The organism is Kitasatospora sp. NPDC059462 (assembly GCF_042749955.1).
Lineage (GTDB): Bacteria > Actinomycetota > Actinomycetes > Streptomycetales > Streptomycetaceae > Kitasatospora.
In genome coordinates this window covers 1-56090 of sequence record NZ_JBHYUU010000011.1, presented here as the reverse complement: position 1 = coordinate 56090, position 56090 = coordinate 1, and the positions used below count along the sequence as shown (strand labels likewise).

General features: G+C 74.8%; 47 protein-coding genes, 1 pseudogene and 1 riboswitch (1 of these 49 running past the window's edge). Of the genes and pseudogenes, 25 read left to right on the top strand and 23 right to left on the bottom strand.

What is annotated here, in order from left to right; genetic code table 11:
- The 9 genes from ACFXAM_RS05410 to ACFXAM_RS05370 form a co-directional block, all read right to left on the bottom strand.
- Positions 1-769, bottom strand: partial view of a GNAT family N-acetyltransferase gene (locus ACFXAM_RS05410; RefSeq protein WP_380287682.1) — the 5' portion only. Its footprint begins 398 nt before the window's first position; 769 of the gene's 1167 nt are visible here — the first part of the coding sequence; it begins with the start codon at positions 767-769; its stop codon lies off the left edge, out of view.
- Positions 766-1536 carry a hypothetical protein gene (locus ACFXAM_RS05405; RefSeq protein ID WP_380287681.1) on the bottom strand — a complete coding sequence of 257 codons (771 nt, stop codon included), beginning with the start codon at positions 1534-1536 and terminating at the stop codon, positions 766-768. Before ACFXAM_RS05405 ends, ACFXAM_RS05410 begins: the two co-directional genes overlap by 4 nt.
- Positions 1537-1601: 65 nt before the next feature.
- Positions 1602-2717 (bottom strand): glycosyltransferase, encoded by a 1116-nt coding sequence (locus tag ACFXAM_RS05400; protein ID WP_380287680.1) that lies wholly within the window; start codon positions 2715-2717, stop codon positions 1602-1604.
- Positions 2718-2720: 3 nt separating this feature from the next.
- Positions 2721-3656 (bottom strand): polysaccharide deacetylase family protein, encoded by a 936-nt coding sequence (locus ACFXAM_RS05395; RefSeq protein WP_380287679.1) that lies wholly within the window; start codon positions 3654-3656, stop codon positions 2721-2723.
- Positions 3646-5379, bottom strand: a complete 1734-nt coding sequence (locus tag ACFXAM_RS05390) for a lipid II flippase MurJ (protein WP_380287678.1) — start codon at positions 5377-5379, stop codon at positions 3646-3648. The genes ACFXAM_RS05395 and ACFXAM_RS05390 overlap by 11 nt, the downstream gene beginning before the upstream one ends.
- Entirely contained in the window at positions 5376-6695 is a 1320-nt protein-coding gene (locus tag ACFXAM_RS05385) for an O-antigen ligase family protein (protein WP_380287677.1), read from the bottom strand. The genes ACFXAM_RS05390 and ACFXAM_RS05385 overlap by 4 nt, the downstream gene beginning before the upstream one ends.
- Before the next feature lie 8 nt (positions 6696-6703).
- On the bottom strand, positions 6704-8227 hold the full coding sequence (locus ACFXAM_RS05380; RefSeq protein ID WP_380287676.1) for a sugar transferase: 1524 nt from the start codon (positions 8225-8227) through the stop codon (positions 6704-6706).
- A gap of 333 nt (positions 8228-8560) precedes the next feature.
- Entirely contained in the window at positions 8561-9715 is a 1155-nt protein-coding gene (locus ACFXAM_RS05375; RefSeq protein ID WP_380287675.1) for a glycosyltransferase, read from the bottom strand.
- Positions 9716-9903: 188 nt separating this feature from the next.
- Positions 9904-10344, bottom strand: coding sequence for an SRPBCC family protein (locus ACFXAM_RS05370; RefSeq protein WP_380287674.1), 441 nt, complete (start codon positions 10342-10344; stop codon positions 9904-9906).
- A 171-nt stretch (positions 10345-10515) separates the two neighbouring features.
- Between ACFXAM_RS05370 and ACFXAM_RS05365 the strand changes: the two are divergent.
- Positions 10516-11414, top strand: a pseudogene (locus tag ACFXAM_RS05365) (HipA family kinase).
- Between the two features lie 137 nt (positions 11415-11551).
- Here the strand turns inward: ACFXAM_RS05365 and ACFXAM_RS05360 are convergent.
- Positions 11552-13042 carry a S8 family serine peptidase gene (locus ACFXAM_RS05360; RefSeq protein WP_380287673.1) on the bottom strand — a complete coding sequence of 497 codons (1491 nt, stop codon included), beginning with the start codon at positions 13040-13042 and terminating at the stop codon, positions 11552-11554.
- 446 nt (positions 13043-13488) lie between these two features.
- Positions 13489-14949 carry a glutamine synthetase gene (locus ACFXAM_RS05355; protein ID WP_380287672.1) on the bottom strand — a complete coding sequence of 487 codons (1461 nt, stop codon included), beginning with the start codon at positions 14947-14949 and terminating at the stop codon, positions 13489-13491.
- Positions 14950-15448: 499 nt separating this feature from the next.
- On the opposite strand from ACFXAM_RS05355, the gene ACFXAM_RS05350 reads away from it, so the two are divergent.
- From ACFXAM_RS05350 to ACFXAM_RS05310, 9 genes are all read left to right on the top strand, one after another.
- Positions 15449-17224: a 3-hydroxyacyl-CoA dehydrogenase family protein gene (locus ACFXAM_RS05350; RefSeq protein ID WP_380287671.1), complete on the top strand. Its 1776-nt coding sequence runs from the start codon at positions 15449-15451 to the stop codon at positions 17222-17224.
- A 179-nt stretch (positions 17225-17403) separates the two neighbouring features.
- Positions 17404-18309 (top strand): TetR family transcriptional regulator, encoded by a 906-nt coding sequence (locus ACFXAM_RS05345; RefSeq protein WP_380287670.1) that lies wholly within the window; start codon positions 17404-17406, stop codon positions 18307-18309.
- Positions 18310-18668: 359 nt separating this feature from the next.
- Positions 18669-20039 (top strand): crotonyl-CoA carboxylase/reductase, encoded by a 1371-nt coding sequence (ccrA, locus tag ACFXAM_RS05340; RefSeq protein ID WP_380287669.1) that lies wholly within the window; start codon positions 18669-18671, stop codon positions 20037-20039.
- A gap of 10 nt (positions 20040-20049) precedes the next feature.
- Positions 20050-22077, top strand: coding sequence for a protein meaA (locus ACFXAM_RS05335; protein ID WP_380287668.1), 2028 nt, complete (start codon positions 20050-20052; stop codon positions 22075-22077).
- Positions 22078-22099: 22 nt separating this feature from the next.
- Positions 22100-23059, top strand: a complete 960-nt coding sequence (locus ACFXAM_RS05330) for an HpcH/HpaI aldolase/citrate lyase family protein (protein WP_380287667.1) — start codon at positions 22100-22102, stop codon at positions 23057-23059.
- Positions 23060-23087: 28 nt separating this feature from the next.
- On the top strand, positions 23088-23591 hold the full coding sequence (locus ACFXAM_RS05325) for a MaoC family dehydratase (RefSeq protein ID WP_380287666.1): 504 nt from the start codon (positions 23088-23090) through the stop codon (positions 23589-23591).
- A 161-nt stretch (positions 23592-23752) separates the two neighbouring features.
- A complete protein-coding gene (locus tag ACFXAM_RS05320) occupies positions 23753-24964 on the top strand; it encodes an acyl-CoA dehydrogenase family protein (protein ID WP_380287665.1) in 1212 nt (403 codons plus the stop codon).
- A gap of 459 nt (positions 24965-25423) precedes the next feature.
- Positions 25424-26116, top strand: a complete 693-nt coding sequence (locus ACFXAM_RS05315) for a phosphatidylserine decarboxylase (RefSeq protein WP_380287664.1) — start codon at positions 25424-25426, stop codon at positions 26114-26116.
- Complete coding sequence (locus ACFXAM_RS05310; protein ID WP_380287663.1) at positions 26103-26981, top strand: CDP-alcohol phosphatidyltransferase family protein; 879 nt, start codon at positions 26103-26105, stop codon at positions 26979-26981. The genes ACFXAM_RS05315 and ACFXAM_RS05310 overlap by 14 nt, the downstream gene beginning before the upstream one ends.
- 93 nt (positions 26982-27074) lie before the next feature.
- On the opposite strand, the gene ACFXAM_RS05305 is transcribed toward ACFXAM_RS05310, so the two are convergent.
- Together ACFXAM_RS05305 and ACFXAM_RS05300 are read right to left on the bottom strand one after the other, a co-directional pair.
- A complete protein-coding gene (locus tag ACFXAM_RS05305; RefSeq protein ID WP_380287662.1) occupies positions 27075-28607 on the bottom strand; it encodes a hypothetical protein in 1533 nt (510 codons plus the stop codon).
- 161 nt (positions 28608-28768) lie between these two features.
- A complete protein-coding gene (locus tag ACFXAM_RS05300) occupies positions 28769-29884 on the bottom strand; it encodes an alpha/beta hydrolase family protein (protein ID WP_380287661.1) in 1116 nt (371 codons plus the stop codon).
- A 179-nt stretch (positions 29885-30063) separates the two neighbouring features.
- A riboswitch (cobalamin riboswitch) is annotated at positions 30064-30276 on the top strand.
- A 33-nt stretch (positions 30277-30309) separates the two neighbouring features.
- Between ACFXAM_RS05300 and ACFXAM_RS05295 the strand changes: the two genes are divergently transcribed.
- The 6 genes from ACFXAM_RS05295 to ACFXAM_RS05270 all read left to right on the top strand — a co-directional run bounded on the left by ACFXAM_RS05295 (position 30310) and on the right by ACFXAM_RS05270 (position 38652).
- Positions 30310-31296, top strand: coding sequence for a cobalamin biosynthesis protein (locus ACFXAM_RS05295; RefSeq protein WP_380287660.1), 987 nt, complete (start codon positions 30310-30312; stop codon positions 31294-31296).
- Positions 31293-32810, top strand: coding sequence for a cobyric acid synthase (locus ACFXAM_RS05290; protein WP_380287659.1), 1518 nt, complete (start codon positions 31293-31295; stop codon positions 32808-32810). The genes ACFXAM_RS05295 and ACFXAM_RS05290 overlap by 4 nt, the downstream gene beginning before the upstream one ends.
- The gene (locus ACFXAM_RS05285) at positions 32803-34917 is read left to right on the top strand and encodes a putative cobaltochelatase (protein WP_380287658.1); all 2115 of its coding nucleotides are present in this window, start codon (positions 32803-32805) and stop codon (positions 34915-34917) included. The genes ACFXAM_RS05290 and ACFXAM_RS05285 overlap by 8 nt, the downstream gene beginning before the upstream one ends.
- Positions 34918-34923: 6 nt before the next feature.
- Complete coding sequence (gene cobO / locus ACFXAM_RS05280) at positions 34924-35529, top strand: cob(I)yrinic acid a,c-diamide adenosyltransferase (protein WP_380287657.1); 606 nt, start codon at positions 34924-34926, stop codon at positions 35527-35529.
- A gap of 21 nt (positions 35530-35550) precedes the next feature.
- Entirely contained in the window at positions 35551-36939 is a 1389-nt protein-coding gene (locus ACFXAM_RS05275) for a cobyrinate a,c-diamide synthase (RefSeq protein WP_380287656.1), read from the top strand.
- A gap of 237 nt (positions 36940-37176) precedes the next feature.
- Positions 37177-38652 (top strand): M6 family metalloprotease domain-containing protein, encoded by a 1476-nt coding sequence (locus ACFXAM_RS05270; protein ID WP_380287655.1) that lies wholly within the window; start codon positions 37177-37179, stop codon positions 38650-38652.
- 219 nt (positions 38653-38871) lie between these two features.
- Here ACFXAM_RS05270 and ACFXAM_RS05265 read toward each other — a convergent pair whose 3' ends face one another.
- Positions 38872-39846, bottom strand: a complete 975-nt coding sequence (locus tag ACFXAM_RS05265) for an oxidoreductase (protein ID WP_380287654.1) — start codon at positions 39844-39846, stop codon at positions 38872-38874.
- Positions 39847-39926: 80 nt separating this feature from the next.
- Here ACFXAM_RS05265 and ACFXAM_RS05260 point away from each other — a divergent pair, with 80 nt between their 5' ends.
- Positions 39927-40535: a TetR family transcriptional regulator gene (locus ACFXAM_RS05260; RefSeq protein ID WP_380287653.1), complete on the top strand. Its 609-nt coding sequence runs from the start codon at positions 39927-39929 to the stop codon at positions 40533-40535.
- Positions 40536-40656: 121 nt separating this feature from the next.
- Here the strand turns inward: ACFXAM_RS05260 and ACFXAM_RS05255 are convergent, their stop codons facing one another.
- Complete coding sequence (locus ACFXAM_RS05255; RefSeq protein WP_380287652.1) at positions 40657-41256, bottom strand: TetR/AcrR family transcriptional regulator; 600 nt, start codon at positions 41254-41256, stop codon at positions 40657-40659.
- A 114-nt stretch (positions 41257-41370) separates the two neighbouring features.
- Between ACFXAM_RS05255 and ACFXAM_RS05250 the strand changes: the two genes are divergently transcribed.
- The 3 genes from ACFXAM_RS05250 (at position 41371) to ACFXAM_RS05240 (ending at position 44249) form a co-directional block, all read left to right on the top strand.
- Positions 41371-42573: an FAD-dependent monooxygenase gene (locus tag ACFXAM_RS05250; protein WP_380287651.1), complete on the top strand. Its 1203-nt coding sequence runs from the start codon at positions 41371-41373 to the stop codon at positions 42571-42573.
- A gap of 182 nt (positions 42574-42755) precedes the next feature.
- Positions 42756-43307, top strand: coding sequence for a hypothetical protein (locus tag ACFXAM_RS05245; protein WP_380287650.1), 552 nt, complete (start codon positions 42756-42758; stop codon positions 43305-43307).
- A 54-nt stretch (positions 43308-43361) separates the two neighbouring features.
- Positions 43362-44249: a toll/interleukin-1 receptor domain-containing protein gene (locus tag ACFXAM_RS05240; RefSeq protein ID WP_380287649.1), complete on the top strand. Its 888-nt coding sequence runs from the start codon at positions 43362-43364 to the stop codon at positions 44247-44249.
- A 19-nt stretch (positions 44250-44268) separates the two neighbouring features.
- Here ACFXAM_RS05240 and ACFXAM_RS05235 read toward each other — a convergent pair whose 3' ends face one another.
- The 6 genes from ACFXAM_RS05235 to ACFXAM_RS05210 form a co-directional block, all read right to left on the bottom strand.
- Positions 44269-45132 carry a hypothetical protein gene (locus ACFXAM_RS05235; protein WP_380287648.1) on the bottom strand — a complete coding sequence of 288 codons (864 nt, stop codon included), beginning with the start codon at positions 45130-45132 and terminating at the stop codon, positions 44269-44271.
- 101 nt (positions 45133-45233) lie between these two features.
- The gene (locus tag ACFXAM_RS05230) at positions 45234-46490 is read right to left on the bottom strand and encodes a sensor histidine kinase (protein ID WP_380287647.1); all 1257 of its coding nucleotides are present in this window, start codon (positions 46488-46490) and stop codon (positions 45234-45236) included.
- Positions 46487-47305, bottom strand: coding sequence for a response regulator (locus ACFXAM_RS05225; RefSeq protein WP_380287646.1), 819 nt, complete (start codon positions 47303-47305; stop codon positions 46487-46489). The genes ACFXAM_RS05230 and ACFXAM_RS05225 overlap by 4 nt, the downstream gene beginning before the upstream one ends.
- Positions 47302-48273: a hypothetical protein gene (locus tag ACFXAM_RS05220; RefSeq protein ID WP_380287645.1), complete on the bottom strand. Its 972-nt coding sequence runs from the start codon at positions 48271-48273 to the stop codon at positions 47302-47304. The genes ACFXAM_RS05225 and ACFXAM_RS05220 overlap by 4 nt, the downstream gene beginning before the upstream one ends.
- A gap of 170 nt (positions 48274-48443) precedes the next feature.
- The gene (locus ACFXAM_RS05215) at positions 48444-49136 is read right to left on the bottom strand and encodes a class F sortase (RefSeq protein ID WP_380287644.1); all 693 of its coding nucleotides are present in this window, start codon (positions 49134-49136) and stop codon (positions 48444-48446) included.
- A 91-nt stretch (positions 49137-49227) separates the two neighbouring features.
- Positions 49228-49758, bottom strand: a complete 531-nt coding sequence (locus ACFXAM_RS05210; protein WP_380287643.1) for a sortase-dependent protein — start codon at positions 49756-49758, stop codon at positions 49228-49230.
- Positions 49759-50058: 300 nt separating this feature from the next.
- Here ACFXAM_RS05210 and ACFXAM_RS05205 point away from each other — a divergent pair, with 300 nt between their 5' ends.
- Positions 50059-50871 carry an arylamine N-acetyltransferase gene (locus ACFXAM_RS05205; protein WP_380287642.1) on the top strand — a complete coding sequence of 271 codons (813 nt, stop codon included), beginning with the start codon at positions 50059-50061 and terminating at the stop codon, positions 50869-50871.
- 6 nt (positions 50872-50877) lie between these two features.
- Here the strand turns inward: ACFXAM_RS05205 and ACFXAM_RS05200 are convergent, their stop codons facing one another.
- A complete protein-coding gene (locus ACFXAM_RS05200; protein WP_380287641.1) occupies positions 50878-51540 on the bottom strand; it encodes a TetR/AcrR family transcriptional regulator in 663 nt (220 codons plus the stop codon).
- 127 nt (positions 51541-51667) lie between these two features.
- Here ACFXAM_RS05200 and ACFXAM_RS05195 point away from each other — a divergent pair, with 127 nt between their 5' ends.
- Positions 51668-52504, top strand: a complete 837-nt coding sequence (locus ACFXAM_RS05195) for an SDR family oxidoreductase (RefSeq protein ID WP_380287640.1) — start codon at positions 51668-51670, stop codon at positions 52502-52504.
- A 62-nt stretch (positions 52505-52566) separates the two neighbouring features.
- On the opposite strand, the gene ACFXAM_RS05190 is transcribed toward ACFXAM_RS05195, so the two are convergent.
- Positions 52567-52962 (bottom strand): hypothetical protein, encoded by a 396-nt coding sequence (locus tag ACFXAM_RS05190; protein ID WP_380287639.1) that lies wholly within the window; start codon positions 52960-52962, stop codon positions 52567-52569.
- 110 nt (positions 52963-53072) lie between these two features.
- Between ACFXAM_RS05190 and sigJ the strand changes: the two genes are divergently transcribed.
- The 3 genes from sigJ to ACFXAM_RS05175 all read left to right on the top strand — a co-directional run.
- Positions 53073-53996, top strand: coding sequence for an RNA polymerase sigma factor SigJ (gene sigJ, locus ACFXAM_RS05185; RefSeq protein ID WP_380287638.1), 924 nt, complete (start codon positions 53073-53075; stop codon positions 53994-53996).
- A gap of 79 nt (positions 53997-54075) precedes the next feature.
- The gene (locus ACFXAM_RS05180; protein WP_380287637.1) at positions 54076-55236 is read left to right on the top strand and encodes a serine hydrolase domain-containing protein; all 1161 of its coding nucleotides are present in this window, start codon (positions 54076-54078) and stop codon (positions 55234-55236) included.
- Positions 55237-55879: 643 nt separating this feature from the next.
- The coding region (locus ACFXAM_RS05175) for a hypothetical protein (RefSeq protein WP_380287636.1) at positions 55880-56090 on the top strand (211 nt) is incomplete at its 3' end.

Below are 56090 nucleotides of genomic sequence, written 5' to 3'. Positions count from 1 at the left end.
CGGTGGCGACCAGTCCGACGGTGGACTCGGTGAGGTGCCGGCGGAACCGCTCGGTGCGGTGCTCCGGGGTGACACCGCGCTCCTGCCACTGCAGGAAGTGCAGCCGCAGCAGCCCCTCCAGCGCCTGCGGCACCTCCTGCGGAGCGGTCGCGCGCACCTCCACACCGGACTCGGCGATCTTGCGCAGCTTGACCCGGCTGCGCTGGGCGGTCCGGCCCGGCACCCGCTTGAGCAACTGGTCCATCGGGGCGGCGGGCAGGTACTGGCAGAGCGAGTCGGTGAACCGGCGGCGCCGGCCGTGCCACTGCTCGAACACCCGCTGGACGGCGGCCTCCGGACGCACCTCGCGCAGCTCCAGGCTGTGCCAGGGGCGGGTGAGCGGCAGGGCAGCGGCGAACTCCGCGGCGGCGCGGTCGGCGCAGTCGTCGTCGAGCAGGACGTCGGTGAAGTCGATCAGCCCGGCACCGAGGCCGGTCAGCCCGCCGAACGGTCCGCCGCGCCGGTGGAACGCGCCCGCGCCGACCAGCCGGCCGTCCCGGCGCACCAGGACCACCAGCAGCGCGCCGGGGGTGCCGTACTGGCGCCACCAGGAGCACTGCCAGGCGGCCGACTGGAAGAAGGTGGCCGCCCGGCAGCGGGTCACCAGGTCGTCCCACTCGGCGGCCACCGCGTCGAGGGCGTCGTCCTCGCGGCGCAGCTCGGTGGTCCAGCGCGAGGAGCGGGCCGGGGCGGGGAGGCCGGCGGCGGGGGCGGCGGCCCCGGTGCTCATCGTCCGCTCCCGGCGCCCGCCCCGGCCCCGGCCTCGGCGAGCTCGGGCGCGGGCGCGGCGGCGGGCTCCGTGGTGGCGGGCTCCGCGGCGGGTCCGGCCCCGGCCTCGGCGGCGCGCGGACGCGGGGTGGTCGCGGCCGGCGGTTCCCCGGTCGGCGGCTCCCCGGCGGCGGTCCCGTCGACGGTCCCCGCGGCGGGAGCGCCGGGTGCGGCCCTGCGACGGCGGGTCATCATCACCAGCGCGCCGATCAGCACGCCGGCCGAGCCGCCGACCGCGACGTCCAGCTTCCCGGAGGGCGTGGTCGGCCGCTCCGGCTCCGCGGCGGCGGCCAGCGGAACCAGCCGCACGCCGGTCTCCCGGCTGCTGGTGTTGGCGAAGGCGACCAGCGAACGGGCCACCGCCTCCGCCGCCCGGACGGCCTCCTCGGGCCGGGCCCCGGTGCCGGTGATCTCGATCATCGGGGCGTCCGGCGAGGTGGTGCCGTGCACCAGGGACGCCAGCTCGGCCGTGCGGTGCCCGGTCTCGGCGGCGGCCGTCGCCAGCACCTGCGGCTGGCCGGCCAGCCGGCCGTACGCCTGGGCGAAGTTGACCGCGGCGACGGTCTCGCCCGGGGTCTCGGGCACCACGATCACATAGGAGTTGGCGGCGTACGAGGGGTGGGCGACGACGGCGTACCCGGCGCCGGCGACGGCGCCCAGCGGCACCGCGAGGACCACCGGCCACCAGCGGCCGACCAGCCGGCGGGCGATTCTGCGCGGTTCGGTCATGGGGGACTCCTTGGCTGTGCGGGCCGCCCGGCCGGCGGCCCGGTGGCTGCGGGGGTGCTGCCGGCTCACGCCCGGGCCAGCCGGTCGTAGAGGGCGCCGAGGTCGGCGGCCACCCGGACGATGTCGTAGTGGCCGACCGCGGCGGGCCGGGGCAGCGGGTCGGGGCCGGGGCCGCCGAGGCCGCGCAGCTCGCGCAGCGCGGCCGTGTAGGCGGCGGCCCCGGAGGGGATCCGGCGGGCCTGCGGGGCGGCGCCGGGCGGCAGTTCGTCCAGGGCCGGGCAGGCGCTGTGACGCACCGGCAGGCCGGCCGCGAGCCCCTCCAGCACGCCGAGGCCGAAGGTCTCCTCGGTGGAGGGGGCGGCGAGCACGTCCAGGGCGGTGAGCAGGTCGGGCACGTCGTCGCGCTCACCGGTGAGCACCAGGCGGTCGCGGACGCCGAGGGCGGCGGACCGCCGTTCCAGGGCGGGCCGCTCGGGGCCCTCGCCGACCAGCACCAGGCGGGCCGTGCCGTCCAGCCCGGCCAGCGCCTCCAGCAGGACGTGGAAGCGCTTGCCCGGGACCAGCCGGCCGATCCCGCCGATCACCCAGCTGTCCGGCGGCAGGCCGAGTTCGGCGCGCACCCGGGCCCGGGTGGCGGCCCGGTCGGCGGGCGGGCGCCGGAAGCGGGCGGTGTCGATGCCGTTCGGGATCAGCTCCACCCGGTCCGGCGGGACGCCCCAGGCGTTGAGGGTCCGGGCGACCTGCCGGGAGACCGCGACGGTGGTGGTGCCGAGGCGTTCGGCGGCCAGGTAGAGGCCCTTGACGCCGCGGGTGACCGGGCGGCCCTCGATCACCCCGGCGTGCAGCGAGTGCTCGGTGGCGACCACCGCCCGCACCCCGGCCAGCCGGGCGGCGAGCCGGCCGTACAGCCCGGCCCGGAAGAGGTGGGTGTGCACCAGGTCGTAGCGCCCGGCCCGGACCCGGCCGGCCAGCCGGGGCAGCGCGCCGACGTCCCGGTTGCCGCGCATGCCGAGGTGGTGGACGGTGACCCCCTCGGCGCGCAGCGCGTCGGCCACCGCGCCGGGGTTGGTCAGCGCGAGCACCTCGCAGTGCTGGTGGGCCGGCAGGTGGCGGAGCAGCGGGGGGAGCTGGCGTTCCGCTCCCCCGGAGGAGAGCCCCGTGACGATGTGCAGAACCCTCACCGGTCAGCCGCCCGCCCGCTTGCCCGTCCGGTGACGCAGTTCGGCGACGGTGTCGCGCAGGCGGTGGCGGCCGCGCTTGGCGCGCAGGCGCCAGGCGCCGTCGCGGTCGCCGACGTAGCAGCGGGGCAGCGCGAAGCGGCCGGTGAGCGGGGAGTGCGCGATCGCGCAGGCGTAGTCGTAGCCGGCGTCCCGGACGGCCTGGGCGGCGGCCGCGTCGACCGCGCCGTACGGGTAGCAGAAGCCGGTGACCGGGCCGCCGACGACCTCTTCCAGGACCCTCCGGCTCTCCCGGGTCTGGGCGGCGAGCACGTCGGCGGGCAGGCCGGTCAGCGCCTGGTGGCCGAGGCCGTGGGAGCCGATCTCCCAGCCGGCGGCGGCGAGGTCGGTGACCTCCTGCACGGTGAGCAGGGTCTTCCGGGGGCCCTCGCTGTCCCAGTCGTTGGCGCGGCCGAGCAGGTCGGCGACCACGTACGCGGTGGCGGTGAAGCCGTAGGCCTGGAGAATCGGTACGGCGTGGCGGGCGAAGTCGGCGTAGCCGTCGTCGAAGGTCAGGCCGACCAGGTTCTCGGCCCGCCCGGCCGCCCGGGCCCGCATCAGCTCGCGCACCGAGACCCCGCGCCGTCCGCGCCGGTGCAGCCAGGCGATCTGCTCGGCGAACCGTTCGGGGCTGACGGTCAGCTGGTAGGGGTCCTCCTTCTCGACCGCCACCGAGTGGTACATCAGGATCCACGGCGAGGTGGTCCCGGTGACCGGCGCCTCGGGCAGCGGCCGCCGGCTCCCGGGCAGCCGGGCCGGGGGTCTGCGGATGCCGGAGGGCGGCGCGCCGGTCCGTGGTGCGTCGGCCCGTGGCAGGTCGGTGCGCGGGCCGCCGGCCACCGGTGCGGCGGGGCCGCGCACACCGGACGGGACCGACCGGACTGATCCCCGTTCAGCATCCATGGGGAGGCTTCCCTTCATCGGCGACAGGAGACGGTCCTGGGTCCGGTCCCAGGACCCGCAGGGCGGCCCGGACCGGGCCGCGCACCTCGCGGGCGCCGAGGCCGGTGCCCAGGGCGGCGAAGGCCAGCGCGACGGTGAGACCACCGAGCGCGGTGGACAGCAGGGGGTCGGCGGCCAGACCGGCGGCGGGCGTGCCGAGCGCGGCGGCGCCGGCGGCCGCGGCCAGCAGCCGGGCGTGGCCGCCGAGGACCCGCCGCAGCCGCAGCGGGATGCCGCGCAGCACCAGGCCGTGCAGCAGCAGCGCCGCGGTGGCGGTGATGCCGGCCGCGTTGCCGGCGGCCAGGCCGAGGGCGCCGAACCGGGGGGTGGCGAGCAGGCCGACGGCCACGGTGACGACCAGGCCGAAGGCCATGGCGGCGGCCGGGTACCAGTCGAGCAGCCGGCGTCCGCCGTCCTCGGGGCTGGGGTCGCCGGCCCGGCGCACCACCGGGCGCAGCGAGAAGTAGGGGCGGATCATCACCCCGATCAGGGCCTGGGCGAGCAGTCCGAAGCTGTAGACCCGGATGACGGCGGCGGTGGCGGCGGTGTCCCGGGGGCCGAAGGCGCCGCGTTCGAAGAGCAGCGCGACCACCGAGGGCGCGCAGGCCATCAGGAAGGCGGTGCCGAGCAGGACGACGGCCGCCGCCTGGCCGAGGTCCTTCTCCACCCGGTCGCGGGCGGCGGTGACGTCCCCGGCGGCGAGTGCCCGGGCGACCAGCGGGAAGGTGACGGTGCAGATCAGGATCCCGGCGGTCATGGCCAGCTGGGAGACCTTGGCGGCGTAGTTGAGGTGCGAGATGGTGCCGGGCGGCAGCGCCGAGCCGAGGAACCGCTCGATGAAGACCTGGGCCTGGCGGGTCAGGGTGAACACGCCGACCGGCAGCAGGGCGAGCGGGATCAGCACCAGGGCGTTGCGCGAGTGCCGGCCGCGGGCCTGGCGTCCGCCGCCGCCCCGCAGCCGGCGCAGGAACGGTCCGACCAGCAGGCCGGCCATCAGCAGGCTGCCGAAGGCCACGCCGATCGCGGCGGCCCGTACGCCCCAGAGCGCGTGGCAGGTGAGCAGCACGCCGAGGATGCCGAGGTTGTAGGCGACGTAGATGCCGGCCGGGGCGGTGAACCGGTGGTGGGCGCGCAGGGCGGCGGCGAGGTAGCCGGCCACGCCGAAGGGCAGCACGGTGATCGCGGTGATCCGGGTGCAGGTGACGGCGAGCCGGGGGTCGGCGAGGCCGGGGGCGAGCAGGTCGACCAGCCGGGGGGCGCCGAGCGCGGCGCCCAGCGAGAGGGTGGAGAGGGCGAGCAGCAGCCAGGGCAGGGTGGCGCGGACCAGCTGGCGGACCGGGTCGGGGCCGTCGGGGCGTTCCTCGCGGAGCACCAGGGCGAGTGCGAAGGCGGGCACCATGAGGAAGGACATGGCGTCCTCGATGAGCAGCGGTGCGGCGGTCTCGGGGACGGTCCAGGCGACCAGGAACGCGTCGGTGCCCTGGTTGGCGCCGAAGTAGCGGGCGAGCAGCAGGTCGCGGAGCAGGCCGAGGGCGGAGCCGGCGGCGCTGAGGACGGCGGTGACGCCGAAGGCCCTGGCGAGGAAGCCGCGGCGGGGGCCGGCGGCGGGCGCGGCGACGGGCGGCGCGGGCCGGGGGGCGGGCAGCGCCGGGGGGCCGAGCGCGGTGGGCCGGTCCGCGGTCATGCGACCGCCTCGCGGGGACGCGCGGCACGGGCGGCGAGGCCGAGGACGACCGAGGTCAGCACGGTGGTGGTGCCGCCGATGTCGGCGTAGAGGAAGTCGACCAGGACCCAGGTCAGCAGCGCGAGAGCGGCGAGGCCGGGGCCGCGGGCGGTGCGCAGGCAGCCGAGGAGCAGGCCGAGGAAGAGCAGGCCGTAGGCGGCGATGCCGACGAGGCCCTGCTCGCTGAGCACCAGGAAGTACATGTTGTGCGGGGAGAGCAGCGGTTCGCGCTGGAAGCCGATGGTGGCGTCGGCGGCGTCGCTGCCGGAGGAGAGCCGCAGCGGGGCGTGGCTGTCGCGCAGTTGCTGGAAGGCCTTGGGGCCGGCGCCGGAGACGGGGTGGTCCTGCCAGATCCGCCCGGCGGTGGCCCACAGGTCGTAGCGGTCGGAGACCGACTGGTCGGGGGCCTCGGAGACGGAGCCGATCGAGCTGAGCCGGGCGGTGACGCCGGAGCCGCCGAGGCCGAACCCGCCGACCAGGACGACGGCGGCGGCCGCGGCGAGGACGGCGCCGCGCACGGCGAGCCGGGCGTCGGCGCGCAGCAGCAGGACGCCGGCGGCCACGGCGGTGGCGATCCAGCTGCCGCGGCTGAAGGAGACGGCGAGCGGGAGGACGAGGAACGCGGCGGTCGCGAACAGGGCCCGCCGCAGCCGGGCGTTGCCGTCCGGGCCCCGCTCGGCGATGCCGAGGGCCAGGGCGGCGAGCAGGCCGTAGCTGACCACGGTGGACATCGCCATGATGTCCAGGGCGCCGAAGGTGCCGACGGCGCGGATCGGGCGGCCGGTGTAGGAGGCGCCGGTGCCGGTGAGGAACTGGTGGGTGCCGACCACGCCCTGGACCAGGGCGGCGGCCACGAAGGAGCCGAGGACGAGCCGCTGGTCGGTGCGGTCGCGCAGGGCGCACAGCACGGCGGCCGGGACGAGCACGAAGACCTGGGTGAGCCGGACGAAGCCGGTGAGGCTGGTCGCCGGGTCGGTCGAGCCGACGGTGGCGACGGCGGCGGCGAGCACGACCGCGCCGAACCGCACGGCGTCGCCGCGCCCGATCGCGGGGGTGCGGCCGCGCAGCAGGTGCACGGCGGTGAGCGCGACCAGGGCGAGCGAGGCGAGGTCGGCGGCGGTGACGTGGACGGCGGCGGCGACGTCCTTCTCCCCGGTGGGGACGCAGACCAGCAGCACGGTGGCCGCGGCCACCAGGCTGGGGCGCCGGTCGACGACGCCCCCCGCGCGCCGTAACAGCCCGGCGGGGCGCGGGGGTGCGGCGAGGGTCAGGGCCACGGCGTTGATCAGCTCCCGTCCGGGTGGAGCATGAGGGCCGCGGTGCGGCACAGGATCTTGACGTCCTGCCAGAGGCTCCAGCTCTCGATGTAGCGGTTGTCGAAGCGGGCCCGGTCCTCGATCGAGGTGTCCCCGCGCAGGCCGTTGACCTGGGCGAGGCCGGTGAGGCCGACCGGGACGCGGTGGCGGTCCGCGTACTCGGGGTAGGCCTGGCTGAACCGCATGACGAAGTAGGGGCGTTCGGGGCGCGGGCCGACCAGGCTCATGTCGCCGCGCAGCACGTTCCACAGCTGCGGGAGCTCGTCGAGGGAGCTGCGGCGCATCAGCCGGCCGACGGTGCCCATCCGGTGGTCCTGGGAGATGTTCCAGCGGGTGGCGGACTCGTGCTCGTTGCTGGGGCGCAGGGTGCGGAACTTGAGGACGGTGAAGACCCGGCCGTCGAGCCCGGTGCGCTGCTGGCGGAACAGGACGCCGGGGCCGGTGTCGAAGCGGACCGCGAGCGCGCACAGGGCGAGGACGGGGGCGAGCAGGAACAGGCCGATCGCGGCGGCGGTGACGTCCAGGGTGCGCTTCGCGGCCCAGCCGGGGCGGCGCATCGCGGCGCGGCCGACCGGCAGGCAGGGGAAGCCCCAGACGTGGTCGGCGCCGGCCAGCCGCCCGGCGGCGAGCGAGCCGTACTCGCGCAGCGCGGGGACCAGCCAGACCTGGCAGCCGAGCCGGGCGGCGTCGCGCAGGGTCGCGGCGGTCTCGGCCTCGTCGGCGGCGCCGGCGGTGGCGACCACGTGGTGGACGCGGTGGCGGCGGACCTCCCGCTCCAGGACCTCCCGGCCGCCGAGCACGGGCAGGTCGGTGTCGCCGGCGAACAGCGGCGGGTCGGCGTCGAGGAAGCCGACCGGCCGCATCCCGTACTCGCCGCGCTCGCTGAGGGCGGCGGCGACCCGGCGGCCGAGCCGGCCGGCGCCGAGCACCAGGACCGGGCTGGGGCGGTTGCGCCGGACCCGGCGCACCAGGTGGTAGAGGACGGCGCGGCCGCAGACGGCGAGCACCAGCTGGGTGCCGAGCAGCACGGTGAGCCGGGCCGGGGTGGCGGGGCCGGAGGCGGGCCAGTGGCCTTCCAGGCAGCCGGCCAGGCTGATGGCGAAGGCGGTGGCGACCAGGGCCCGTGCGGTGAGGGCGGGCAGTTCGTCGAGCACCGAGAGGGTGAGCCGGGTGCGGTAGAGGCCGCCGGCCAGGTTGAGCAGGATCAGCAGGGGCAGCAGGGCGGCGACGCCGAGCAGCGGTGCGACCCGGACGGCGGGGTCCAGGGCGCGGTTGGCGGTGCCGGTGGCGGTGCAGAGGGCGAGCGCGTCGACGGCGACCAGGGCGGCGGGCAGCGCGAGCCGGGAGCGGACCGGGCGGCGGTGCCGACGGGCCGGCGGGGCGCTGCGGACCTGGGCGGAGCGCGTCGGGCGGTCGAGCAGCCCGGTGGCGGGGCGGCGCGGGCCGGACAGGGAGCGACCGGGCCGTGGCACGCTGTCGTGGTCAATGGTCATCGGCGGACGAACTCCCCTGCTGTGTGCCCGGGGTGACGGCGGTCCGGCACGGGGTGGCCCGGGGTGGCCGTCCAGGCCCGGTGAGCGCGGTCCTGACAGCACCTGCTACCGCTGGCGACTTTCGGTTTTCTCGCGAATTCCCGGCGTGAAATCGAAACGAAGCAGGCAAAATCAGACGTTACCGAAAACCGGCTTGAATGCTGGAAGTTGACTTGCCGTTTCATTCCAGCCGCCCATTAATAGGTATGTCTGATTTGGCCCTCACCCACAACCGGTGGAGGGTGCGAATACGGCAGCGCCGAGGCGGCGGGGCATTCACGGCATGTGAAACGATCAGATCCGCTGCGGGACACGGGCGCGGCGCCGCCCGGGCACCCGGCCGGCCCCCAGCAGGTCGCGGTAGAGCGCGTCGACCTGTTCGACCACCGATCGAACGTCATGACGGGCCGCGGCGTGCTCGCGCAGCCGGGTGCCGCGTCGCTCGCACTCGATCGGATCGGACAACGCTTCCGCCATCCGGGTGATGAGCGCGGACACGTCCTCCGGCGGCACCAGCGCGGACGCGCGTTCGGACGGCGGCAGGCACTCCCGGGCCCCGGGCACGTCGGTCAGCAGCACCGGCCGCCCGCAGGCCATCGCCTCCAGCGGGGCCAGCGCCATGCCCTCCCAGCGCGAGGGCAGCACCACCAGGTCGGCCGCGGCCAGCCAGGGCCGCGGGTCGGCGACGTCCCCGACCAGCCGGACCCGGGAGCCCTCGGCGCTCTCCCGGACCATGGCGGCCAGCCGGGCCGCGTCCGGGCCGCCGCCGACCAGCGCCAGCCTGGCCCCCGGCACCCGGCGCCGCACCTCGGGCCAGGCGGTGAGCAGCACGTCCTGGCCCTTCTGGCGGCAGAGCCGGCCCACGCAGACCGCGAGCGGCCCGGCCGGCTCCAGGCCCAGCGCGATCCGGGCGGCCCGGCGGTCGGCGGGCGCGTGGTGCCGCACGTCCACGCCGTTGGGCACCACCGCCCAGTCGGCGTGCAGGCCGGCCGCGACGCCGTCGGTCCGCTCCTGGACGGATACGCAGAGCAGCCGGTGCGCCCAGCGGGTCGCGTACCGCTCCCAGCGCAGGGTGGCCGCGGCGAGCGGGCCGTCCACGGCGGCGAAGGACCAGGCGTGCGGCTGGAAGACGGTCGGCACCGCGCCGCGCACGGCCAGCCGGCCGGCCAGCCCGGCCTTGGCGCTGTGCAGGTGGAGCACGTCGGGCGCGGCGGCCCGGACGATCCGGCGCAGCCGCCAGGCCTCGGCCGCGGTGGTGGCGCCGGGCGGGCGCCGGGCCGGCCAGTCCTGGACCAACGCGCCCACGGCGGCGGCCTCCTCGGCGAGCCGGCCGCCGCGCGGGCAGGCGACCAGCACCCGGTGGCCGGCCTCGCGCTGGCCGCGGACCAGGTCGACCACGACGCGGGCCACTCCGCCGTCGACGGGCTGCGAGATGTGAAGGATCGTCATATGCACGGCGGCGAGCCTAGGGTGGCCGCGGCGCGCACGGAGGCCTCGTCACCCGCAGGTGGCGGGGCGTCCACCCGTACGGCGCGTCGCTCGTACGGGTGGACGAACTCGTCGAATTCCTGGACGAGTTGAGGGGGAGGTCCGGGAGGACGGAACTCCGGTGGGCTCCGCCGGAGCCCGGGCGGGGCTCAGCGCACCTCGGCGGCCAGGTTGGCGAGCACCTGGTCGTGGATCCGGTTGAGGCCCTTGGGCGCGAAGGTCCGCTCGAAGAAGCCGCCGATACCGGTCGCCCCCTGCCAGGTCGCCGTGACGGTGACCTTGGTCCGGCCCTCGCCGGCCGCCGCGACGGTCCAGGTGATCACCATGCTGGAGTTGGCGTCCTTCTCCACCAGCTGGTCCGGGCGCGGGGACGAGACGGTGAACAGGCAGTCGCGGATCCGCTTCTCGGTGGCCTGGAGCTTCCAGTGCACCTGGGTGCCCGCGCCGGTGCCGCCGACCCGGACCTCGTACTCGCTGTACTGCTCGGGCAGCAGCTTGGGGCGGGTCACCTGGTAGTCGGCCAGGACCTCGTACACCCGCTCGGGGGCCGCGTCGTAGACCCGCTCGGTGGTGGCCTGCACCTGTCCCATGGTCGTGCTCTCCTTGTACGGTCGTCCGGCGTGCGGTCGCCCGGCGTGCGGTCGTCCGGCGCCGGGGTGTCGTCCGGGGTGTCGTCCGGGTGGTCCCGGCAAGCCAATCACAGCGGGCCGCCGGCGGCGGGCGGCGCCCTCCCGCACGGAGCGGGCGTTAGGGTGGCGGATGTGCTCGAACAGGTGACAGCAGTGCGCTACGTCGACCCGCTGCGGGCCGGCGGTTCCGTCCCCGGCGTGGTGGAGACCGACGACCTGGGCACCTACGTGGTGAAGTTCACCGGGGCCGCCCAGGGCCGCAAGGCGCTGGTGGCGGAGGTGATCGTCGGCGAGCTGGCGCGCCGGCTCGGCCTGCCGGTGCCCGAGCTGCGGCTGGTGGACTTCGACCCGGCCGTCGCCGACGGCGAGCCGGACCCGGAGATCCAGGACATCCTGCGGGCCAGCCGCGGGATCAACCTCGGCATGGACCTGCTGCCCGGCGCCCGCGACTTCCGGCCCGGCATGATCGAGGTCGACCCGGTCGAGGCCGGCCGGGTGGTCTGGCTGGACGCGCTCACCGGGAACGTCGACCGGACGGTGCACAATCCCAACCTCATGGTCTGGCACCGCAGGCTGTGGCTGATCGACAACGGCGCCGCGCTGGTCTTCCACCACCGCTGGTCCGCCGCCGAGGCCTCCGTCGGCAAGCGGTACGACCTCAGCGCCCACGCCCTCGGCGGGTACCACCCGGACGTCCGGCTCGCCGACGAGGAGCTCGGGCCGAAGGTCACCGTCGGGCTGCTGGAGGAGGTGGTGGCGCTGGTGCCGGACGCCTGGCTGGCGGACGAGCCGGGCTTCGGCTCGGTCGGGGAGCTGCGCCGGGCCTACGTGAACCAGCTGGCGGCGCGGGCGGTGCTCTCCGCCGAGTGGCTGCCGGAGGGGTTCTCCACCCCCGAGCAGCTGCGCGAGGCGGAGCGGCGGCGGGCGGCGCGGAGCAGGGCGGGGCGGGGCGGCCGGCCTGGCTGCAGGAGGTGCCGGACCTGCACGGCAAGCCGTCGGTGGAGACGGTCTGGGAGCACCACTTCGAGTGAGCCGGCGGCGCCGGGCCGACGGGGCGGCACGCGTCACGGCCGGCGGGGCCGCACGCGGGGCGGCACGCGGAACGGGGGCGGGACTCGAAAGTCCCGCCCCCGTCGCGCGTTCAGGGTGTCAGCCGGTCAGCCGTGGCTCACCGCCACCACTGGGCCGCCTTCTCGGCGTTGATGATGCCCGCGCCGTAGAAGCCGTTGTCGTCCGCGCCGCCCTCGCAGGTGGCGGTCCACTCGCCGGCGCCGCCCGGGTTGTACGGGGCGGTCGGGCAGGCGTGCGACTCGGCCTGGTTGGTCAGCAGCTCGGTCAGCTCGTCCGCGTTGGCCCACGGGTGGGTGCTGGCGAGCAGGGCGAGCACGCCGGCGGCGTGCGGCGAGGCCATCGAGGTGCCCTGCATGTAGCCGTACTTGCCGCCCGGGATGGTCGACAGCACGCGGCCGTTCTGGTCCGGGGTGTTCGGGATCTGGTAGCGGCGGTCGCCACCGGGGGCGGCCACCGTGACCTTGTTCTTGCCGTAGCTGGAGTAGTACGACTTCTCGCCGTTGACACCCACCGAGGAGACCGCCACGACGCCGTCCAGCTCGGTCGGCAGGTTCAGGCAGTCCTGGGTGATCGGGCGCTCGGCCGGGGTGGTGTCGTCCGGGCTGGCGACGTCCTTGGTCTTGTGGGCCAGGTCGATGTTCTCGTTGCCCGCGGCGGCGACGTTGAGGACGCCCTTGCGCTGCGAGAACTCGACGGCGCGGCGGACGGCGGTGGTGATCGCCGCCTGGTCGGCGTCGTTCTGGCAGTTGAACATCCACGGGTCGACGAAGTAGCTGTTGTTCGTGACCTTGAACTTGTGCTCACCGGCCCAGACGAAGCCGCAGATGGCGTACTCCGGGTAGATGAAGCCGCCGTCGTCGACGACCTTCACCGCGGCGAGCTTGACGTTCGGGGCGATGCCCTCGATGCCCTTGCCGTTCTTGGCGGCGGCGATGGTGCCGGCCACGTGGGTGCCGTGGTCGCCGTCGACGCCCGGCTGCCAGGCCTCCCAGGCGGTGTTCGGCTTGCCGCCGTCGATGCAGGAGACCGACTGCGAGGCGTCGATGTTGGCGGCGAGGTCCTCGTGGGTGCCGTCGATGCCGGAGTCCAGCACGCCGACGGTGACCTTGTTGCTGCCCAGGGACAGCTTGTGGGCCTTGTCCACGCCGATCTGGCGCATGTCCCACTGGTTGGCCCACAGGGGCTCCTCGCCCGCGGCGGCGGTGCCGGCCGGAGCGGCGGCGACCTCGGCGACGCGGTCCTCGGAGGCGGTGATGCCCTTGGTGCGGCTGGCGCCGACCGACTCGACGCCCTTGGCCTGCCGCAGCTTGGCGGCGAACTGGGTGTCGTTCGAGCGGGCGATCACCACGCCGATCTGCTCGTACGAGTACACGACGGTGCCGCCGAGGGTCGTGATCGCCTTCTCGACCTTCTGCACCTGACCGTGGTTGGCCTTGGTGTTGACGACGTAGCTGAGCAGCGGACCGGTCGTCGACTCCGACCCGGAGGCGGCGACGGCGGTGCCGGACGGCAGCGCGAGGGCGCCGGCGGTGGCGAGGACGAGGCCCACCGCCGCATACCGGGTCCGGCTGATCCGAGGAACACTCATAGGGGTTGGCCCTCCCGAGTCGTCATGCAGCAGCTGCGGTTGGCAGGTGCACTTGGAATGATCGGGACGTTAGTGAACAAGTGTTGCAATCCGCAAGAGGTAGTCATCTAATCGCCACAAGTCGGCCACTGGCGGAAGGTATGACTCCGCTTCTGCTGGGCAGGAGGGGTCGCCCGGCGGCCGTGCGGGCACAGCTCGCCGGAAGGCACACCCTAGTCAGCCGGGCCGAGGGCGGAACAGGCGTCCGGGGCGGCCGGAAACGGCCAGTGGCGGATCGCCGCCAAGCGGGGGCGGCGGACGGTCAGAGCGCGTACAGTCGCCCGGCATCGGCCGCGGGCAGCCGGACGGACCCGGCGGGCGGCCCCGCCGGGGCAGCGCCGGCGAGCCCGGCCCCCGGCACGCCGTGGCCGTGGCGACCGGCCGGCACGGGGGCGCCGGGAGGTCTCCTAGTACCGCCAGCGGGTGGCGGCGGCCAGTTCCTCGGGGGTGGCGGTGGCGTACTGCTCGCTCTCGGCCTCGCGGACGGCGAGCACGGCGCCGTGGAGCGGCTCGCCGAGTGCCTCGCGCAGCAGGGCGGAGGCGCGGTAGGCGGCGAGCGCCTCGCCCGGGCCGGTGGGCAGCCGGGGGACGGTGCCGGGGGCGGCCTGCGCCGGGTCGCCGGTGAACTCCGGCGGCAGCGCGAGGCGTTGGTCCAGCCCGGCGAGGCCGGCGGCGAGCACCCCGCCGACCGCCAGGTAGGGGTTGGCGGTGGCGTCGAAGCACTTGATCTCGGCGTTGGCGGCGGAGGCGCGCTCGCCGGTGGAGCCGGTGACCAGGCGCAGCGCGGCCTCCCGGTTCTCCAGGCCCCAGCACTGGTAGGCGCCGGCCCAGTGCGAGGGGACCAGCCGCAGGTAGCCGGCCGGGCTGGAGCAGCCGAGCACCAGCAGTTCGGGCAGCGCGCCGAGCACCCCGGCGAGGAAGCCCTCGGCCTCGGCGGTGAGGCCGTGCGGGCCGGGGCCGCCGTGGGCGAGGTTGTGGCCGTCCCGCCAGAGGCTGAGGTGGAGGTGGCCGCCGTTGCCGACCCCGCCGGCCTCGACCGCCGGGGCGAAGGAGACCCGCAGGCCGTGCCGGGCGGAGACGGCGCGCACGGTGTGCCGGACCAGCACGGAGGTGTCGGCGGCCTCGACCGGACCCTCGGGGGCGACCGAGACCTCGAACTGCCCGGCCGCGTACTCGGGGTGGATCTGGAGCACGGTCAGGCCCTGCTCGCCGAGGGCGTGCAGCACGTCGCGCAGGTAGTCGGAGAGCTCGGTGACCCGCTGCATGCCGTAGGCCGGGCCGGCCGTCGGGTAGCGGGGCTCCTCCCCGGGCGGGCCGGCCAGCGCGGCCACCCACTCGATCTCGATGCCGGCCTTCAGGGTCAGCCCGCGCTCGGCGGCGGCCGCGACCGCGCGGCGGGCGAAGAGTCGCTGGCAGCCCGGGTGCGGGGCGCCGCCCTGGGTGTAGCGGTCCCCCGGCGCCCAGGCCCAGCCGGGCTGGGCGGCGAGCGGCACGATCCGCTCGACGTCGGGGTAGAGCCGCAGGTCCCCGGTGGGGCCGCCGATGAGCGGGCTGGTGACGACGGTGTCGTCGGCGAGGAAGACGTCGAAGCAGGGGGCCGTGCCGATGCCCCACTGGGCGGCGTGCACCAGGCCGCCGAGCGGCACCGCCTTGACCCGGGCGATGCCGGCGTTGTCCACCCAGGTCACGGCGACCGCCTCGACCCCGGCGGTGCGCAGCCGGTCGACCGCCGCCTGGGCCCGCTCGCCGCGCTCGGCCCGGTCGGCCCGGGGCGGCGGCACGGCGCCGTCCTCGGCGTGCCCGCCCGCCCCGGGGACGGACCCGGGGGTGGGCTCGGGACGGTCCGTGGCAACGGCTCCAGTGGTCATGCCCCCATGCTGCCCAGCGCCGCGGGGGCGCGTAACTCCCCTATCGGGTGGTCCGAACGGACGTCCGTCCACCGCCCTCACCCGCACGGGTGATCGCCCGCCGCGAGCCGTGGAAATCCGGCCCGCCGCCCCCCTTCCTACCGGCGAGTAGCTTCGCTACAGTGTCGGCACGCACCACCGTCGGGCTTCGGGAGCCGCACCGACGGGGGCGCCGTCCGCCGTGCGGGACTCGCGCGGAGCGGGCGGCGCGTGGCGGTGCGTTCGTTCACCGGCGGGTGCCGCGGACCGCGGCCGCAGCCGGGACTTCTCTCCTCTGTGTTCAGAGCCGTCTCCCGTGTCGAGCGCCTGAGTACCACGGCACACCCGCAGCACCGCCGGAGCGGACCGGCGGCGGCGCGGTGGCCGCAATCGTCATCCCCCCGCCCCGCGTGCGGACCCTCCTCCGGGGGCGCGCCCTCCGGAGCGCGCGCGGGCCCTCCATGACAAGGAGTCAGGACAGATGAAGCGTCCCTTCCCCACGGTCGCCGTGGTCGGGCTCGGCACGATGGGCGCCGGCGTCGCGGTCGCCGTCGCCAGGAGCGGCCGCCGGGTGATCGGCATCGAGGCCGACGAGGCCTCGGCCGCCCGGGCCCTGGCCCGGATCGAGGAGGCGACCGCGCACGCGGTGGCCCGCGAACGGCTCACCGCCGGGGAGCGGGCCGACCTGCTGGCCCGGATCTCCGTCGGCCACGCGCTGGCCGCCGCCGCCGGGGCGGACCTGGTGATCGAGGAGGTCCCCGAGCGGCTGGAGCTGAAGCGGGAGGTCCTCGCCGAGCTGGACCGGATCTGCCCGGCCACCACCGTGCTGGCCACCGGCACCACCGCGCTGTCGGTGACCCGGATCGCCGCCGCCACCGCCCGCCCGGACCGGGTCCTCGGCCTGCACTTCTTCAACCCCGTGCACACCATGAAGCTGGTCGAGGTGGTGCGCACCGTGCTCACCGACCCGCAGGTGGCCGAGGACGCCGCGGCCTTCGCCCGGGACCTCGGCAAGGAGCCGGTGGCGGCCGGCGACCGGGCCGGCTTCGTGGTCAACGGCCTGCTCTTCGCGTACCTCAACCAGGCCGCCGCGATGTACGAGTCCAGGTACGCCACCCGGGAGGACATCGACGCCGCGATGCGGCTGGGCTGCGGCCTGCCGATGGGCCCCCTCGCGCTGCTCGACCTGATCGGCGTGGACACCGCCCGCACCGTCCTGGAGGCGATGTACGAGCAGTCGAGGGACCGGCTGCACGCGCCGGCACCGATCCTCGGCCAGCTGGTCGCGGCCGGGCTGCTGGGCCGCAAGAGCGGCCGCGGCTTCTACACCTACGAGGCGCCCGGCTCCTCGAAGGCCGTCGACGCCGCCACCGGCCCGGCGGAGCCGGAGGTCCCCGGCCGCGAGGTGCGCGGCATCGGCGTCTGCGGCTCGGGCACCATGGCCACCGGCATCGCCGAGGTCTTCGCCAAGGCCGGGTTCCCGGTGCTGCTGGCCGCCCGCAGCCAGGAGAAGGCGGAACGGGCCAAGGCGCAGCTGGCGAAGTCGCTGGAGCGCTCGGTGACCAGGGGCCGGCTGACCGGGGAGCAGCGGGACGCCGCGCTGGCGCTGGTCACGCCGGTCGGCCGGTACGACGCGCTGGCCGACGTGGACCTGGTGGTCGAGGCGGTCGCCGAGGACCTCGCGGTCAAGCGCGAGCTCTTCGCCGCCCTGGACGCGGTGGTCAAGCCGGGCGCGGTGCTGGCCACCACCACCTCCTCGCTGCCGGTGATCAGCTGCGCCTCGGCGACCTCGCGGCCGCAGGACGTCGTCGGCATGCACTTCTTCAACCCGGCGCCGGCGATGCGGCTGGTCGAGGTGGTCTCCACGGTGCTCACCGCGCCGGACGTCACCGCGACCGTGCTGGAGCTGTGCGCGAAGGTCCGCAAGCACCCGGTGGAGTGCGGGGACCGTGCCGGGTTCATCGTCAACGCGCTGCTCTTCCCCTACCTGAACGACGCGGTGCGGATGCTCCAGGAGCACTACGCGACGGTGGACGACATCGACACCGCGATGAAGCTCGGCTGCGGGTACCCGATGGGCCCCTTCGAGCTGCTGGACGTGGTGGGCCTGGACGTCTCGCTGACCATCGAGCAGGTGCTGCACCAGGAGTTCCGGGAGCCGGGCCTGGCGGCGGCGCCGCTGCTGGAGCACCTGGTGGCGGCCGGCTGCCTGGGCCGCAAGAGCGGCCGCGGCTTCCGCGACCACGCCCGCCGATGACCGCCCCGCCGCCCCACGGGGGACAGCCCGGCCGGCCGCCGTTGCACCCGGAGCGGGCCGGCTGGGGACCGGGCGCGGTCTCGGCGCACTGGCCCCGGCCCGCGGTGAGCGGCCCGGTCGCCCCGGTGCGCCGGGGAAGGCCGCCGGGCGCGCCGCCGGGGGCGTGTAGCGTTCCGGGCATGGATCGGGTTCAGTCAGTCTCCCCGCAGCAATCCGCCCCGGCGCGCGACGGCCGGCCGGCCGTGACCGGCCAGGACGGGGGGCCTGGCGGCCGGCGGGCCGCGGCGCAGCGCCAGCAGATGCGCCAGGACCTGGCCACCGCCGCCATGGAGCTGTTCGCCTCGCAGGGCTACGAGGAGACCACGGTCGACCAGATCGCGGCGGCCGCCGGGGTGGCCCGGCGGACCTTCTTCCGGTACTTCCGGTCCAAGGAGGAGGCGATCTTCCCGGACCACGACGACACCCTGGTCCGGGTGGCCGACCTGCTGGCCAGCGCCGAGCCGGAGGAGCACCCGCTGGACGTGGTCTGCCGGGGCATCAAGGAGGTGCTCCGGATGTACGCCTCCACGCCCGGGGTCTCGGTGGCCCGCTACCAGCTGATCCGTCAGGTGCCGGCGCTGCGCGAGCGGGAGATCGCCGTGGTGGCCCGCTACGAGCGGCTGTTCACCCGCTACCTGCTGGGCCGCTTCGACACCGCCGGGGAGATCCCCTCGGGCTGGCAGCGTGCCGGCGAGGACGACTCGATGCTGGCCGAGGTGTCGGCGGCGGCCGTGGTCGCGGCCCACAACCACGTGCTGCGGCGCTGGCTGCGGGCCGGCGGGCGGGGTGACGTCGAGGAGCAGCTGGACCACTCCTTCGAGGTGATCCGGCGGACCTTCTGGGCGTCCGGCGCGCCGGGCCCGCGGCGGCGCGGTGCCCTGGTGGCACCGGGTGCCAGTGGGACGGAGGCGGAGCCCGCGACGGCGAGCGCACTGAGTGCCAGCCCCGGAGGTGAGGTGCTCATCACAGTCGCCCGGACGGACGCCCCGCTGGACGTCGTGGTGGATGCCGTGCGGGCCGCCCTGGAGGGCGCCAAGCAGGCCTGAGGGCAAGCCTTTTAGCAGGTCAAGGCAGTTTTCTGGGCCCGTGCCGGAGGATCGGCACGGGCCCTCGCCATGCCCGCCGGCAGCCCCGCCGAGGGGGTCGCGACCGGCCGGAATTGCTGGCACGCCGTGTCTTTACGAGTGGCACAGGGTGCCACTACCTTGTTACCCACCAGTCGCGGCGCCGCGGCTCCCACCTCGGCGCGCCGTCGTACCGGCGCTCCCCCAACCCCGGGAGCGAACCACTGCAGCGCCAGGCCCACCAGCCACCCACCCACCACCACGTTCAGCGAAGCCGGTGTCCGCTCCCGGCTCCCCCAGACGCCCTGTGCCCTCACACAGGTACGCCTTCGGAGGCAGCCATGAAGGAAATCCTCGACGCGATCCTCAGCCCCGACAGCACCGCGGCGGACTTCGCCAACGTCAAGCTGCCGGAGTCCTACCGGGCGGTGACGCTCCACAAGGACGAGGAGCAGATGTTCGCGGGCCTCGCCAGCCGCGACAAGGACCCCCGCGAGTCCCTCCACCTCGACGAGGTCCCGCTGCCCGAACTGGGCCCGGGCGAGGCCCTGGTCGCCGTGATGGCGAGCGCCGTGAACTACAACACCGTGTGGAGCTCGATCTTCGAGCCGGTCTCCACCTTCGGCTTCCTGGAGCGCTACGGCCGGCTCTCCCCGCTCACCAGGCGCCACGACCTGCCGTACCACGTCGTCGGCTCCGACCTCGCCGGCGTGGTGCTGCGCACCGGCGCCGGGGTCAACGCCTGGAAGCCGGGCGACGAGGTGGTCGCGCACTGCCTCTCCGTCGAGCTGGAGTCCTCCGACGGCCACGACGACACGATGATGGACCCGGAGCAGCGGATCTGGGGCTTCGAGACCAACTTCGGCGGACTCGCCCAGCTGGCCCTGGTGAAGACCAACCAGCTGATGCCCAAGCCCGCCCACCTGACCTGGGAGGAGGCCGCCTCCCCCGGCCTGGTCAACTCCACCGCCTACCGCCAGCTGGTCTCGCGCAACGGCGCCGGCATGAAGCAGGGCGACAACGTGCTGATCTGGGGCGCCAGCGGCGGCCTCGGCTCCTACGCCACCCAGTACGCGCTGGCCGGCGGCGCCACCCCGATCTGCGTCGTCTCCAGCCCGCAGAAGGCCGACATCTGCCGGGCGATGGGCGCCGAGGCGATCATCGACCGCTCCGCCGAGGGCTACCGGTTCTGGAAGGACGAGCAGACCCAGGACCCGCGCGAGTGGAAGCGGCTCGGCGGCCGGATCCGCGAGCTGACCGGCGGCGAGGACGTCGACATCGTCTTCGAGCACCCGGGCCGGGAGACCTTCGGCGCGAGCGTCTACGTCACCCGCAAGGGCGGCACCATCGTCACCTGCGCCTCCACCTCCGGCTTCATGCACCAGTACGACAACCGCTACCTGTGGATGTCGCTGAAGCGGATCGTCGGCTCGCACTTCGCCAACTACCGCGAGGCCTGGGAGGCCAACCGGCTGATCGCCAAGGGGAAGATCCACCCGACCGTCTCCAAGGTGTACCCGCTGGAGCAGACCGGGCAGGCGGCCCTCGACGTGCACCACAACAAGCACCAGGGCAAGGTCGGCGTGCTCTGCCTGGCCCCCGAGGAGGGCCTGGGCGTGCGCGACGCCGAGCTGCGCGCCCGGCACCTGCCGGCCATCAACCTGTTCCGCGAGTTCGACGAGCGGACCGTTCGGCCCGGCCGAGACATCTGAGGACACCCTGATGAGTGATCAGAAGCGTGACCGTCCCTGGCTGATGCGCACCTACGCCGGGCACTCCACCGCCGAGGACTCCAACGCGCTGTACCGGCGGAACCTGGCCAAGGGCCAGACCGGTCTCTCGGTGGCATTCGACCTGCCGACCCAGACCGGCTACGACTCCGACCACGTCCTCGCCCGCGGCGAGGTCGGCCGGGTCGGCGTGCCGGTCGGCCACGTCGGCGACATGCGGACCCTGTTCGACGGCATCCCGCTCGAACGGACCAACACCTCGATGACCATCAACGCCACCGCGATGTGGCTGCTGGCGCTCTACCAGGTGGTCGCCGAGGAGCAGGGCGCCGACATCGCCAAGCTCACCGGCACCACCCAGAACGACATCGTCAAGGAGTACCTCTCGCGCGGGACGCACGTCTTCCCGCCCGGCCCCTCGGTGCGCCTGATCACCGACATGATCGCCTACACGGTCGGGAACATCCCGAAGTGGAACCCGATCAACATCTGCAGCTACCACCTCCAGGAGGCCGGGGCCACCCCGGTCCAGGAGATCGCCTTCGCGATGTGCACGGCGATCGAGGTGCTGGACGCCGTCCGCGACTCCGGCCAGGTGCCGGCCGAGCGGATGGGCGAGGTCGTCGCCCGGATCTCCTTCTTCGTCAACGCCGGGGTGCGCTTCGTCGAGGAGATGTGCAAGATGCGGGCCTTCGGCCGGCTCTGGGAGAGGATCACCCGTGAGCGGTACGGGATCGAGGACCCCAGGCAGCGGCGGTTCCGCTACGGCGTGCAGGTCAACTCGCTCGGCCTGACCGAGGCGCAGCCGGAGAACAACGTCCAGCGGATCGTGCTGGAGATGCTCGCCGTCACCCTCTCCAAGGACGCCCGCGCCCGCGCCGTGCAGCTGCCCGCGTGGAACGAGGCGCTCGGCCTGCCGCGCCCGTGGGACCAGCAGTGGTCGCTGCGGATCCAGCAGGTGCTGGCCTTCGAGTCCGACCTGCTGGAGTACGACGACATCTTCAACGGCTCCGAGGTGGTCGAGGCCAAGACCGCCGAGCTGCTGGCCGGCGCCGACGCGGAGATCGCCAAGGTGCTGGGGATGGGCGGAGTCATCCCGGCCGTGGAGTCCGGCTACCTGAAGGCCGCCCTGGTCGCCTCGCACGCCGCCCGGCGGGCCCGGATCGAGTCCGGCGAGGACCGCATCATCGGGGTGAACTGCTTCGACACCACCGAGGAGAGCCCGCTGACGGCCGACCTCGACACCGCGATCATGGTCGTCGACCCGGCCTCCGAGCAGTCCGTGCTGGCCGCCCTGGAGGCCTGGCGCGGCCGGCGCGACGAGACCGCCGCGCTGGCCGCCCTGGAGCGGCTCAAGAAGGTCGCCGCGACCGACGAGAACCTCGTGCCGGCCACCCTGGCCTGCGCCCGCGCCGGGGTCACCACCGGCGAGTGGGCCTTCGCCCTGCGCGAGGTGTTCGGCGAGTACCGCGCCCCCACCGGCGTCGGCGGCGCCCCGGTCGCGGTCGCCGCCGAGCCCGGCGGCGAGCTGGCCGCGGTCCGCGAGGCCGTCGCCGCGACCGCCGCCGAGCTGGGCACCGGCAAGCTGCGGCTGCTGGTCGGCAAGCCCGGCCTCGACGGGCACTCCAACGGCGCCGAGCAGATCGCCGTCCGGGCCCGCGACGCCGGGTTCGAGGTGGTCTACCAGGGCATCCGGCTCACCCCCGAGCAGATCGTCTCGGCCGCCGTCGCCGAGGACGTCCACTGCGTGGGCCTGTCGATCCTCTCCGGCGCCCACTCCGAGCTGGTCCCGGACGTGCTGCACCGGCTGCGCCGGGCCGGGGTGGAGGATGTCCCGGTGATCGTGGGTGGCATCATCCCGGCAGCGGACGGCGAGGCCCTCAAGGCCGCCGGCGTCGCCGCCGTGTTCACCCCGAAGGACTTCGGCATCACGACCATCATCGGCCGGATCGTGGACGAGATCCGGCTGGCCAACAGGCTCCAGCCCTGGACGCCCGCCCCGGCCGCCACGACCAGCTGACCCCCGGAAGGACCACCCTCTGATGACGACGAACCGCCTGCGCCCGCGCCGCTCCTGCCTGGCCGTGCCCGGCAGCAACCCGCGCTTCCTGGAGAAGGCCCAGGGCCTGCCCGCCGACCAGGTCTTCCTGGACCTGGAGGACGCCTGCGCCCCGCTGGTCAAGGAGAGCGCCCGGCACAGCATCGTCGACGCGCTGAACAACGGCGACTGGGGCGGCAAGACCCGCGTCGTCCGGGTCAACGACTGGACCACCCACTGGACCTACCGCGATGTGATCACCGTCGTGGAGGGCGCCGGCCCGAACCTCGACTGCATCATGCTGCCCAAGGTCCAGGACGCCGAGCAGGTGAAGGCGCTCGACCTGCTGCTCACCCAGATCGAGAAGACCATGGGCTTCGAGGTCGGCCGGATCGGCATCGAGGCGCAGATCGAGAACGCCAAGGGCCTGATCAACGTCGACGCCATCGCCCAGGCCTCGCCCCGGCTGGAGACCATCATCTTCGGCCCGGCCGACTTCATGGCCTCGATCAACATGAAGTCGCTGGTGGTCGGCGAGCAGCCGCCCGGCTACCCGGCCGACGCCTACCACTACATCCTGATGCGCATCCTGATGGCCGCCCGCGCCCACGACCTCCAGGCGATCGACGGCCCCTACCTCCAGATCCGCAACCAGGAGGGCTACCGCGAGGTGGCCGGGCGCGCCGCCGCGCTGGGCTTCGACGGCAAGTGGGTGCTCCACCCGGACCAGGTCGCCGCCGCCAACGAGATCTTCTCGCCCTCCCAGGAGGACTACGACCACGCCGAGCTGATCCTCGACGCCTACGACTGGTGCACCTCCGAGGCCGGCGGTTTCAAGGGCTCGGCGATGCTCGGCGACGAGATGATCGACGAGGCCAGCCGCAAGATGGCGCTGGTCATCTCCGGCAAGGGCCGCGCCGCGGGCCTGCGGCGCACCTCCGCGTTCGAGCCCCCGCAGGCCTGAGAACGCCGACCCCAAGGAGCACTGACCCATGCAGTTCGGACGCACCTACGAGGAGTTCGAGGTCGGCGCGGTGTACAAGCACTGGCCCGGCAAGACGGTCACCGAGTACGACGACCACCTCTTCTGCCTCCTCACCATGAACCACCACCCGCTCCACCTGGACAGCAACTACGCGGAGCGGACCACCGACTTCGGCCGCAACGTGGTGGTGGGCAACTACGTCTACTCGCTGCTGCTCGGCATGTCCGTCCCGGACGTCTCCGGCAAGGCGATCGCCAACCTGGAGATCGAGTCGCTGCGGCACGTCGCGCCGACCTTCCACGGCGACACGATCTACGGCGAGACCACCGTGCTCGACAAGTGGCCGTCCAGGTCCAAGGACGACCGCGGCATCGTGTACGTCGAGACCAAGGGCTACAAGCAGGACGGCACGGTCGTCTGCCTCTTCCGCCGCAAGGTGATGGTGCCGACCGCGACGTACACCGAGGCGCGCGGCGGCGAGCAGCCCGGCCGTCCCACCCCCCTCGGCTGAGCCCGGATCCCCCCCCGAGCCCCGGACGGGCCGGCCGCCGTCATCGGCCGCGCCCCCACCCGGTTCACGGGGGCTCCGCGGAAGCCACGCCCGCGGAGCCCCCGTCCACTCCCCACCCCCCCACACTCCTCTTTTCCCTCAGGCATGACAGGAGCCGCACGATGGGACGCCTCGCACAGACCGACGGCCTCACCGAGATCCAGCGGGACATCCTCGCCACCGTGCGCGAGTTCGTCGACAAGGAGATCATCCCGGTCGCGACCGAGCTGGAGCACAAGGACGAGTACCCGGCCGCGATCGTCGAGGGCATGAAGCAGCTCGGCCTCTTCGGCCTGACCATCCCCGAGGAGTACGGCGGCCTCGGCGAGTCGCTGCTCACCTACGCCCTGGTGGTGGAGGAGATCGCCCGCGGCTGGATGTCCGTCTCCGGCATCGTCAACACCCACTTCATCGTGGCGCACATGATCAACGCCCACGGCACCCCGGAGCAGAAGGAGTACTTCCTCCCGAGGATGGCAGCCGGCGAGATCCGCGGCGCCTTCTCGATGTCCGAGCCCGGCCTCGGCTCCGACGTCGCCGCGATCACCACCAAGGGCGTCCGGGACGGCGAGGACGGGGAGTTCTACGTCCTCAACGGCCAGAAGATGTGGCTGACCAACGGCGGCACCTCCACCCTGGTCGCGGTGCTGTGCAAGACCGACGAGGGCGGCTCCACCCCCTACAAGAACATGACCACCTTCCTGATCGAGAAGACGCCGGGCTTCGGGCCGAACCCGGCCGTCCCCGGCCTCACCGTGCCCGGCAAGATCGAGAAGATGGGCTACAAGGGCGTCGACACCACCGAGCTGGTCCTCCAGGACGTGCGCGTCCCGGCCGACCGGATCCTCGGCGGGGTCCCCGGCCGCGGCTTCTACCAGATGATGGACGGCGTCGAGGTCGGCCGGGTCAACGTGGCCGCGCGCGGCTGCGGCGTCGCCCGCCGGGCCTTCGAGCTGGGCATCGCCTACGCCCAGCAGCGCACCACCTTCGGCAAGAGGATCGCCGAACACCAGGCGATCCAGTTCAAGCTGGCCGAGATGGCCACCAAGGTCGAGGCCGCCCACCAGATGATGGTCATGGCCGCCCGCAAGAAGGACGGCGGCGAGCGCAACGACCTGGAGGCGGGCATGGCCAAGTACCTGGCCTCCGAGTACTGCAAGGAGGTCGTCGAGGACGCCTTCCGCATCCACGGCGGCTACGGCTTCTCCAAGGAGTACGAGATCGAGCGGCTCTACCGGGAGGCCCCGATGCTGCTGATCGGTGAAGGTACTGCGGAGATCCAGAAGATGATCGTCGGGCGCCGGCTGCTGGAGGAGTACCGCATCGCGGAGTGATCCGCGGGCCCGGAGAGCCGCCGGACGACGGGCGTGCGGGCCCGTCCCGGCACCCGCCGTGCCCCCGCCCGGTCGGCCTGGTCCGCCCCGGGTCCGGCACGGCCCACCGGAGCGGCCACAGGGCGTACAGCTGCTGTCACACGCCCTGTGGCCGCTTCGGCATGCCCTCGCCGCGTCCCCCGCACGTGCCCCCCGGGCAGCCCCGCACCGGCCCGCCGGGCACGGTTGAGACATGAGTCACCAGCTTCGCCCGGTCCCTTGGGAACCGGAGCGGGGCCAGCTACGGTCGTAGGGAAGGGGCGCTGCTGCGCCTCCGCCAGGTCACATGACGAGCAGGCGGGTTGCCCACCCACCGGCTGGTCCCGATAGCATCCACCGGGACAGCAGACGTCCCTCTCTTACCCGATCCCGCGGTGGCCCCCGTCCAGCGGCCATGATCCCCCGCGACAAAGGTCTTCGATGCCCATCAGCCCGTCCCCTCACACCTCCGTCACGGACCGCGATGCCCTCGCAGCCACGACGGCCGGTCGTCGGCCCCGCGTGACCATCGCGCGCGGAGCCACCCCCTGGTTCGTCCCCACCCTCGCCACGGCCGCCGTGACCACCGCCCTCACCCGGCGCAGCGGCACGTGGGCCCTGGCGGCGGTACCCGCCTGTGCGCTCGGCGCCGGCATGCTGTGGTTCTTCCGCGACCCCGAGCGTGAGATCGGCACGGGCAGAGTGATCTCCCCCGCCGACGGCGTGGTCCAGAGCATCGACGCGTGGCCGGACGGCCGGACCCGCGTGGCGATCTTCATGAGCCCGCTCAACGTCCACGTGAACCGGGCCCCGCTGCCCGGCACGGTGACCTCCGTCGAGCACGTGCCCGGTGGCTTCGTGCCCGCGTTCAACAAGGACAGCGACCAGAACGAGCGGGTCGTCTGGCACTTCGACACCGAGCTCGGCGACATCGAGATGGTGCAGATCGCGGGTGCCGTGGCGCGCCGCATCGTGCCGTACGTGGACGCCGGTACCAAGGTCGAACAGGGCGAGCGGATCGGTCTGATCCGGTTCGGGTCCCGGGTCGACACCTACCTGCCGGCCGGCGTCGAGGTCGGCGTCGAGGTCGGCCAGAAGACCACCGCCGGGGTGACACGCCTTGACCGTGACTGATCCTGAGACGATCGTCGGCCTGGACGACGAGGAGACGGCCCTGCGCCGCCGCCGCTGGGCCCGCGACCGCGAGCTGCGCGCGCCGCGCTCGCCGCAGCACCTGTCCACCGCGGACTTCCTCACCCTCGGGAACGCCGTCTGCGGCTTCCTGGCGATCTACTCGATCACCACCGGGGTGCTCGTCCCGCACATCACCAACCCGGACGCCGCGCCGGACAAGCACAGCGCCGCCACCGCGGTCACGCTGCTGCTGATCGGCTCGATGTGCGACCTGTTCGACGGGCTGGTGGCGCGCAAGCTGCGCTCCTCCGCGCTCGGCGCCGAGCTCGACAACCTCGCCGACCTGATCAGCTTCGGCATCGCCCCGGCCTACTTCGTGGCGGTCTGGGGCATGGTCTCGCCGGGCTCCAACAGCCGGCTCTCCGCGCTGATCGCGCTGACCGTGCTGCTGGCGGTGGTGCTGCGGCTCGCCCGCTTCTCCGCCGTGAAGATGCGGCCCGGGGTGTTCCAGGGCATGCCCTGCCCGATGGGCGCGATGACGGTGATCGCCATCGTGCTGCTCGACCCGCCGTTCCTGCCCGGCCTGGTCGCCATCTTCGGCGCGGCGTACCTGATGGTCAGCCGGATCGAGTACCCGAAGCCGCAGGGGCTGCTGGCCACCGCGACGCTCTGCTGGATCGTCGTCTCGATCGGCTGCCTGGCGGCCTGGGCGACCGGCCTGCCGGGCGGCGACAACCTGCTGCACATCGGCGCGTTCGCGCAGATCGCGCTCGCCGCGATGGCGCCGCTGCTGGTCATCCGCCGCAAGGTGGGGCAGAAGGTCGGCGACGTCCGGGCGCGCCGCGCGGAGTCGCGGATCGGCTGACGGCCGCAGGACACGGTGGAAGGGCCCGGCTCCCCTCGGGGAGCCGGGCCCTTCCGCGTGTCGGGTGCGCCGCGTACCGGGTGCGCCGCGCAGCTACGCGCCGCCGCGGTGGACGCTGAAGGCCGAGCGGCGGGCCGCCCGGGCCACGCCCGGGTCGGGGTGGACGCCGGAGACGGCGGTCAGCACCGAGGCCGCCCGCGGGTGCCCGGACTGCCGGGCCCGCGCGAACAGCCGCACCGGGTCGCCGGCCGAGGCGCCCTCGACGTGGCCGACGAGCAGTTCCGTCTCACCGTGGTCGAGCACCGCCGCGGCGGTGTCCACCCAGAGCCAGGCGGCGTCCTCCGCGCCCAGCACGTCGGCCGGGGAGACTCCCTCGTCCGAGCGCTCGGCCAGCCAGAGCAGCGCGTAGGGGCGCAGCACCGGCTCGTCGACGGCGGCCCGGACGGCCTGCTCGGCGGTCACGCCGGCCACCCGCAGCGCCTCGAAGGCCAGGCCGCGCACCAGTGCGTCCTCGCCCTGCGCGGTCTCCAGCAGCTCGGCCACCGCCCGGTCGGCCGGGCGGGCGGCCAGCCAGGCCCGGTACTCGGCGCGGGCCGGGCCGGGCGAGTAGTCGGCGCAGGCGCTCAGCAGCTCCAGCGCGCTCTGCTCGATGTGGCCGGCGGCGGTCTGCGCGACGGTGCAGATCTCCTCCAGCTTGGCCCGCACCGCCCAGTTCCCGAGCGGGGAGAGCTCGGCCGCGTTGTCCCGGCGGGTCAGCGCGCCGACGGCGGCCAGGCCGTCCAGCATCCAGTCCAGGACGGCGGCGACGTCGGCGGGCGAGGCCGGGGTGTCGATCTGCGGCTCGCGGCAGGTGCCGCGGACGGCGGAGACGGCAGAGGCCGCGTGCGGGACCGGCGAGAGGCCGAAGGCACCCTCGCCGCCGCCGACCCGGCGCTCGTCCAGGCCGCGCCGGAGCAGCTCCAGCAGCTCGATGTCGGCCACCGGGCCGTCCACCAGGTGGAGGAAGGAGAGCAGCTGCGGGGCCTGGTCGACGGCCTGCCCGGCGAGCACCGCGAAGACGCCGCGCAGGGCGGCGGGCGGCACCGGAGCGAGCAGCGTCCAGGCGTCGAACAGGGCCGACCAGCCGCGGACCACCGCCTCGTCGTCGTGTTCCCAGGCGTGCAGGCGCCAGCCGGGGCCGGCACCGCCGTCCCGGGCCTCGACCAGGCCGACCAGCAGGGCCTGGCCCCACGCCTTGGCGGCGGCGCCCACCGTCATGGCGAGGGCGCGGCCGGCGGCGCGGGCGTCGTCGGGGAGCAGCTCGCCGCGCTTGTCGACCTCGTCGAGTTCGCCGGCCCAGCGGGCGATCCGGACGGCGTCGACCAGCATGCGGCGGGCCAGCGGGGCGAGTTCGGCGGGGGCGGGGAAGCCCTCCGGCACGGGGACCCGGCCACGGCCGGGTGCGGGGGCGGGGCCTCGTCGGCGGGGTACGCCCGGGGCCCCCGGCCTGGCGCCGGCGGGGCGGTGGGCCGTTCCGGGGAGACGGGTCACCGTCGCACCGGTACCGATCGTCGGCGGGAGCGGGGCATCACGGTCGCGCGGATTCCGAGACGTCACGTCGAGCAGTCTTCCCCTTGTACCGGCCATCTGTCACATCCGGTTGTCCGCGCGGGGCGGGCGGGGGGCGCGGGGGCTCGACAAGATCGGGCAACAGAGGCCAAACCGACTGGCCTGATCTTTGTGGCGGGTCCATGCCACGAAGAACGGGTGCGCCGCGGAATTCCGCGCGAGGGGGGGATCGGAACGGCTCAGCAGAACGGAGTGAGCCAGCGGCGCAGGGTCTCGGCGTAGCGGTCGGGGGCGGTGTTCCAGAGCGCGGCGTGATCACCCCCGGGAAAGGCCTGGAGGTTGACCACGTCCGGTCGGCGGCGGGCGAGGCGCTCGGCCGCCGCGAACGGGGCCACCGGGTCGTCCGGGCCGTGCAGCACCAGGGTCGGCACCCGCAGGTCGGTCCCCTCGGCGATGCGGGCGAAGTCGGCCAGATCCACGCCGGTGCGGCCCTGCGCCGCGAGCGCGCCCAGTTCGGCGGCCGCCCCCCGGAAGCCGGAGCGGGCGGCGTCCCGGCGGGCGGTGGCCGGCCAGTCCAGCACCGGCGAGTCCAGGACCAGGCTGCTGATCGAGGGGGCGAGGTCCGAGCGGGCGGCGGTCTGCAGGGCCATCGTGGCGCCGAGCGACCAGCCGTGGAGCACCACCCGGCCCGCGCCGGCGTCCAGGGCGGTGCGCACCGCCGCCTCGACGTCCCGCCACTCGGTCTCGCCGAAGTGGCCGAGGCCGTCCGGGGAGGCCGGGGCCCCGGCGTCGCCGCGGTAGGTGACGACCAGGGCGGGCAGGCCGAGGCGCTGCAGCTCGGGGAGGACGGGCAGGGCCTGGGTGCGGTCGGCGTCCGGGCCGTGCACCAGGACCACCCAGGTGCCGCGCTTGCCGTCCAGCCGCCACGCGGGCATCGCGCCGAGTTCGCCCTCGACGGCGGTCTCGGCGAACGGCAGCCCGAGCGCCCGGCCCGGGTCGCCGAGGTGGACCCGGGGGGTGAAGCGGACCTCGGTGCCGGGAGCGAGGGTGCCCCGGTCCGCGCGCACCAGCCGGCGGGTGACCCCCTTCTCGTCACTGTGCAGGACCTCCTCGACGACCGCGTGGCCGTCCTCGCCCCACTCGACGGCCCAGCGGCCGGGGCGCTCGCTCACCGGCGTGCGGGTGAAGGTGACCCGCCCCGCGCCGAGGGCCTGGACGAGCACCGGGCCGGTCCGGACGCGGGCGGCCCCGGCCGGGCGGACCATCCGCTCGGACGCCCGGCGGCCGATCACCAGGACGGCGGCCCCGGTGCCGACGGCGGCGGCCGCCACGGTGGCCGCGATTCCCCAACGCATACTCGCTCCCCGGTGCTCGGTGTCTGGCTCGGTCTCCGGTCTCGCTGTCCCGACCCACCCTCAGTCCACTCGCGCGGGCGGGGGGAGGCCAGCAGGACACGGCCGTACGGGTAGTTCCGGGAGGAAAATCACATGGCTGCGGCGGGGCGGCCCGGCGTGTGACCAACACCCCCGACGACCTCGGTTGACTCCCGGTTCGGGCCCATGATGGGATCCTTCAGCCAATACGGAGGCATGCAGAGGAAGCCGGTGCGAGTCCGGCGCGGTCCCGCCACTGTCACCGGGGAGCACGACCGGAACACGCCACGGCGGGCCGTCAGAAGCCGCTGGAAGGCCCGGGAGGTGCGTTCGACCCGGAAGCCAGGAGACTCTCGCCCCCGGTTCGTCGATCCAGGGCGCGGACCCTGAGTGAGGACACGCACGCGATGCTGCGCCCTGCCGTGCGCCCGTTGACCCGGGCCGCCGCCTTCGGCGCCGGCGCGGTGGCCGGGTACCTGGCCGACGCCCGGTTCGCCGACCCGCGCCGCGGCCACCCGGTGGCCGGCTTCGGCACCGCCGCCGCCCGGCTGGAACGCCTGCTCTGGCGCGACCACCGCGCCGTCGGCACCGCCTTCACCGCCCTGGCCGTGGGCACCGTCGCGGCCGGTGCCCTCGCCGCCGACCGGCTGCTGGCCCGCCGCCCGCCCGCCCGGGCCGCCCTCGCCGCCGCCGCGACCTGGACGGTGCTCGGCGGCACCTCGCTGACCCGGGAGGCCCGCACCATCGGCCGTTCGCTGGCGGCCGGCGACCTGACGGCGGCCCGGGAGCGGCTGCCGCACCTGTGCGGACGCGACCCGAGCGCGCTGGACGAGCAGCAGCTGGCCCGCGCGGTCGTCGAGTCGGTGGCCGAGAACACCGCCGACGCCGTGGTCAACGCCCTGGTCTGGGGCGGCCTCGCGGGCACCCCGGGCCTGCTGGCGTTCCGCGCGGTGAACACCCTGGACGCGATGGTCGGTCACCGCTCGCCCCGCTACGCCCGGTTCGGCTGGGCCTCGGCGCGGCTGGACGACGTGGCGGGCTGGCCCGGCGCGCGGCTGACCGCGCTGCTGACGGTGGCCGCCGCCCCCGAACCGCGCACCGCCTGGCGGGTCTGGCGGCGCGACGGCTCGGCGCACCCCAGCCCGAACGCCGGTCAGGCCGAGTCGGCGTTCGCCGGCGCGGTGGGCGTGCGCCTCGGCGGGACGCTGCACTACGGCGAGCGGGTGGAGCACCGCCCCGTGCTGGGCGGGGAGCTGCGGCCGGTCGGGGTGGACGACATCGAACGGGCCTGTGTGCTCTCCCGGCGGGTGAGCGCGCTGGCCCTGGGTACGACGGTCGCCGGGCACCTGCTGCTCCGGGCGGCCCTGGGCGGGATGCGGAGGAGTGGGGCATGAGCAAGGCGCTGCTGGTCGCCGGGACGACCTCGGACGCCGGCAAGAGCGTGGTCACCGCGGGCATCTGCCGCTGGCTGGCCCGGCAGGGTGTCGCGGTCGCGCCGTTCAAGGCGCAGAACATGTCGCTGAACTCCTTCGTCACCGCCGACGGCGCCGAGATCGGCCGCGCGCAGGCGATGCAGGCGCAGGCGGCCCGGGTGGAGCCGGAGGCGGCGATGAACCCGGTGCTGCTCAAGCCCGGGGCCGACGGCCGCAGCCAGGTGGTGCTGCTGGGCCGGCCGGTCGCCGAGGTCGGCGCGATGGACTACCGCGAGCGCAAGCCGGTGCTGCTGGAACGCGCCCTGGAGTGCCTGGCGGACCTGCGCCGGCGCTTCGACGTGGTGGTCTGCGAGGGCGCGGGATCGCCCGCCGAGATCAACCTGCGCGACCGCGACATCGCCAACATGGGCCTGGCCACCGCCGCCGGCCTGCCGGTCGTGGTGGTCGGCGACATCGACCGCGGCGGGGTGTTCGCGGCGATGTACGGGACGCTGGCGCTGTTGTCGGCCGAGGACCAGCGGCATGTGGCGGGCTGGTTCGTCAACAAGTTCCGCGGCGACGCGCGGCTGCTCGCGCCGGGCCTGGAGATGCTGCGCGAGCTGACCGGCCGTCCGGTGCTCGGCACCCTGCCGATGCTGGCGGACCTGTGGCTGGACGCCGAGGACTCGCTCGACCTGTCCACCGTCGTCGACCGGACGGCCGCGCGCGGCCCGCTCGGCGCGGACGTGCTGCGGGTGGCCGTGCTGCGCTTCCCCCGGCTGTCCAACTTCACCGACCTGGACGCGCTCGCCCAGGAGCCCGGCGTGCTGGTCCGCTGGGCCACCCGCCCGGAGGAACTGGCCGACGCCGACCTCGTCGTGCTGCCCGGTACCCGGGCCACCGTCGCGGACCTCGCCTGGCTGCGCGAACGCGGCCTGGAGCCGGTGCTGAGGGCCCGGGCGGCGGCCGGGCAGCCGCTGCTCGGCGTCTGCGGCGGCTACCAGATGCTGGCGCACTCGATCGTGGACGAGGTCGAGTCGGGGGCGGGCGCGGTGGACGGCCTCGGGCTGCTGCCGACCCGGGTGCGGTTCGGCGCGGAGAAGGTGCTCGCCCGGCCGGTCGGCGAGGCGTACGGGGAGCGGGTCGAGGGCTACGAGATCCACCACGGCATCGTCACCGTCGAGGGCGGCGAGCCCTTCCTCGACGGGTGCCGGGCGGGCCAGGTGTGGGGAACCACCTGGCACGGGGCGCTGGAGAACGACGGCTTCCGCCGCGCGCTGCTGCGCGAGGTCGCGGCGGCCGCCGGCCGGGCGTTCGTGCCCGCGCCGGACACCTCCTTCGCGGCCGCGCGGGAGGCCCGGCTGGACCGGCTGGGCGAGCTGATCGAGGAGCACGCGGACACCGACGCGTTGTGGAAGCTGATCGAGGGCGGGGTGCCGGCGGCCGGATCGCTGCCGTTCCTTGCGCCCGGGGCCCCTGGGAGCATGCATGAGTGACGTCCGATACCCGTTCACCGCGATCGTCGGCATGGCCGACCTGCGGCTCGGCCTGCTGCTGAACGCCGTCTCCCCCGCCGTCGGCGGGGTGCTGGTGCGCGGCGAGAAGGGCACCGCCAAGTCGACCATGGTGCGCGCGCTGGCCGGGCTGCTGCCGTCCATCACGACCGTCGACGACTGCCGCTTCGCCTGCGACCCGGCGGCGCCGGACCCGCAGTGCCCGGACGGCGCGCACACCGGCACGCCGGCCTCCTCCGAGCGCCCGGCCCGGCTGGTCGAGCTGCCGGTCGGCGTCTCCGAGGACCGCATCGTCGGCTCGCTGGACCTGGAGCGGGCGCTCGCCGAGGGCGTCAAGGCCTACGAGCCGGGCCTGCTCGCCCGGGCGCACCGCGGCGTGCTCTACATCGACGAGGTGAACCTGCTCCAGGACCACGTGGTGGACCTGCTGCTGGACGCCGCCGCGATGGGCCGCTCCTACGTGGAGCGCGAGGGCGTCTCGGTGCGGCACGCGGCGCGCTTCCTGCTGGTCGGCACGATGAACCCGGAGGAGGGCGAGCTGCGGCCGCAGCTGCTCGACCGGTTCGGCCTGACGGTGGAGATCGCCGCGACCCGGGAGCCGGCCGAGCGCGCCGAGGTGGTGCGCCGCCGGCTGGCCCACGACGCCGACCCGGCCGCGTTCGCCGCCCGCTTCACCGAGGACGAGCGCGCGCTGGCGGACCGGATCACCGCCGCGCGCGAGCTGCTGCCCGAGGTGGAGCTGACCGACGCGGCGCTGCGCCGGATCACCGCCGTCTGCGCGGCGTTCGAGGTGGACGGGCTGCGCGCGGACATCGTGATGGCGCGCACCGCCGTCGCGCTGGCCGCCTGGGCGGGGCGCACCGAGGTCCTGACGGAGGACGTCCGCACGGCCGCCCGGCTGGCGCTGCCGCACCGCCGGCGGCGCAACCCGTTCGACGCGCCCGGGCTGGACGAGGAGCAGCTCGACCGGGTGCTGGAGGAGCAGGCCGAGCAGGAACAGGAGCCGGAGCCCCGACCCGCGCCGGAGGACGCCGAGGGCCCCGGGGACGACCCGGGCCCGGAGGGCGGTCCGGACGGCGACGGCCCGCAGGACGGCGGCCCCGACGGCGGCGGGGGCGGCGGCGCGCCGGAGCCCTCCGGCCCCGACGGCCCGCCGCTGGAGTCGGCCGGCCCGGCCGACGGGCAGGACGGCGCCGCCCCGCAGCCCGTCCCGGCGCAGCACCCCTCCCCCGCCCGGGAGTCGGCGCCGGTCGCGGCCGGCGACCCGTACCGCACCCGGCTGTTCGCGGTGGACGGCACCGGGCGCGGCGCCGAGGGCCGCCGCTCCCCCGCCGAGACCGACGGCGGCCACACCGTCCGGGCCCGCCGCCCGCGCGGCCGGCTCGCCCGGCTGCACCTGAGCGCCACGCTGCGTGCCGCCGCCCCGCACCAGGTGGCTCGCGGGCGGTCCTCGCGCGCGCTGGTGCTGCACAAGGACGACTTCCGCGAGCAGGTGCGCCAGGGCCGGGAGTCCAACCTGGTGCTGTTCGTGGTGGACGCCTCCGGTTCGATGGCGGCCCGGCAGCGGATGACCGCCGTCAAGGGCGCGGTGCTGTCGCTGCTGATGGACGCCTACCAGCGCCGCGACAAGATCGGCATGATCACCTTCCGGGGCGCCTCGGCCGAGCTGGCGCTGCCGCCCACCTCCTCGGTGGAGGTCGGCGCGGCCCGGCTGGAGTCGCTGCCCACCGGCGGGCGCACCCCGCTGGCGGCCGGCCTGCTGCGGGCCCACGAGGTGCTGCGGGTCGAGCGGCTGCGCGACCCGGACCGCCGCCCGCTGCTGGTCGTGGTGACCGACGGCCGGGCCACCGGCGGCGGCCGGGACGCCGTCGCGCAGGCGCACCGGGCGGCCGGGCTGCTGGCCGCGCAGGGCGTGGCGAGCGTGGTGCTGGACTGCGAGTCCGGCCCGGTCCGGCTCGGCCTGGCGCGCACCCTGGCCACCCGGCTGCGGGCCACCGCCGTGACCCTGGACGAGCTGCGCGCCGACGGCGTCGCCTCGCTCGTCCGCGAGAACCGTCCGACCACCAACGCAGCGCGAAAGGCGGCCTGAGCCGACATGCCCAAGGGTGTCCCCGAGAGCGTCCCCGACGACGGTCTGACGACCCGTCAGCGCCGTACCCTGCCGATCACCGCCGTGCACACCGGCCCCGGGAAGGGCAAGTCCACCGCCGCCTTCGGCATGGCGCTGCGCGCCTGGAACCAGGGCTGGCCGGTCGGGGTGTTCCAGTTCGTGAAGTCCGCCAAGTGGAAGGTGGGCGAGGAGAACGCGCTGCGGGTGCTCGGCGCCTCCGGCGAGGGCGGCACCGTCGCCTGGCACAAGATGGGGTCCGGCTGGTCCTGGATCCAGCGCACCGGCGCGATGGAGATGGACAGCGAGGCGGCGGCCAAGGAGGGCTGGGAGCAGGTCAAGCGCGACCTCGCCGCCGAGACCTACCGCTTCTACGTGCTGGACGAGTTCACCTACCCGATGCACTGGGGCTGGGTCGACCCGGAGGAGGTGGTGGCCGTGCTGAAGGACCGCCCGGGCAGCCAGCATGTCGTCATCACCGGCCGGTACGCACCGGAGGCGCTGACCGGGTTCGCCGACCTGGTGACCGAGATGACCAAGGTCAAGCACCCGATGGACGCCGGCCGCAAGGGCCAGCGCGGCATCGAGTGGTAGCCGGAGAGCACTGAGAACCGCATGGACATCCCCCGTCTCGTCGTCGCGGCGCCCTCCTCGGGCGCCGGGAAGACCACCATCGCCACCGGTCTGATCGCCGCGCTGACCGCGCGCGGGCTGGCCGTCTCGCCGCACAAGGTCGGCCCGGACTACATCGACCCGGGCTACCACGGGCTGGCCGCCGGGCGCCCGGGCCGCAACCTGGACGCGTTCATGTGCGGGCCGGAGCGGATCGCCCCGCTGCTGCTGCACGGCGCCGCCGGGGCGGACGTCGCGGTGGTCGAGGGCGTGATGGGGCTGTTCGACGGCGCCTCCGGGCGCGGCGAGCTGGCGTCCACCGCGCACGTGGCGAAGCTGCTGCGGGCGCCGGTGGTGCTGGTCGTGGACGCCTCCTCGCAGTCCCGGTCGGTGGCCGCGCTGGTGCACGGCTTCGCCTCCTGGGACCCGCAGGTGCGGCTGGCCGGGGTGATCCTCAACCGGGTCGCCTCGGACCGGCACGAGCAGCTGCTGCGGGAGGCGCTGGAGGAGGGCTCGGGCGTGCCGGTGCTGGGCGCGGTCCGGCGCTCGGCGGCGGTCGCCACGCCGTCCCGGCACCTGGGGCTGGTCCCGGCCGTGGAGCGTTCGGCGGAGGCGCTGCGGGCGGTGGCGGACATGGGCGCGCTGGTCGCCGGCTCGGTGGACCTCGACGCGGTGCTGGCGCTGGCCCGCACGGCGCCGCCGCTGACCGGCGCCGGGCCGTGGGACCCGGCGGCCGAGGTGGGCGGGCGGCTTCCCGGGCCCGGCGCGCCGCGGATCGCGGTGGCCGGGGGCGCGGCGTTCTCCTTCTCGTACGCCGAGAACGCCGAGCTGCTGGCCGCCGCCGGCGCCGAGGTGGTGCCCTTCGACCCGCTGCACGCCGACGGCCTGCCGGAGGGCACGGCGGGCCTGGTGATCGGCGGCGGGTTCCCCGAGCTGTACGTCCGGGAACTCAGCGCGAACGATCAACTGCGGTCCGCGATCGCCGCGTTCGCGGCCGCGGGCGGGCCGGTCTCGGCCGAGTGCGCCGGACTGCTCTACCTCGGGCGCGAGTTGGACGGCCTGCCGATGTGCGGGGTGCTGGACACCTCGGCCCGGATGACCGAGCGGCTGACCCTCGGGTATCGCGAGGCGGTGGCGCTGCACGACTCGCCGCTGGCCCCGGCCGGGGCCCGGCTGCGCGGGCACGAGTTCCACCGGACGGTCTGCGAGCCGGGCGCCGGCGAACGGCCCGCCTGGGGCTGGCGGTTGCCGACCGGTCCGCACACCGAGGGATTCGCGGGCGCGGCGGGCGCCGAGAATGTTCACGCTTCGTATCTGCACCTGCACTGGGCGGGATACCCGCAGCTCGCCGCGTCCTTCACGGCGGCCGCCGCGGCGTTCCGGGCCGGCTGAGCCGCACCCGGCGAAAACCGACAGGCCCTCGGGTCTGGTCAGGCGGCTGTGCGGAGCGTCAAAATAAGGACAGACAACCGCATATCGCCCCATTCGCAACCGGAACCGGCCAGACCCGACCACCCTTCGGCGAGCCGACCGATTGCCGGCGACCGCCCACTCGGCGGGGCGCCGCACGCGCCCCAGTGGCGCCGTACACGCCCCGGCGGGGCGGACAGGCTCGAAGGAGCCGTCACGATGCGTTACACATTAACCCCGCTGCGTCCCAGCCCCTCCACCGACCTCCCCACCGCCCACCACCCCCGCGCCTGCCCGGTGCCGCTGTCGCCGGACGCGCTCCAGGCCCTCCACGACGAGTACCTGAACCTGATCGAGACCCGCCGGCTGCCGAAGTTCATCACCTTCGGCCAGTACTACTACGTCTGGCGCTCCCGGGTGCGCGGCGAGAACGTCATCGGTCTCGACGACGGCGCCACCCGCCCCGGTCCCAGCACCGACGCCCAGCTGATCACCCGTCCGAGCAAGAAGCTCAAGGGCGTGGTCCGCACCATGGTGCTGCTGGTGGACTTCCCCGACCAGCCGCACGACCCCGCCAACACCCCCGCGCACTTCGAGGAGCTGCTCTTCAGCTCCGGCACCTTCGCCACCGGCTCGATGCACGACTTCTACCAGCTGGTCAGCGGCTTCGATCCGAACGACGCGACCGCCGGCGGCATCGACGTCCAGGGCGAGGTGCACGGCTGGTACCGGCTGCCGCACCCGATCTCCTTCTACGCCGACAACCAGTCCGGCCAGGGCACGGCCCCGAGGAACGAACAGGGCATGGCCGCCGACGCCCTCGCCCTCGCGACCCAGCAGGGCGTCAAGTTCACCAAGGACCTCGACGCCCTCGGCACGGGCGACGTCACGGCCCTGTTCATCGTCCACGCGGGCACCGGCGCCGAGGCCGTCGAGGACCCGGCCAAGGTCAAGGACGCCCTGTGGAGCGCCAAGTGGGTCAACGAGAAGCCCACCACGGTCGCGCCCGGACTGGCCGTGCAGACCTTCCTGACCGTCCCCGAGGACTGCAAGGTCGGCGTCTGCTGCCACGAGTGGGGCCACCTGGCCTGCGGCTACGCCGACTACTACGACACCGGCGACATCGAGTTCAGCAAGTCCAACGGACTCGGCAACTACTGCCTGATGGCGGCCGGTTCCTGGGGCAACGGGGGCGACACCCCGGTCTTCCCGAACGGCATGCTGCGGATGTTCCAGGGCTGGACCACGCCGCAGAGCATCGAGACCACCACCAAGGACATCACCCTGCGCCCGGTCGCCGAGGGCGGCGAGATCCTCTTCGTCCGCAGCCCGCGGATGACCCCGACCCAGTACATCATCGTCGAGTACCGGCGCCAGAGCGGCCAGGACAAGTTCCTGCCGGACCAGGGCATAGCCGCCTACGTGGTGGACGAGAGCATCGACAACGTCAACGACGAGAAACACCTCGCCATCGAGCTGATGCAGGCCGACGGCCGGCGCGACCTGGCGAAGATCTTCGGCCAGGGCAACCGCGGTGACGACACCGACCTCTACCCGTCGCTCGGCAACACCAGCATCGGTGAGCACACCCACCCGGCGCTGAACGAGCCCACCGGCACCTGGAGCGGGGTCACCCTCGACGTCGCCGGCACGCCCGGGGCGAGCCAGATGGAGGTGAGCGTGACCATCGAGTGAGGTGTCCCGCCCCGGGGAGCGCCCGCACTGACGGGCCGTCGGGATCCCCCGGACGGACACGCCGATCGTCGCCCTGCCCGCCACGCCGCACGGCTCCAGCGGTGGCTCCGGTGGAGCCCGTGCCCGGCGCGGGTCGGTGAGGCCGGACCGGGCAGCGGCGGCGTTCCGGCACGTCCGGACACGGGCGGCCGCCACCGCGCCCCGGCCCCCGACGGACCGTCAGGCCGCGTCGGGGGCCTCGGCGAGGCCGAACCGCACGCCGGTCAGCTCCTCCGAGAGCGCCCAGAGCCGGCGGCCCGCCGCCGCGTCCTGCGCCGTCGGCGCGAGCCGGACCGGGGTCGGCGCGCCGCGCAGTTCGCCGCGGCCGTCCGGGCCGATGAACTCCCCTCCGCGCGCGGCCGGTTCGGTCGCCGCGTAGAGCTGCGGCAGGGCGCCGTCCGCCGGGCGCTGGGCGAGCGGCCTGAGCAGCCGGCCGAAGAGCAGCCGGGTGAGGCCGGTCGGCCCGCTGGTCTGCAGCGCGGTGGCGGTGTAACCGGGGTGGGCGAGCAGACTGCGCACCGGGCTCGCGGCCGCCGCCAGCCGGCGGTGCAGCTCCCGGCCGAAGAGTGCGTTGGCGAGCTTGGACTGGTCGTAGAAGGCCATCGGCGCGTAGCGGCGCGCGCCGTCGAGGTCGTCGAAGCGGATCCGGCCCTTGCGGTGGTTGAGCGAGCTGACGGTCACCACGCGCGGGTCGCGCCCGGCGGCGAGGGCGTCGAGCAGCAGGCCGGTGAGGGCGAAGTGGCCGAGGTGGTTGACGGCGAACTGCAGTTCGTGGCCCTGCGGGCTGAGCGTGCGGGGCGGGGCGAACACGCCCGCGTTGTTGACCAGGACGTCCAGCCGGGGGTGGTCGGCGCGCAGCCGGCCGGCGAAGGTCCGGACGGCGTCGAGGTCGGCCAGGTCGAGGCGGCGGACCTCCAGGCGCTCGCGCGCACCGGGGTCCGCCAGCTCCGCGGCGATGCGGGCGGCGGCCTCGCGCCCCCGCCGCTCGTCGCGGACCGCCAGGACCACCCGGCCGCCGCGTCCGGCCAGCGCCCGGGCGGTGGCCAGGCCCAGCCCGCTGTTCGCGCCGGTGACCACGAACACCCGCCCCCGCTGGTCCGGGATCCGCCCGGCGTTCCAGCCCGCACCGCCGCCTGTTGTCTCCGAAGGCTTCATGTGGCAGATGCTGCCGCTCGTGTCACTCGGTGTCAAGGCGCTCCTCGGTGTCACCTCCGGCATGGCGTTACCATCGTCGGGTGACCTCCCGACCCGCCGTCAGCCTGGCCCAGCGCAAGCGCCAACTCGTCGTGGACGAGCTGACCGAGGCCGCCTTCCGGCTGCTCACCGCCCAGGGGTTCGACGCCGTCACCGTGGACGAGATCGCGGCCGACGCCGGGGTGTCCAAGCGGACGTTCTTCCGCTACTTCGCGTCCAAGGAGGACGTGATCGTCCGGTTCCTGGCGGACCTCGGCACCGGCATCGCCGCCGAACTGGCCGCCCGCCCCGCCGCCGAGCCGCCCTCGGCCGCCCTGCGGCACGCCGTCTCGGTGCCGCTGGCCGCCTGCGGCGAGCACGGCGACCGGGCGCTGCACGCCGTCCGGCTGATCCTGCACACCCCCGCGCTGCACGCCCGCTTCCTGGAGCGGCAGGCCGAGTGGCGCGCGGAGCTGTCGGCCGAGCTGGCCCGCCGGCTGGACCGCGACCCGGCCGTCGACCTCTACCCCCGGCTCGCCGCCGGGATGGCGCTCACCGCCTTCGGGGCGGTGCTGGAGCGGTGGAGCGACAGCGACGGCGCCGCCGACCCGGCCGCGCTCACCGCCGAGGCCTTCGCCGTCCTCGCCCCGGCCCTGGACGCTCCCGCGTAGTCCCCCCGACCCCGGGCGACGCGCCCCCGCCCTGCGGCCGGGAGGCGCCCCCGCCTCCGCCGCGCGGTGCACGCACCCGGACGCCGCCCGGCCGCCCCGGCCGGAAGACGGGTCCGGAACCTCAGCCGTCGAGCAGTGCGGCGAGGTAGCAGGAGACCTCGGCGCCGAGTTCGGCCGGGTCGGGGACGCGGCCGGCGCCGCTGCCGGCGGTGACGTTGAAGAGCACGCCGTCGGCCCAGCGGACCAGTCGGCGGGCGTCCGCCTCGGGCGCGTACGAGCCGCACTCGGCCAGCAGGGCGGTCGCGAGGGCGAGGAAGCCCGCGCCCAGGCGGTCGTAGACGGCGCGCAGTTCGGGGCGCCGGGTGGCTTCGAGGGCCAGCTCGAAGCGGGCCACGGTGAGCGTGCGGCCGGTGGTGAGCGCCTGGTGGACGGCGTCGGCGGCGAGCTGGGCGAGCAGTTCGCGGGCGTGGCCCGTCGTGGGCGTGCGCACCGTCGCCGCGAAGCCCGGGGACTCCAGTTCCGCGATCCGGGTGATCGCCAGCTCCAGCAGCGCCGCCCGGGTGCGGGCCAGGTTGGAGGTGGAGCCGGTCGGCAGGCCGGCCGCCTCGTCGACGGCGCGGTGGGTGAGCCCGCGCAGGCCGCGCTCGGCGATCAGCGCGACGGCGGTGTCGGCGATCAGGGTCTGGCGCTGGGGGCCGGCGGGCGCGGCGCTGCTGGTCATGGGTCCGATCATCGCCGCTCCCCGGGGCCGCCGCCCAATTCTCACTACAGCTGTAGTACGGTCGGACCCGCGATCGGAACTACAGGTGTAGTTTCGCGTCCGAGAGGAGCCCCCATGGACCACCGCGACCTGCCGGAGCCGTCGTCCCCGCGCGCCGTCGTCATCGGCGGCGGGATCGGCGGCCTCGCCGCCGCGCTCGCCCTCCACCGCCGGGGCGTCCCGGTCACCGTCCACGAACGCGCCGCCTCGCTCGAACCCGTCGGCGCCGGACTCGCCCTCGCCCCCAACGCCCTGCGCGCCCTGGACCTGCTCGGCGTCGGCGAGCGCCTGCGCGCCCTCGCCGCCCCGCACCCCGCCGTCGGCGTCCGCCACCCCTCCGGCCGCTGGCTCGCCCGCACCGGCACCGACGCCGTCGAGGCCTTCTTCGGCGAGAAGCTGATCGCCGTCGCCCGCGCCGCCGTCGTCGACGCCCTGGTCGAGGCGCTGCCCGCCGGCACCGTCCGCACCGGCTCGCCGGCCGAACTGGCCGAACCCGGCGACGCCCGCACCCCCGCCGTCGTCCGCACCGCCGAGGGCGAGCAGCGGGCCGCGCTGGTCGTCGGCGCCGACGGCATCCGCTCCGCCACCCGGGGCCTGCTCTTCCCCGGCCACCCCGGCCCGCGCTACTCCGGCTTCACCACCTGGCGCTCCGTGATCGACCGCCCGCCGCGCCCGCCGTTCGCCGCCGGGGAGGTCTGGGGCCGCGGCCGGCTCGCCGGGGTCGTCCCGCTCGCCGACGGCCGGGTGTACGTCTACGGCGCCGCCCTCGCCCCGGAGGGCTCCCGGGCCGCCGACGGCGACGAGCGCGCCGAACTCCTGCGCCACTACGGCGACTGGTGCGCGCCCGTCCCCGAACTGTTCGCCTCCCTCGACCCGGCCGGGGTGCTGCGCCACGACGTCCGGGAGCTCGCCGACCCGCTCCCCGCGTACCACCGCGGCCGGGTCGCCCTGCTCGGCGACGCCGCCCACGCCATGTGCCCCTTCCAGGGCCAGGGTGCCTGCCAGGCGATCGAGGACGCGGTCGTGCTGGCCGCCGGTGTCCGCCCCGGCGGGGACCCGGCCGCCGGCCTGCCCGCCTACACCGCCGCCCGCCTCCCGCGCGCCACCGCGATCGTCGACGGCTCCCGCGCCGTCGGCGCCCTGGTCGCCCGCCGCTCACCGCTGACCGTCCTCGCCCGCGACCTCGCGCTCACCGCCGCGGGCCTCCTCCCCGACCGCTTCCTCCTCGGCCGGGCCGCCGCCACCTACGGCTGGCACCCGCCGCAGCCCGCCGCCTGACCGGCCGGCCCGCCTTGAGTGACTGCTGCGGTCGATGATAAACGCGCGACATCATAGAAGTATTATTATCGAGATCAATTCGAACACTCTTCACTCTTGTGCAGCAATTCTCGTCAAAGGGTGGCTCAAGGACTGCTCGCCATGCTTGAATGGAATGCCAAGCGTCGCGCTATAGTTTCCAAATGACCGCAGCAGCAACCATCACGGCCTTCGCCAGTTTTCTGATCGCCACCATGGCCTACTTCCTGAACCATCGAGGCGAAGTTCGCAGATCGCTGCGGAAAACACAGATCGACCGGGTCGGCAGCCAACTGAAAGACCTCTACGGTCCACTCCTCATCCTCGCCGAGACCAACGAGAAAGCCTGGTCGGAGTACCGGGTTCGCTTCATTTTGCCTGCACGGGCGGACCTGGCAGCAGGTCAACTGCCGGAAGCGGAGGCCGCCCTCTGGCACACATGGGTGACGACGGTCTTCGCTCCGATCGCCCAGAAGATGAAGGAGATCGTAACCGCACGGGGAGACTTGATCATCGGCGGCGAGATGCCACAGGTGGTCCTGGATTTCTGTGCCCACGCAACCAGCTACGATGCCCTGCTCGCCGAATGGAACAGCACGGGACCTGCCAGGTCCACCCTGATCCGCCATCCGGGTGCACCATTCCTGTCCTACATCCGCGATTCGTACGGAAGCCTCAAGGCGGAGCAGGCCTCGCTGCTCCGGACAAGGGTGTGAACCAGCCGCGCCAAAAGAACACTAGTCGGCCCAAGACAATCCCTGGCGGTTACGGTGAAGGTATTCATCAGTTGGTCCGGCGAACGCTCCAGGAGGGCTGCAGAAGCCCTGAGGTCATGGCTCCCGGACATAATCCAGGAAATCGACCCGTGGATTTCCAGCAAGGATATTTCCGCCGGGGCGCGGGGTGGGCGTGAGATTGCCGACAGCCTTTCTATGACAAATTTCGGAATCGTCTGCATCACCCCGGAGAACAGGTCCTCGGAGTGGATCCAATATGAGGCTGGAGCCCTCTCCAAAGAGATCGACCAAGCGCGTGTCGTCCCTTTCTTGATCGGCATCAAGGTCGCCGAGCTCACGGGGCCGCTGAAGCAGTTCCAGGCGGTCGCCGCAGACAGCGCGGACGACGTGCGGAAGCTCGTCATCGACATCAACAACACCGCGAACATCCGATCCCTCTCCCCGGACCGGTTGGACCGCCTGTTCCACCGGAGTTGGCCTGACCTGGAGAACATCCTGAGCGCAATTCGCGCGAGTGCGCCAGGGCCGGGACAGGGGCAGCCGAAGGTTCCCGGGCGTTCCGAAGCCGAGATGCTGGAGGAGGTCCTTCTGCTCTCCCGGCAGCACGATCGCAGACTGGCAGAGATCGAACGCAACTCGCTGAGGCCCCCAAGAAGCCTTCCTCGGTGGAGCCGTACGGAAGTCCGCCGGCGCGATGACGACGCTTCCCTGGAGGCGTCGTTCGCGGACATCGGGTGGGAGGCGATCCACTCCTTCTGGGAGAACGGCGGTGTCATCGTCGTGGTCCGGAGGTCGGGCCACGACGCGCCTCCGATCTCGCGCGACTTCATCGGCCGGGTTGCCAACTCGTTCAACCGGACCGTGGTCGTGATCGGGGAGTCCGGGAACCTCATCGCCCGCGGCAACCCCAGGCAGTCCTGAACCATCCGTCCCGGAGGGATCAGACCCGGACTACGGGCATCGGCATCTTCTCGTTCTTCTTCAGGCGCAGGAGGCGCGGATTGTTGATCGGCCGGTCCTCGACCCAGGCGTTCCACGCCTTGATGTAGGCCGCCACCTGATCCTTTATTCCTGCCCGACGCCGGGAGCCCCGCTTCTGCATATCCTTCAACGCCTTGGGCAGTGCGAGTCGCGGATCGCCCAGTCCGAGGTTCGCACCCGACACCAGGCCTTCGATCCAAATCCCCGCGTTCGCACCCGGCGCCGCCTCGGTGGTCAGGAAGTACCCGACGGCCGCCGCCGTCTGGCTCGCAGCGATGTGCTTGGAGAGGCTCCGACCGGTCGCCACGGCCAGTCGGTAGCGATCGGTCTCGTCCCAATAAGCGCCCAGGATCCGACCGTTCGTCACCTGGGCCCGGATTCCGCTCCACGACGAGTCGGGCATGCTCTTGAAGAGGAGCACATGGCGAATGGTCGAGAAGAACAGCGGGAGGTACTTCTCGCCGGTGGACGACAGCGCATCCGCCCCACTGCGGCGCTTCCCGGTATCGAGGACCGGGAAGATGTCACGCGGCATGTCCTCGAACACGTAGAGCCACACCGTGCAGCGCGACTTGACGATAGCGTGCAGGCGGTGCTGACCGTCGAGAACGGAGCCACTGTCAAGCGGTCCGTCGAGCGCGATGCCCTGATGCGTCACCCGCCACTCGCCACGACGCATAGCCTCCGCCAGGGCGTCAACGTACCCCTGGTCCAGGCGTCGGTTCACCGAAACCCTGGACACGAGTTCCTTGGCGAGTTCCGGATCGATCTCGACAAACCTCGGCCCAGGCCCTTCCTTCTCCGAGCCAGCCTCAAAAACCATTCCATCATCTTACGAGGGCCGCCACAAACAATCCCGACACTGATAGGAAGTAGTCATACTTGATCAGTAGCGAGAAAGAATGGGGTCGACTCTCGCCACCACTATGTCGGTATTTTTTCGAGGGCAGATGAGTACGCGGTGCCGTCCGGGGCCGGAGGGAGGGTGAGGGTGGCGAGGGCGCCGCCGTCGGGGTGGTTGGCGAAGGTGAGGGCGGCGCCGATGACGCGGGTGTGGCCCTGGGCGATGGTGAGGCCGAGGCCGTGGCCCCTGCCGCGTTCGCGGACGCTGGTGCGGAAGCGCTGGGGACCGTCGCGCAGGAGCTCCCCGGGGAAGCCGGGGCCGTGGTCGCGGACGGTGATCCGGTGGCCGTCGACGCGCAGCCGGATGGTGCCGCCGCCGTGGCGGTCGGCGTTGAGGAGCAGGTTGCCGAGGATGCGGTCGAGCCGGCGCAGATCGGTGCGGACGGACGCGTCGGCCGCCACCTCGACCGTCACCTCCAGGCCGGTCAGCGCGACGGTGCGCCGCACCGCGCGTTCCAGCGGCACCGCCGAGAGGTCCGGCAGTTCGGCGTCGGCGTCCAGCCGGGAGACCTCCAGGAGGTCCTCGACCAGCGCGCGCAGCGCCTGCACCCGGTTCTGCACCAGCTGGGTGGGCCGCCCCGGGGGCAGCAGTTCGGCGGCCGTGACCAACCCGGTCAGCGGGGTGCGCAGCTCATGGGCGACGTCGGCGGTGAACCGCTGCTCGTCCTCCAGGCGCCGGTGCAGCTCCCGGGACATCAGGTCCACCGCCGCCGCGAGGTCGGCCACCTCGTCCCGGCCGTCGACGAGTTCGCCGATCCGGGTGTCGGTGCGCCCGGAGGCGATGCCCCGGGCCGCCGTCGCCGCCGTGCGCAGCCGCCGGCTGATCCGGTCCGCGACCAGCACCCCGACCAGCACGGTGGTGAAGACGGAGGCGACGACGGTGATCAGGATGATCCGGTCCAGGTCGGCGATCGCCCGCCGGTCCTGGGCGAAGTCGATCCGCACCGAGAGCACCCCGTCGCGGACGGCGCCCGCCGCCCACACCGACTCGCCCTCGGGCCCCTCGGCGAGCAGCGACCCGCGCCGTCCCCCGGCGGCGAGGGTGCGCAGCCGCACGGGCAGCCCCGGGTCGTCCAACGCGGCATGGCGGCCGCCTGCGGCCACGTCCTCGCCGCGCCCGTAGACGCCGAGCGCCGCGTCCAGCGCGGTGAGCGCCGAGTCGCGCGCCTGGCCGACGTGCTGGCGGACCATCGCCTGGTGGACGAGCAGCCCGACCGCCACCGCGACCAGGACGGAGATGGCGGCGACGGCGGTGGCGATCTGCCGGCGCAGCGTCATTCGGGGCGCCGCAGCTTGTAGCCGAAGCCGCGGACGGTCTCGATCCGCCCGCCGCCGATCTTGGCGCGCAGCCGTTGCACATGGACGTCGACGACCCGGGTGTCGGCGCCCCACTCGTAGTCCCAGACCCGTTCCAGCAGCACGGCGCGCTCCAGCACGATCCCGGGCGCGGCGGTGAACTCCAGCAGGAGGCGCAGCTCGGTGGGGGTGAGCGGGACGAGCCGGCCGTGCACGCGGACCTCCATGGAGTCGGTGTCCACCTCCAGGCCGTCGAAGCTGCGGACGGGCGTGCGGGGTTCGGGTGCCACGGGCCCGGGCGCGGCGGCCCCGGGCGCGAAGGCCCCGGGTGGGACGGCCCCGGCGGGCTCCGGCGCGGCGGGTCCGGTGCGAGCGGGCGGGGGAACGGGCAGGGGTTCGGGCGCGGCCGGGACGACGCGGATGCGGCGCAGCACGGTGCGGATCCGGGCGACCAGCACGGCGCTCTCGAACGGCTTGACGACGTAGTCGTCCGCGCCCGCCTCCAGACCGGACACCACGTCGACCGGGTCGGTGCGCGCCGACATCATCAGGATCGGCAGCTGGCTCTCCTCGCGGATCCGCCGGCACAGGCCGACCCCGTCGAGCAGCGGCAGCATCACGTCGAGCAGCACCAGGTCGGGCCGCACGGCGTGGAACATCTCCAACCCCTCCAGCCCGTCGGCGGCCGTGGACACCGGGAAGCCGTAGCGTTCCAGGGCCATCCGGGTGGCCTCCCGGATCACCTCGTCGTCCTCGACGATGAGGATGCGGGGGTGGCTGGGTGCCGTGGGGTTCATGGCGTGGTCTCCGAGCGGGCGGGCGGCTGCGCGGTGGGCTGCTGGGCGGCGGGTTGCTGCGTGGTGGGCTGCTGGGCTGCGGGCTGCTGAGCGGTGGGCGCGGCCGTGGGGACGGCCGGGCGGGGCTGGCCGGGCTGCGGCACCTTGGATGCGGGCACGGGCGTGGCCGTCGGGGCACCCGCGCCCGATCCCGCGCCCGCTCCCGGCTCGGAGCCGTCGGGCCGGCGGACCGCGGGCACGCTCGGCCAGGGGGCGGGTGCGGTGCCCGTGCCGGGGCGCAGGATGGTCGACCGGTCCCCGGGGGTGGTGGTCGGCGTCGGCTCGGGCTCCTGGACCGGCCCGACGCCCTCGACCTTCTGCTCGGCCAGGACGAGCCGCGCGCCGTCCCAGCTGTAGCGGCGGATGGTCCGGGACCAGCTGGTGGTGGACTCGTACAGCAGCAGGTCGGTGCCGAGCGTCTCGGCGCCGAACCGTTTCAGCAGCTGTACCCGCAGCACGGGCAGCATCCGGTCGGCGGACGCGGTGTAGACGTGCAGCACGTCGGTGTCGACGAGGCCGACGACGACCAGCAGCTCGGGGCGGCCGTCACCGGTCAGGTCACGGTACTCGGCGGGGCGGATCCCGCAGCCGGTGCAGGGGTCGAGGGCCCGCCGCTCGTCCTGGCTCACGCCGGGGTCCTTGGCCAGCAGCGTGCGGACGTCCACCGTCGAGACGTCCTGCCCGGGGACGGTCAGGTCGGGGACCGGCTGCGGCGCCGGCTCCGGGGTGCGGGGCCCCGCGGGCTCCGGCGACGGCGCGGTGTCCTGGCCCGGCCAGAGCGGGATCCGGGCCGGCGGGCGCGCGACGGCCTCGGCCGCGCCGTGGTCGCGCAGCTCGCCGGGGGCGCCGCAGCCGACCGCGAGGGCGAGCGGCGCGGCGGCGAGCAGGGCCAGGAGGGGTCCGGGCGTGCGACGCGGGGCGGTGCTCATCCTCCGGTGGCCCTCCTGGTCCGCGGTGGTGGTGCTGGTTCGTGCTGGTTCATGCCGGTCCGTGCTGTTCGTGACGGTCCGTGCCGGTTCGTGTCCGGTCGGCAGGTCGTCCGGACGGCACCCGCCGGTTCCCCGGCGGGTGCCGTCCGGGCAGCGTAGCCGCAGCCCGGTCAGCCGGCGGAGGTGGCCGGTTCGGCCAGGTCCGCGAGGACGATGATGTTGTCCGTCCAGTGGCCGTCGGTCCCGATCCGGCCGCCGCAGGTGATCAGGCGCAGCTCGGGCGCCGCCGTGTTCCCGTACACCAGCTCGGTGGGGAAGGCGTCCTTGGCGGCCTGGACCAGCTCGCGGACCCGGAAGTCCACCGTGCTGCCGTCCTCCCGCCGCACCTGGATCCGGTCCCCCGCCCGCAGCTTCGGCAGTCCCCGGAAGACCGCCGGGCCGTGCGCGGTGTCGTAGTGACCGATCAGGACGGCGGGCCCGGTCTCCCCCGGGGTCGGGCCGTTGCGGTACCAGCCGGCCTCACCGGCCCGTTCGGCGGCCGGCACCTCGACGGTGCCGTCGGCGTTCAGGCCGAGGCCGGTCACCGGGGCGTCGACGCCGGCCGCCGGGACGAGCAGGCGGGTCGGCGGCGAGGCCGCGAACGGGCGCGGCGCGGCGGTTCCCGCGCCGGTGGCGGCGGTTGCCGTGCCGCCGGCGGCGGGGGCCGTCACCGGCGCGACCGGTGCGCTCTCCCCCGCGCCGCCCGCGCCGCCCGCGCCCTGACGGGCCGAGGTCTCCACCCGGACCACCGGGGGCTCGCGCTGGTCCGAGAGCGCGACGGTCGCACCGAGCGCCAGGCAGAGCAGCCCGGCCGCCCCGAACACGCCGCGGTTCAGCCCGCCCGGCCTCGGCCCGCCGTGCCGGGCACGCCGCCCGTGGCGACGTCCGTGGCGACGCCCGCCCCGGTGGCCGTCGTCAGCCGCGCGCACCGGAGCGGCGGCGCAGCACGGCGAAGCCGAGCGCCCCGGCACCGATGGCGGCGACGGCGCCGCCGCCGATCAGCTGCAGACCGGAGGAGTCCCCGGCGGTGGAGCCGTCACCGGCCTGCGCGGCGCCCTTGGGCACCTCGCGGACCTGCGGCTGCCCCGAGGCGGGGGCGGGGGCGGGCGCGCCGCCCTCGGCCTCGCGGGTGAGCGACGGCAGCGGAGCGGCCGGGCGGGTGGCGTTCTTCGGCACCGGCGAGATCGTCGGGACCGCGGAGATGAACGGCGACGGGATGGCGGTCGGCGGCGCCGGGGCCGGCTGGGCGGCGCCGCTGCCCGCGTCGCCGGCCGCGGCCGGGGCCTTGACGGCCGGGGTGGCCGTCGGGGTGGCGGGGGCGGGCGCGGGGGCGCCGTCGGCCCAGGCCTGGCCGCCCGTCACGGCGGTCAGCAGCGCGGCGCCGGTCATGGCGCAGACGGCCGTCAGCCGCAGAACGGCACGGTTCCTGGTGGTGCGCGTGGCCATGCGAACTCTCCATTCGTCCTGGTGACGCGGAGTCCGGCCCGAAGTGGCCGGTGCGTCGAGAGCGACGGTAGAAAGCCCGTGTCGCGGTCCCCGGCCGGTCGTGTCACAGCGGCTCATCGGCTGCGTAACGACTCCGGCGGACCGGGCTCCTGCGGCGCGGAGGGCGGGCCTCCGGCGCGATCCCGCCGACCGGCGCCCCGGTGTGACGGCGCCTCCGCCCGGGTCCTAGGACGCAGGACCCACCGCGAGCCGCGCCCGCAGCCCGAGGCCCGGGCGCCGCCCGGTCCGTACGGTGGCGGTATGAGCGTCGACCTCGACAAGTACTTCGCGCGGATCGGGTGGGACGGCGGGCGGGCGCCCACCCTGGCCACGCTCCGGGCGCTGCAGTACGCGCACGTGCTGGCCGTCCCGTTCGAGAACGTCGACGTGGTGGTCGGCACCGTGCCGTCGCTGGAGGTCGCCGATCTGGAGGCCAAGCTCGTCACGGGCGGGCGCGGCGGATACTGCTTCGAGCACAACACGCTGTTCGCCGCCGTGCTGGAGCAACTGGGCTACGGCGTCGTCCGCCACACCGGCCGGGTCCGGGCGGGCGCCCGGCCCGGGGAGGTCCGGCCGCGCACCCACCTGGTGCTGGTCGTCCGGGTGCCCGGGGAGGGCGAGGGGCGCCATCTCGTCGACGTCGGCTTCGGGTCGGCGGACGCGCTCCTGGAGCCGCTGCCGCTGGTCCCCGGCCCGGTCCGGGACGGCCGGGGCCGCCGGCACCGGCTGGTCCTGGAGGAGACGGACGGCCCCGTCCAGGTGTGGGTGCTGCAGATCCGCAGGGGCGACGCGTGGCGGGAGCTGGTGGCGTTCACCCTCGACCCGGCGCCCGCGCCCGACATCGGCATGGCCAACTGGCACGTCGCCACCCACCCGCGCTCGCCGTTCCGCCGCCTCTTCGTGCAGCGGACCCTCCCGGCCGGCCACCTCGCCCTCGACGGCGCCAGGTTCACCCGCACCGCGCACGACGGCTCCGTGACGGTGCGGGAGCTCGACGGCGCGGAGGAGATCCGCGCCGTCCTGGAGACGGAGTTCGGCATCACCGCGCCGCCGGACGTCCGCCCCGCCCGCTAGGAGCCGTCAGCTCACCGCCGTTCCGGGCGCGGTCAGACCCGCCGTCAGGAACGCCACCACGGTGGACGGTTCGGGGAACGAAGGCTCCGCGGCGGAGTCCGCCTCGGCGGCGAGCGGGCGCCCGTAGGCCTCCAGGAGGGTGGTGAACGCGAGCCGCCAGCGGTCGGTGATCTCGCGGACGGACAGGTCGGGCAGGGCCCGGCCGAGGACGACCTCGAACGGGGCGGTGCCCGCCCAGGGCGAGCCGCTCAGCGGCCGGTCGGCGGTGAGCATGGTCTGGGCGAGCAGGCGGCACAGCATCCGGCCGCGCTCGGTGCGGATCAGTTCGTCGAAAGGTGCGGCGACGGCCGCGACGAGGGTCCGCACCTGCGCGGGGCCCGTCGCCCCGGGGCTCAGGGTGGCCGCTTCCAGCCGCCCCTGCCAGAGCGGCCACAGCTCGCGCCCGAGCAGCGCCGTGACCAGGCCCTCGCGGGAGCCGAAGTGGTAGTGCACCGCGCCCGGGTTGAGGCCGGCCTCCGCGTTGATCGCGCGCACCGAGACCTGGCCCGCACCGCGCTGGAGGAAGAGCCGCTCGGCGGCCGCGAGCAGCCGGTCCCGGGTGGAGGCGGCGTCCTGGGGCGGGGCGGCGTCCGGGGTCGGGTTCGGGTCCTGAGCTGTTCCATCCGGCATGCCGCCATTGCATCACAGGCTCCCGGGTTACCATCCAATCAGTGATTGGAATCCGATTGGCAGATGTTCGGAAGGGCACCCGCCAGTCCGTGTGCTCCCTGCGCACAGTGATCGAGAGGCTCGCACCATGGGTATCTACGCCGTCACCGGCTCCGCTTCGGGAATGGGCGCCGCCAGCGCCGCCGTCCTCCGGGAGGCCGGCCACACCGTCATCGGCGTCGATCTCCGTGACGCCGACATCACCGCCGACCTCGGCACCGCCGAGGGCCGCCGCGCCGCCGTCCGGGGGATCCTGGACGCCTCCGGCGGGCTCCTGGACGGCGTGGCCGCGGTGGCCGGCGTCGGCCCCGCGATGAAGGACCCCGCCGCCGTGGCCTCCATCAACTACTTCGGCCCGGTCGAGCTGCTGGAGGGCCTGCGCCCGGCGCTCGCCCGCTCCTCGGCGGGGCGCGCCGTGGTGATCGGCTCCAACTCCTCGACCACCGTCCCGATGATCGACGAGAAGCTGGTCGAGCTGCTGCTCTCCGGCGACGAGGACGCGGCCCGCGAGCACGCCCGTGCGGCCCTGGCCGCGCTGCCCGCCGAGGCGGCGCGGGCTTCCGAGGGTGCGCCGAGCATCTCCGCCTACGCCACCTCCAAGTTCGCCCTGGCCCGCTGGGTGCGCCGGACGGCCGTCACCCCGGCGTGGGCCCGCGAGGGCGTGCTGCTGAACGTCATCGCGCCCGGCGCGGTGATCACCCCGCTGATGCTCGGGTCCACCGGCGCGGGCGAGGAGCCGGACGCCGACGACTTCCCCACCCCCATGCCGCTGGGCGTCTTCGGCCGGCCCGAGGACATCGCCTTCTGGGTGCACCAGTTCCTGCGGCCCGAGGCCCGCTTCACCACCGGCGCCACCCTGTTCGTGGACGGCGGCACCGACGCGGCGGTACGCCCCGACGCCCAGCCCACCGCGCTGACCTTCTGAGCCGGCGCGGGCGGTGGCCGACGGCCGGGAGCAGTCCCTCCCCGGCCGCCGGCCGCCCGGCGCTACCGCCCGCGGCGCGCGGCGGCGGACAGGCTCCGCCTCAGGTCCAGCACGCTCAGGCCGAACATCAGCACGCCCAGGGGCACGTGCGCCGCCGGCGCGTGGGCGATGCCCAGCACCACCTGGACCGAGGCGAGCACCAGGAACCCGGTGGCGTGGAGCACCGGCCTGGCCGGGCCGCCGCCCGGCCGCCAGGCCAGGACCGCGGCCAGCAGGTAGAGCATCGAGGCCCCGTACATCACCCGCGCCCCGACGCCGTGCAGCGTCCCGCCGTACGTCGTGGAGAGCAGCAGGCCCGCGGTGCTCGCCTGGAAGAGGATCGCCAGGGTCTGCAGGGCGACCGCGACCTGCGGGAAGGTGAAGCTGCGGCGTTCGACGGCGTTGCCCGGAATGGCCATGGTGCGGTCCCTCTTCCTGCCTCGCGGCGGTGGATCGATAGTGTCCCGGTGATTCGACGAAACGGGCCCGCGAAGTGTGAGGCGGGCGGGCACGAGCGGGGGGGACCGGCATGGACACCGGGGACGGACGGCCCACGGACGCGGCCCTCGGCGAGCGGCGGCACCTGATCGACCTCGCCTACCGGATGCTCGGCTCGCCGGCCGAGGCCGAGGACGCCGTGCAGGAGGCCTACGCCCGCTGGTACGCGCTGTCCGCGGCACGGCGGCAGGCCGTCGAGGCGCCGGGCGCCTGGCTGACGACGGTGGTCAGCCGGATCTGCCTGGACGTGCTGGGCTCGGCGCGGGTCCGGCGCGAGCGCTACGTCGGCGAGTGGCTGCCCGAGCCGCTGCCCGACCGCACCGAGTGGCCCGGCGGCTCCGGGGGCGGGTCCGCCGACCCCGCCGACCGGATCACCCTGGACGAGTCGGTGGGCATGGCCTTCCTGGTCGTGCTGGAGTCGATGACGCCGGCCGAGCGCGTGGTGTTCGTCCTGCACGACGTCTTCCGCTACCCGTTCCCCGAGATCGCCGCGATCGTCGACCGGACGCCCGCCGCCTGCCGCCAGCTGGCCTCCTCGGGCCGGCGGCGGGTCGGCGCCGCGCGGACGCCCGACCCCGGGCAGGCCCACCAGGCCGGTGTGGTGCGGCGGTTCAGGCAGGCCTGGGAGTCCAAGGACATCGAGGCCCTGGTCGGTCTGCTCGACCCCGCCGCCACGATGGTCGCCGACGGCGGCGGCCTGGTCGGCGCGGTGCTCCGGCCGGTCGAGGGCGGCGTGCGCATCGCCCAGTACCTCGTGCTGCTGGCCGAGCGGGCACCGGGTCTCACCCTCCTGGAGCGCAGCGTCAACGGCCGCCCCGGCCTGGTCGCCCAACGCGACGGCGTCACCGCGACGGTGGCCGCCCTCGACCTCGTGGACGGCCGGATCAGCCGGATCTGGGCGGTCCGCAACCCGGAGAAGCTGGGCCGCTGGGCGGCATCCGCCGGCACCCCCTGAACGGCGGGAACCACCCTGCGCGGCCCGGCCGTTGGCCCGGTCAGCGGGGGACGGGCGATTCGGACCTCAGGAGGTCGGTATGGCTCGGCAGGGGGCGCTTCGGCGCGGGTACGGCGCGGTGGCGGTGGCCGCCGCGGTGACGACGGTCGTGACCGTGGGCACGGTGACGTCGGCCGCGGCGGCCGGCACCGGTGGAGGGCACGGGGGGCACGGCGACGGCGTCCACGGGGCGACGCGGGCGGCGATGGCGGAACTCGTCCGGGCCGAGGGCCTGCCCGGGACGATAGCCGGGGTCCGGGAGGGCGACGACAGCTGGTCCGCGGCCGTCGGGGCGGCCGACACCGCGACCGGACGGCCCCGGTCGCCCCGGGAGCGGTTCCGGATCGGGAGCCTGACGAAGACCTTCACCGCCACCGTGGTGCTCCAGCTCCGCGCCGAGGGACGGCTCGGCCTGGACGACCCGGTGGAGCGGTGGCTGCCCGGCGTGGTGCGGGGCAACGGGAACGACGGCACCACGATCACGGTCCGCCAGCTGCTGGGGCACACCAGCGGCCTGTTCTCCTTCGACGAGGACCCGGCGATGATCCAGCGGCTGGCGAGCCCGGACTTCCTGCTCCACCGTTACGACACCTACCGTCCCGAGGACCTGGTGCGGACGGCACTCGCCCACCCGCCGCTGTTCCCGCCGGGAACGTCCCGCGCCTACTCCAACACCAACTACCTGCTGGCCGGGATGATCATCGCCGAGGTGACCGGCCGCTCGTACGGCGAGGAGATCGAGCGCCGGATCATCCGGCCGCTCGGCCTCTCCGCGACGACCCTGCCCGGTACCGCCGTCGAGCTGCCCCGGCCGCACGCGCTCGGCTACTCCACGCTGTTCGGCGGCTCGCCGACACCACTGGAGACCACCGAGCTCAACCCCTCGTGGGGCGGGGCGGCCGGGGAGATGATCTCCACGACGGCCGATCTGACGCGCTTCTACTCCGCCCTGATGCGGGGGCGGCTGCTGCCGCGGGCCGAGCTGGACGAGATGATCCCGGCCGCCGGCGGCCCCGGGCTGGGCATCGGCAGCGTGAAGCTCCACTGCGGGGCCGTCGTCTGGGGCCACACCGGCACCATCCACGGCTCGTCGACGGTGGCGCTGGCCACCCGCGACGGCCGGCACGTGGCCGCGTTCAACACCAACGCCGACTGGGTGGAGGGCGAACGCGCGCTCGCGGAGGCCGAGTTCTGCCGCTGAGCACCCCGGCCCGACGCCCGTCCCGGCCCCTCGCGCTCGTCCGCGCGCGGGGCCGGATCCCCTGCCCGGCACGGGAGTTCGGCAGGCGTGACGTCCTGCTCCGGGCGTGTGCGGCACCTGGGGGCGTACGCCGGGGGGCGTGCGGCCAGGGGCAACGCGCTGGCAGAGTGAGGTCCGGCGGGCGCGGTCCGGCTGCGGCGAATCCGCTGGTCAGACAGAGCCCTTGAGGCGTGCGGAAGTTCGATCAACCCCCGCTCGCCCGCCGTTTCCGGGCGGACGCGAGCTTGCGGCCGGAAAGCCTTGCCCCGGCGCGCGCCGGTGCGCCACGATGGCGACGCGGCCGGTTCCGCAGGACCGGTCGGCGGCCCGAACCTCCGGCATATGCCAATGGCAGGTGGCCCCGTGTTGCCCGGGCAGGCGTCCTACCGCCGCCTGACCCCCGGACGGATCCGTCACCCTCCGTACGGCACGCCCCTCCTGGCCCGCACACCGCATCCACCGATGCCGTCATGCGGTCAGACGTTCCCGCACCGATCCTTCCCTCCCGCCCGCTCGGGCATGCGCGCAAACGGAGCGCGCCCGCGGGCGTCCGTCGTTCCCGGGCTCCCGCCCGGCCTCCCCCTCAGCGAAAGAGGAGTCTGTCATGCGCATGATCAGCGCGCGCCGCCTCGCCGCCGCGACCGGCGTCGCCATCGCCCTCGTCACCGCCGTCCCCGCCAGCGCCACCCCCGGGGCGCTGGACACCACCTTCGGCACCACCGGCAAGGTGACCACCGACTTCGGCGGCACCCCCTCGCTGCCCGACATCGGCAACGCCCTGGCGATCCAGCCGTCCGACGGGAAGATCGTCACCG

What these genes read in the sequence shown, in the direction of transcription:
- ACFXAM_RS05195 (WP_380287640.1), top strand. Translation starts at nt 51,668, where the DNA reads ATGGGTATCTACGCCGTCACCGGCTCCGCTTCGGGAATGGGCGCCGCC.
- ACFXAM_RS05315 (WP_380287664.1), top strand. Translation starts at nt 25,424, where the DNA reads ATGCCCATCAGCCCGTCCCCTCACACCTCCGTCACGGACCGCGATGCC.
- ACFXAM_RS05200 (WP_380287641.1), bottom strand. Translation starts at nt 51,540, where the DNA reads ATGCCGGATGGAACAGCTCAGGACCCGAACCCGACCCCGGACGCCGCC.
- ACFXAM_RS05250 (WP_380287651.1), top strand. Translation starts at nt 41,371, where the DNA reads ATGGACCACCGCGACCTGCCGGAGCCGTCGTCCCCGCGCGCCGTCGTC.
- ACFXAM_RS05355 (WP_380287672.1), bottom strand. Translation starts at nt 14,949, where the DNA reads ATGACCACTGGAGCCGTTGCCACGGACCGTCCCGAGCCCACCCCCGGG.
- ACFXAM_RS05380 (WP_380287676.1), bottom strand. Translation starts at nt 8,227, where the DNA reads ATGACCATTGACCACGACAGCGTGCCACGGCCCGGTCGCTCCCTGTCC.
- ACFXAM_RS05230 (WP_380287647.1), bottom strand. Translation starts at nt 46,490, where the DNA reads ATGACGCTGCGCCGGCAGATCGCCACCGCCGTCGCCGCCATCTCCGTC.
- ACFXAM_RS05285 (WP_380287658.1), top strand. Translation starts at nt 32,803, where the DNA reads ATGAGTGACGTCCGATACCCGTTCACCGCGATCGTCGGCATGGCCGAC.
- ACFXAM_RS05245 (WP_380287650.1), top strand. Translation starts at nt 42,756, where the DNA reads ATGACCGCAGCAGCAACCATCACGGCCTTCGCCAGTTTTCTGATCGCC.
- ACFXAM_RS05255 (WP_380287652.1), bottom strand. Translation starts at nt 41,256, where the DNA reads ATGACCAGCAGCGCCGCGCCCGCCGGCCCCCAGCGCCAGACCCTGATC.
- ACFXAM_RS05270 (WP_380287655.1), top strand. Translation starts at nt 37,177, where the DNA reads ATGCGTTACACATTAACCCCGCTGCGTCCCAGCCCCTCCACCGACCTC.
- ACFXAM_RS05375 (WP_380287675.1), bottom strand. Translation starts at nt 9,715, where the DNA reads ATGACGATCCTTCACATCTCGCAGCCCGTCGACGGCGGAGTGGCCCGC.
- ACFXAM_RS05275 (WP_380287656.1), top strand. Translation starts at nt 35,551, where the DNA reads ATGGACATCCCCCGTCTCGTCGTCGCGGCGCCCTCCTCGGGCGCCGGG.
- ACFXAM_RS05300 (WP_380287661.1), bottom strand. Translation starts at nt 29,884, where the DNA reads ATGCGTTGGGGAATCGCGGCCACCGTGGCGGCCGCCGCCGTCGGCACC.
- ACFXAM_RS05295 (WP_380287660.1), top strand. Translation starts at nt 30,310, where the DNA reads ATGCTGCGCCCTGCCGTGCGCCCGTTGACCCGGGCCGCCGCCTTCGGC.
- ACFXAM_RS05335 (WP_380287668.1), top strand. Translation starts at nt 20,050, where the DNA reads ATGAGTGATCAGAAGCGTGACCGTCCCTGGCTGATGCGCACCTACGCC.
- ACFXAM_RS05320 (WP_380287665.1), top strand. Translation starts at nt 23,753, where the DNA reads ATGGGACGCCTCGCACAGACCGACGGCCTCACCGAGATCCAGCGGGAC.
- ACFXAM_RS05290 (WP_380287659.1), top strand. Translation starts at nt 31,293, where the DNA reads ATGAGCAAGGCGCTGCTGGTCGCCGGGACGACCTCGGACGCCGGCAAG.
- ACFXAM_RS05205 (WP_380287642.1), top strand. Translation starts at nt 50,059, where the DNA reads ATGAGCGTCGACCTCGACAAGTACTTCGCGCGGATCGGGTGGGACGGC.
- ACFXAM_RS05405 (WP_380287681.1), bottom strand. Translation starts at nt 1,536, where the DNA reads ATGACCGAACCGCGCAGAATCGCCCGCCGGCTGGTCGGCCGCTGGTGG.
- ACFXAM_RS05180 (WP_380287637.1), top strand. Translation starts at nt 54,076, where the DNA reads ATGGCTCGGCAGGGGGCGCTTCGGCGCGGGTACGGCGCGGTGGCGGTG.
- ACFXAM_RS05390 (WP_380287678.1), bottom strand. Translation starts at nt 5,379, where the DNA reads ATGACCGCGGACCGGCCCACCGCGCTCGGCCCCCCGGCGCTGCCCGCC.
- ACFXAM_RS05220 (WP_380287645.1), bottom strand. Translation starts at nt 48,273, where the DNA reads ATGAGCACCGCCCCGCGTCGCACGCCCGGACCCCTCCTGGCCCTGCTC.
- ACFXAM_RS05265 (WP_380287654.1), bottom strand. Translation starts at nt 39,846, where the DNA reads ATGAAGCCTTCGGAGACAACAGGCGGCGGTGCGGGCTGGAACGCCGGG.
- ACFXAM_RS05370 (WP_380287674.1), bottom strand. Translation starts at nt 10,344, where the DNA reads ATGGGACAGGTGCAGGCCACCACCGAGCGGGTCTACGACGCGGCCCCC.
- ACFXAM_RS05190 (WP_380287639.1), bottom strand. Translation starts at nt 52,962, where the DNA reads ATGGCCATTCCGGGCAACGCCGTCGAACGCCGCAGCTTCACCTTCCCG.
- ACFXAM_RS05225 (WP_380287646.1), bottom strand. Translation starts at nt 47,305, where the DNA reads ATGAACCCCACGGCACCCAGCCACCCCCGCATCCTCATCGTCGAGGAC.
- ACFXAM_RS05345 (WP_380287670.1), top strand. Translation starts at nt 17,404, where the DNA reads ATGGATCGGGTTCAGTCAGTCTCCCCGCAGCAATCCGCCCCGGCGCGC.
- ACFXAM_RS05360 (WP_380287673.1), bottom strand. Translation starts at nt 13,042, where the DNA reads ATGAGTGTTCCTCGGATCAGCCGGACCCGGTATGCGGCGGTGGGCCTC.
- ACFXAM_RS05330 (WP_380287667.1), top strand. Translation starts at nt 22,100, where the DNA reads ATGACGACGAACCGCCTGCGCCCGCGCCGCTCCTGCCTGGCCGTGCCC.
- ACFXAM_RS05235 (WP_380287648.1), bottom strand. Translation starts at nt 45,132, where the DNA reads ATGGTTTTTGAGGCTGGCTCGGAGAAGGAAGGGCCTGGGCCGAGGTTT.
- ACFXAM_RS05350 (WP_380287671.1), top strand. Translation starts at nt 15,449, where the DNA reads ATGAAGCGTCCCTTCCCCACGGTCGCCGTGGTCGGGCTCGGCACGATG.
- sigJ (WP_380287638.1), top strand. Translation starts at nt 53,073, where the DNA reads ATGGACACCGGGGACGGACGGCCCACGGACGCGGCCCTCGGCGAGCGG.
- ACFXAM_RS05305 (WP_380287662.1), bottom strand. Translation starts at nt 28,607, where the DNA reads ATGGCCGGTACAAGGGGAAGACTGCTCGACGTGACGTCTCGGAATCCG.
- ACFXAM_RS05325 (WP_380287666.1), top strand. Translation starts at nt 23,088, where the DNA reads ATGCAGTTCGGACGCACCTACGAGGAGTTCGAGGTCGGCGCGGTGTAC.
- cobO (WP_380287657.1), top strand. Translation starts at nt 34,924, where the DNA reads ATGCCCAAGGGTGTCCCCGAGAGCGTCCCCGACGACGGTCTGACGACC.
- ccrA (WP_380287669.1), top strand. Translation starts at nt 18,669, where the DNA reads ATGAAGGAAATCCTCGACGCGATCCTCAGCCCCGACAGCACCGCGGCG.
- ACFXAM_RS05395 (WP_380287679.1), bottom strand. Translation starts at nt 3,656, where the DNA reads ATGGATGCTGAACGGGGATCAGTCCGGTCGGTCCCGTCCGGTGTGCGC.
- ACFXAM_RS05210 (WP_380287643.1), bottom strand. Translation starts at nt 49,758, where the DNA reads ATGGCCACGCGCACCACCAGGAACCGTGCCGTTCTGCGGCTGACGGCC.